At 55.3% G+C, this 44110-nt stretch carries 39 protein-coding genes, 1 tRNA gene and 1 riboswitch; of the genes, 34 read left to right on the top strand and 6 right to left on the bottom strand.

All coding sequences use genetic code 11. The features are described 5' to 3' along the window. Positions 1–358 precede the first annotated feature (358 nt). From HQ37_RS05335 to HQ37_RS05375, 9 genes are all read left to right on the top strand, one after another. Entirely contained in the window at positions 359–1543 is a 1185-nt protein-coding gene (locus HQ37_RS05335) for an aminotransferase class I/II-fold pyridoxal phosphate-dependent enzyme (RefSeq protein WP_036881297.1), read from the top strand. Positions 1544–1652: 109 nt separating this feature from the next. Next, the gene (locus tag HQ37_RS08100) at positions 1653–2582 is read left to right on the top strand and encodes a hypothetical protein (RefSeq protein ID WP_052080788.1); all 930 of its coding nucleotides are present in this window, start codon (positions 1653–1655) and stop codon (positions 2580–2582) included. A 284-nt stretch (positions 2583–2866) separates the two neighbouring features. Continuing rightward, positions 2867–3457 carry an ATP synthase subunit E gene (locus HQ37_RS05345; protein WP_036881298.1) on the top strand — a complete coding sequence of 197 codons (591 nt, stop codon included), beginning with the start codon at positions 2867–2869 and terminating at the stop codon, positions 3455–3457. A 36-nt stretch (positions 3458–3493) separates the two neighbouring features. Continuing rightward, on the top strand, positions 3494–4402 hold the full coding sequence (locus HQ37_RS05350) for a DUF2764 family protein (protein ID WP_036881299.1): 909 nt from the start codon (positions 3494–3496) through the stop codon (positions 4400–4402). 34 nt (positions 4403–4436) lie between these two features. Further along, on the top strand, positions 4437–6191 hold the full coding sequence (locus HQ37_RS05355; protein WP_036881300.1) for a V-type ATP synthase subunit A: 1755 nt from the start codon (positions 4437–4439) through the stop codon (positions 6189–6191). 8 nt (positions 6192–6199) lie between these two features. Further along, positions 6200–7522: a V-type ATP synthase subunit B gene (locus tag HQ37_RS05360; protein WP_036881301.1), complete on the top strand. Its 1323-nt coding sequence runs from the start codon at positions 6200–6202 to the stop codon at positions 7520–7522. Positions 7523–7555: 33 nt separating this feature from the next. After that, the gene (locus tag HQ37_RS05365; RefSeq protein WP_036881302.1) at positions 7556–8176 is read left to right on the top strand and encodes a V-type ATP synthase subunit D; all 621 of its coding nucleotides are present in this window, start codon (positions 7556–7558) and stop codon (positions 8174–8176) included. Beyond that, a complete protein-coding gene (locus HQ37_RS05370) occupies positions 8173–9981 on the top strand; it encodes a V-type ATP synthase subunit I (RefSeq protein WP_036881303.1) in 1809 nt (602 codons plus the stop codon). Before HQ37_RS05365 ends, HQ37_RS05370 begins: the two co-directional genes overlap by 4 nt. 37 nt (positions 9982–10018) lie before the next feature. Then, a complete protein-coding gene (locus HQ37_RS05375; RefSeq protein ID WP_036881305.1) occupies positions 10019–10477 on the top strand; it encodes an ATPase in 459 nt (152 codons plus the stop codon). 186 nt (positions 10478–10663) lie between these two features. On the opposite strand, the gene HQ37_RS08195 is transcribed toward HQ37_RS05375, so the two are convergent. Beyond that, complete coding sequence (locus HQ37_RS08195; RefSeq protein ID WP_081951774.1) at positions 10664–10993, bottom strand: RNA polymerase sigma factor; 330 nt, start codon at positions 10991–10993, stop codon at positions 10664–10666. Positions 10994–11446: 453 nt separating this feature from the next. Between HQ37_RS08195 and guaA the strand changes: the two genes are divergently transcribed. The 3 genes from guaA (at position 11447) to HQ37_RS05395 (ending at position 14581) form a co-directional block, all read left to right on the top strand. Further along, entirely contained in the window at positions 11447–12967 is a 1521-nt protein-coding gene (guaA, locus tag HQ37_RS05385; protein ID WP_036881307.1) for a glutamine-hydrolyzing GMP synthase, read from the top strand. Between the two features lie 98 nt (positions 12968–13065). After that, entirely contained in the window at positions 13066–13884 is an 819-nt protein-coding gene (gene panB, locus HQ37_RS05390; RefSeq protein ID WP_036881308.1) for a 3-methyl-2-oxobutanoate hydroxymethyltransferase, read from the top strand. A gap of 46 nt (positions 13885–13930) precedes the next feature. Further along, positions 13931–14581 carry a trimeric intracellular cation channel family protein gene (locus HQ37_RS05395; protein ID WP_036881310.1) on the top strand — a complete coding sequence of 217 codons (651 nt, stop codon included), beginning with the start codon at positions 13931–13933 and terminating at the stop codon, positions 14579–14581. 100 nt (positions 14582–14681) lie between these two features. Here the strand turns inward: HQ37_RS05395 and HQ37_RS05400 are convergent, their stop codons facing one another. The 3 genes from HQ37_RS05400 to trxA all read right to left on the bottom strand — a co-directional run bounded on the left by HQ37_RS05400 (position 14682) and on the right by trxA (position 18801). After that, a complete protein-coding gene (locus HQ37_RS05400) occupies positions 14682–17276 on the bottom strand; it encodes a carboxypeptidase regulatory-like domain-containing protein (protein ID WP_036881311.1) in 2595 nt (864 codons plus the stop codon). A gap of 4 nt (positions 17277–17280) precedes the next feature. After that, positions 17281–18138, bottom strand: a complete 858-nt coding sequence (locus tag HQ37_RS05405) for a GLPGLI family protein (RefSeq protein ID WP_036881312.1) — start codon at positions 18136–18138, stop codon at positions 17281–17283. Positions 18139–18318: 180 nt separating this feature from the next. Beyond that, positions 18319–18801 (bottom strand): thioredoxin, encoded by a 483-nt coding sequence (trxA, locus tag HQ37_RS05410; RefSeq protein WP_036881313.1) that lies wholly within the window; start codon positions 18799–18801, stop codon positions 18319–18321. Between the two features lie 782 nt (positions 18802–19583). Here trxA and HQ37_RS05415 point away from each other — a divergent pair. After that, positions 19584–20954 (top strand): thiol-activated cytolysin family protein, encoded by a 1371-nt coding sequence (locus HQ37_RS05415; protein WP_052080789.1) that lies wholly within the window; start codon positions 19584–19586, stop codon positions 20952–20954. A gap of 282 nt (positions 20955–21236) precedes the next feature. Continuing rightward, complete coding sequence (locus tag HQ37_RS05420; RefSeq protein ID WP_036881314.1) at positions 21237–22166, top strand: DUF4300 family protein; 930 nt, start codon at positions 21237–21239, stop codon at positions 22164–22166. Positions 22167–22274: 108 nt separating this feature from the next. Here the strand turns inward: HQ37_RS05420 and HQ37_RS05425 are convergent, their stop codons facing one another. Then, positions 22275–23789 carry a polysaccharide deacetylase family protein gene (locus HQ37_RS05425; RefSeq protein ID WP_036881315.1) on the bottom strand — a complete coding sequence of 505 codons (1515 nt, stop codon included), beginning with the start codon at positions 23787–23789 and terminating at the stop codon, positions 22275–22277. A 209-nt stretch (positions 23790–23998) separates the two neighbouring features. On the opposite strand from HQ37_RS05425, the gene HQ37_RS05430 reads away from it, so the two are divergent. From HQ37_RS05430 to folK, 6 genes are read left to right on the top strand one after another with little or no spacing between them, the layout of a single operon-like run. Next, positions 23999–24880: an ABC transporter permease gene (locus tag HQ37_RS05430; RefSeq protein ID WP_036881316.1), complete on the top strand. Its 882-nt coding sequence runs from the start codon at positions 23999–24001 to the stop codon at positions 24878–24880. A gap of 29 nt (positions 24881–24909) precedes the next feature. Continuing rightward, the gene (locus HQ37_RS05435; RefSeq protein ID WP_052080791.1) at positions 24910–25170 is read left to right on the top strand and encodes a DUF3098 domain-containing protein; all 261 of its coding nucleotides are present in this window, start codon (positions 24910–24912) and stop codon (positions 25168–25170) included. A gap of 6 nt (positions 25171–25176) precedes the next feature. Then, positions 25177–26004, top strand: a complete 828-nt coding sequence (locus tag HQ37_RS05440; RefSeq protein WP_036881317.1) for an undecaprenyl-diphosphate phosphatase — start codon at positions 25177–25179, stop codon at positions 26002–26004. Positions 26005–26007: 3 nt separating this feature from the next. Beyond that, positions 26008–26736 carry a tRNA pseudouridine(55) synthase TruB gene (gene truB / locus HQ37_RS05445; RefSeq protein WP_036881318.1) on the top strand — a complete coding sequence of 243 codons (729 nt, stop codon included), beginning with the start codon at positions 26008–26010 and terminating at the stop codon, positions 26734–26736. A 45-nt stretch (positions 26737–26781) separates the two neighbouring features. Continuing rightward, entirely contained in the window at positions 26782–27831 is a 1050-nt protein-coding gene (gene queA / locus HQ37_RS05450; RefSeq protein WP_036881319.1) for a tRNA preQ1(34) S-adenosylmethionine ribosyltransferase-isomerase QueA, read from the top strand. Between the two features lie 13 nt (positions 27832–27844). Next, the gene (folK, locus tag HQ37_RS05455; RefSeq protein ID WP_036881335.1) at positions 27845–28324 is read left to right on the top strand and encodes a 2-amino-4-hydroxy-6-hydroxymethyldihydropteridine diphosphokinase; all 480 of its coding nucleotides are present in this window, start codon (positions 27845–27847) and stop codon (positions 28322–28324) included. 91 nt (positions 28325–28415) lie between these two features. Here folK and HQ37_RS05460 read toward each other — a convergent pair whose 3' ends face one another. Then, positions 28416–29135: a Bax inhibitor-1/YccA family protein gene (locus HQ37_RS05460; protein WP_052080792.1), complete on the bottom strand. Its 720-nt coding sequence runs from the start codon at positions 29133–29135 to the stop codon at positions 28416–28418. Between the two features lie 151 nt (positions 29136–29286). On the opposite strand from HQ37_RS05460, the gene HQ37_RS05465 reads away from it, so the two are divergent. The 14 genes from HQ37_RS05465 to HQ37_RS05530 all read left to right on the top strand — a co-directional run bounded on the left by HQ37_RS05465 (position 29287) and on the right by HQ37_RS05530 (position 43470). After that, positions 29287–29360: transfer RNA gene (locus HQ37_RS05465), tRNA-Arg, on the top strand. 68 nt (positions 29361–29428) lie between these two features. Then, on the top strand, positions 29429–29848 hold the full coding sequence (locus HQ37_RS05470) for an RNA-binding S4 domain-containing protein (protein ID WP_036881320.1): 420 nt from the start codon (positions 29429–29431) through the stop codon (positions 29846–29848). A 42-nt stretch (positions 29849–29890) separates the two neighbouring features. Continuing rightward, entirely contained in the window at positions 29891–31369 is a 1479-nt protein-coding gene (locus HQ37_RS05475) for a PepSY domain-containing protein (RefSeq protein WP_081951777.1), read from the top strand. 15 nt (positions 31370–31384) lie between these two features. Beyond that, the gene (locus HQ37_RS05480; protein WP_052080793.1) at positions 31385–32320 is read left to right on the top strand and encodes a DNA/RNA non-specific endonuclease; all 936 of its coding nucleotides are present in this window, start codon (positions 31385–31387) and stop codon (positions 32318–32320) included. Continuing rightward, complete coding sequence (locus HQ37_RS05485; RefSeq protein WP_052080794.1) at positions 32305–33321, top strand: aminodeoxychorismate synthase component I; 1017 nt, start codon at positions 32305–32307, stop codon at positions 33319–33321. The genes HQ37_RS05480 and HQ37_RS05485 overlap by 16 nt, the downstream gene beginning before the upstream one ends. A gap of 28 nt (positions 33322–33349) precedes the next feature. Then, positions 33350–34006: an aminotransferase class IV gene (locus HQ37_RS08105; protein WP_052080795.1), complete on the top strand. Its 657-nt coding sequence runs from the start codon at positions 33350–33352 to the stop codon at positions 34004–34006. Positions 34007–34311: 305 nt separating this feature from the next. Further along, positions 34312–34512, top strand: a riboswitch (cobalamin riboswitch). A 250-nt stretch (positions 34513–34762) separates the two neighbouring features. Then, complete coding sequence (locus tag HQ37_RS05495; protein WP_036881324.1) at positions 34763–36223, top strand: 4-hydroxyphenylacetate 3-hydroxylase family protein; 1461 nt, start codon at positions 34763–34765, stop codon at positions 36221–36223. A 3-nt stretch (positions 36224–36226) separates the two neighbouring features. After that, complete coding sequence (locus HQ37_RS05500) at positions 36227–36535, top strand: NifU family protein (RefSeq protein ID WP_036881325.1); 309 nt, start codon at positions 36227–36229, stop codon at positions 36533–36535. A gap of 19 nt (positions 36536–36554) precedes the next feature. After that, positions 36555–37850: an acetyl-CoA hydrolase/transferase family protein gene (locus HQ37_RS05505; RefSeq protein WP_052080796.1), complete on the top strand. Its 1296-nt coding sequence runs from the start codon at positions 36555–36557 to the stop codon at positions 37848–37850. A 9-nt stretch (positions 37851–37859) separates the two neighbouring features. Beyond that, positions 37860–38972 carry a 4-hydroxybutyrate dehydrogenase gene (locus HQ37_RS05510; RefSeq protein ID WP_036881326.1) on the top strand — a complete coding sequence of 371 codons (1113 nt, stop codon included), beginning with the start codon at positions 37860–37862 and terminating at the stop codon, positions 38970–38972. Positions 38973–39003: 31 nt separating this feature from the next. Then, positions 39004–40359 (top strand): aldehyde dehydrogenase family protein, encoded by a 1356-nt coding sequence (locus HQ37_RS05515; RefSeq protein ID WP_036881327.1) that lies wholly within the window; start codon positions 39004–39006, stop codon positions 40357–40359. A 170-nt stretch (positions 40360–40529) separates the two neighbouring features. After that, positions 40530–41669, top strand: a complete 1140-nt coding sequence (locus HQ37_RS05520; protein ID WP_036881328.1) for an acyl-CoA dehydrogenase — start codon at positions 40530–40532, stop codon at positions 41667–41669. Between the two features lie 9 nt (positions 41670–41678). After that, positions 41679–42464, top strand: a complete 786-nt coding sequence (locus HQ37_RS05525) for an electron transfer flavoprotein subunit beta/FixA family protein (RefSeq protein ID WP_036881329.1) — start codon at positions 41679–41681, stop codon at positions 42462–42464. 13 nt (positions 42465–42477) lie between these two features. After that, positions 42478–43470 (top strand): electron transfer flavoprotein subunit alpha/FixB family protein, encoded by a 993-nt coding sequence (locus tag HQ37_RS05530; protein ID WP_036881330.1) that lies wholly within the window; start codon positions 42478–42480, stop codon positions 43468–43470. The last annotated feature ends 640 nt before the right edge of the window (positions 43471–44110 follow it).

A 44110-nucleotide genomic window follows, 5' to 3' on the forward strand; every position in this document is an offset into this window, starting at 1 on the left:
GGCCTAGAGAAAAGTTGGGTTTCAAATCCCCAGCAAAAGTATTCTTCGCTGCTATAAAGTAAATTTGCACTTGATACTTGAACCTGCACTTGATCAGTATCTGATAGGAATTGCAGAATATAGGCGAAAATGTGTATTTTTGCCCCCATAATTGCCTCTCCCCAAAGCCTGGGGAGTGTTCGAGCTCTGTGGGTTCTCCCCCTCTATGCCTGCCCAAGTTTATATCATTGCCCTAGTGAGGGTATGGTCGTCGCTTGGTTGGTGGAGTTGTACAGCTTGCTTTGGGAGGCTGGCAGAGGTTTTGTACCAGTCCTTCCCTGGGAATGGCTCTGCTCGAGAGGCATCAATAGAGTAGATTATGAAGTTACTACAAGCTAAGTTGGCCCAATACACAGAGCCTCAGAAGGCTCAGGCGGCCAACATCTATCCCTACTTTCGCAAGATAGAGAGCGAGCAAGACACGGAGGTCGTCATAGACGGGCGTAAGGTGCTGATGTTCGGCTCTAATTCCTATCTTGGACTGACCAACCACCCCAAGGTCAAGGCCGCAGCTATTGCCGCCACCGAGAAGTATGGTACTGGCTGTGCTGGCAGCCGCTTCCTCAATGGGACGCTGGACTCGCATCTAGATCTAGAGAAGAGACTAGCCGAGTTTATGGGCAAGGAGGAGGCCGTGATCTTCTCCACTGGTTTTCAGGTCAATCTCGGTGTTGTATCCTGCCTGACAGGCCGACACGACTACATTATTTGGGATGCTCTGAACCATGCCTCGCTCATCGAGGGAATGCGTTTAGCCTTGGGCAAAGACTTGAAGTTCAAACACAATGATATGCAGTCCTTGGAGAAGCGACTGCAGCAGTGTGAGCCTGACAAGATTAAGCTGATCGTGGTCGATGGGGTCTTCAGCATGGAGGGCGACATCTGCAATCTGCCCGAGATCGTCCGCCTGGCTAAGAAATATGACGCAGCTGTCATGGTAGACGAGGCCCATGGTATCGGGGTCATTGGAGATCACGGCCGAGGGGTCTGCAACTACTACGGACTCACCGACGAGGTCGATCTGATCATGGGTACCTTCAGTAAGTCCTTCGCCTCCATCGGGGGCTTCATCGCTGGGGACTCGACCTTGATCAACTACATCCGCCACCATGCTCGCTCGTATATCTTCAGTGCCAGTGCAACGCCTGCCGCAACGGCCGCTGCGGCTGCCTCGCTGGAGATCATGCTCACAGAGCCCGAGCGTGTTGCGGCCCTTAGGGAGAAGACAGACTATTGTCTCGAGCGTTTTCGTAGCCTAGGCTTCGAGATCGGCAATACCTCTACGCCCATTATCCCGCTCTATGTGCGTAATAACGAACTAACTTTTAAGATCACGGCCGACATCTTCGACGAGGGGGTCTTCATCAACCCCGTAGTCTCGCCTGCCGTAGCCCCCGAGGATACGCTCATCCGCTTCTCACTGATGTCTACGCATACCTATGAGCAGCTCGATACGGCTATCGACAAGCTGCACAAGGTCTTCAAGCGTTACGGCCTACTCTAGCGGCTTATTCTCTCCGAGATTCATACATGGACGGGGGTGTGGCAGGATGCAGATCCGACCACACCCTCGGTCACTATCGCCCCTCTCCCGACCGATCCCTCCCCCCCCTATGGCTCGTATCCCCCTCTGCTGTGCCCAGCCCTCCTCTATCCTGAGGCGGGGCCTCCTCTTTGTAGCCCTTCTCATGGCCGCCCTCTCTGTTTTGTCTCTGAGGGGGGCGGAGGACGTCCCCTATTCCTCCCGCTGGTTCGGCCCGCATGCCCTGCCCGTCCCCCCGATAGAGGAGGCGAGGATTGGCCGAGAGACCCTCATTGCCACACGATTGGGCTCGTCCCTCTTGAGCCGCAGGGATCAAAGTCAGAGCCTGCATCTGAGCCTCGAGATCCCCCTCCTGCGAGAGGTCATCTCGGTCAGAGCCTGGGGCTGCATTCTAGAGCATTACTGCATCAGCGACGCCTGGGGCGAGCAGCTCGGGGTGCGGCCCGAGGAGCGATCGGGTTGGGCCACGAGCGACTACTATGTTCAGGCGCGAATTCGCCTGCTCAGCGAGCGGAGTATCCACCCGAGCATCATCCTCAATACCACCCTCAAGACAGCCTCCTCGAAGACGGCCTCGACACGTCGATCCTTCGACACGCCAGGCTACTACTTCTCCCTAGAGCTGGGCAAGGATCTCCTGGTGAGCGAGACCCTCCGCCTCCGAGCTGCTGCCCAGCTAGGCTTCCTCTGCTGGGAGACCGGCTCTCGACGGCAGGATGACGCCTATATGTATGGCCTACAGCTCTCCATGCAGTGGCTTCGTCTGAGCATAAGGACGGACCTCTCGGGCTATACGGGCTGGATGTACAGACACCCCCGCTATCGAGCCGATCATGGCGACCGCCCGATCACCTGGCGGATGGAGGCCGCCTTGAGACTGAGCCACAGCCTTAGTCTTACGGCCGATCTCGAGCGGGGGCTGAGGGATTACCCCTTCACCCTCGTAGGCCTAGGGCTAAGGATGGAGCTCCCCGCCCTCACGCCTCGCCTCGTGCGCTAAGCCTCTCTAGCACCCCTTCTAGAGGCTCTCCCCGAGCCCCATACCATGATGACTCCTCGAACCCCTCTCCCCCTCGAAGCCGAACCGATCGAGGAAGCCGAATAATATCCTGAATGTCTAGAACGAATACGCTCCGAGGCCGATGGTCGGCTGGGATTATTTCGTATCTTTGCCTATACTCACCAGGAGGGTAGACCTCGGGGGGCGAGGGGCTCGTAACTTTGTCCCAGGTCTACTTGTTTTGAGGTATAGACGCACGAATACAATAACAAAGTATCATCATTATGGATAGCAAAATTCAAGAACTGACAGAGAAGATCTACAACGAGGGTGTGCAGCGAGGCAACGAAGAGGCTGCTAAGATCCTGGCCGAGGCGAAGGCTCATGCCGAGGAGCTCGAGGCTGAGGCCCGCAGAGCCGCCGACGAGATCGTTCGCAATGCAGAGAGACGTACTCAAGAGCTGCGCCAGAATACAGAGGGCGAGCTCAAGCTCTATGCCGCTCAGATGGTCGAGTCTGTACGCACAACCCTGCTGGATCGCCTGACGGGTGAGATCTGCTCGGCCAATGTGCGGGCCGCTATGGCTGACCCTGCCTTCATGCAGCGGGTGATCCTCGAGCTGGTCAAGGGCTTCGACCTGAGCCGTGGGGTTGTGATCGAGAGTTCCGAGGCCGAGGAGCTTCGCTCTTACTTCGCCACGACGGCCAAGGGGTTGCTCGAGCAAGGACTCGAGATCAAGAGCGTAGCGGGCAAGCCTACAGACTTCGTAGTCAAGCCTGCCGACGGGGCTTTCAAGATCCAAATCGGTGAGGCTGAGTTTATCGAGCTATTCAAGAGCTTCCTCCGCCCCCAGTTGGCGCAGATGCTCTTCTAGCATGAAACACACAGATCAATTAGACGTATCAACCGTATGGGTAAATACTATGCTTTGGTCGCAGGCTTGCCCGCCCTCTCGGTAGAGAGTCAGAAGCTCCCGTACACGCAGGAGGAGTTCTACCTCGAGCTGCAGGAGGTGCTCAACTCTCGGGACAAGCGTCTGCTGGACTGGCTGCGCCTCGAAGAGGAGAATAGGGAGCTCCTCGACCTGCATGAGCAGGAGCTGCTACTCACCCCTCAGACTGAGGACGAGGAGGCTGAGCTTCCCCCGACCTCGCTGCCCCTCGTCGCCCTAAGGCACATCGCTCGGGCCGCAGCCTCGGGGGCTCGGGCTGCACGAGAGCGAGAGATCCCCGCCTATATGCAGGCCTTCGTACACGAGCTCTACTACAAGCCTCTCGACGAGGAGGAGGTTGTTCCTGTGAGCCCCCTCTCTCATGAGGATCGCCTGGCGCAGCTCTATTATGCCGAGGCTGCGGCCTCGAGCATGTCCTTCCTGACCGACTGGTTTAGGCTCAATCAGACTATTCGCAATGTGATGGCCGTCTACACCTGCCGCCGACTGGGCTGGCCTGTAGAGCGATTTGTCGTGGGCGAAGGGCCTATTGAGGATCAACTGCGCACCTCTCGGGCCAAGGACTTCGAGCTCGGCGAGAGCCTCCCCTACATCGGACAGATCATCCAGATCGCCGAGGAGGAAGACATTACTCGCCGTGAGCGGATGATCGACCTCCTGAAGTGGCGATGGCTCGATGACGAGACCTTCGTCAAGGTATTCGACATGGAGAATGTGCTGAGCTACTATATCCGTTTAGGGATCATAGAGCGTTGGCTCAAGCTCGATGAGCGGCAGGGGGAGGAGCGTTTCCGCAGCATCGTCCACGGCCTCAAGCGCGAGAGTAATGCTTCGTTGGATGAATTCCGCCGTAGTACGAAGAAGTAGAGCAGTCTACTAGAAGAGAATAAACAATAGATATATGGCAACAAAAGGTATTGTTAAAGGGATCGTTTCTAACCTCGTAACCATCGAGGTAGACGGCCCTGTAGCACAAAACGAAATTTGCTACATCACCGTCGGGGGGATGCCCCTGATGAGTGAGGTGATCAAGGTAATCGGAAAGAATGCCTATGCACAGGTCTTCGAGAGCACCCGTGGGATGCGCATTGGAGACCCCGTTACTTTCGAAGGACACATGCTCGAGGTAACGCTTGGCCCAGGGATGCTGGCCAAGAACTATGACGGTCTGCAGAACGACCTAGACAAGATGGAGGGCGTCTTCCTCCAGCGTGGCTCGTACACCTATCCGCTGGATGAGGACAAGCAGTGGGCCTTCAAGCCCCTGGCCAGCGTAGGCGACCGAGTGTCGGCGGGTAGCTGGCTCGGTGAGGTTGATGAGAACTATCAGCCGCACAAGATCATGGTGCCATTCGTACTCGAAGGGTACTACACGCTCAAGAGCCTCAAGGGCGAGGGTTCGTATACGGTCAAGGAAGTCATCGCCGTGCTCACGGACGAGAACGGCAGAGATATAGAGGTAACAATGGAGCAGAAGTGGCCCGTGAAGAAGGCTATACAGTGCTACCGCGAGAAGCCACGCCCCTTCAAGCTCCTCGAGACCGGTGTGCGGGTAATCGATACCCTGAACCCTATCGTAGAGGGGGGGACGGGCTTCATCCCTGGTCCCTTCGGTACAGGTAAGACGGTACTCCAGCACGCTATCAGCAAGCAGGCTGAGGCCGACATCGTAATCATTGCAGCTTGTGGAGAGCGTGCCAACGAGGTGGTGGAGATCTTCAAAGAGTTCCCCGAGCTGCTCGACCCCCACACGGGCCGCCAGCTGATGGAGCGTACGATCATCATCGCCAATACCTCCAACATGCCCGTAGCGGCTCGTGAAGCTTCGGTTTATACGGCCATGACGATCGCCGAGTACTACCGCTCGATGGGCCTCAAGGTGCTGCTGATGGCGGACTCTACCAGCCGCTGGGCGCAGGCTCTGCGTGAGATGAGCAACCGCCTGGAGGAGCTGCCTGGGCCAGATGCCTTCCCCATGGATTTGTCGGCTATTGTAGCGAACTTCTACGCTCGTGCGGGCTTCGTGTATCTGAATAATGGGCAGACGGGTTCGGTTACCTTCATCGGGACGGTATCGCCCGCAGGGGGAAATCTCAAAGAGCCCGTAACGGAGAATACGAAGAAGGTTGCCCGCTGTTTCTATGCCCTCGAGCAGGAGCGTGCCGACCGCAAGAGATACCCTGCTGTGAACCCTATTGACAGCTATTCGAAGTACCTCGAATATCCCGAGTTTCAGGAGTATGTCGGCGAACGTATCGGTACTGGCTGGGTCGATCAGGTCGGGGAGATGAAGCAACGCCTACAGCAAGGCAAGGAGATCGCCGAGCAGATCAACATCCTCGGCGACGACGGAGTGCCCCTGGAGTACCACGTAACCTTCTGGAAGGCTGAGCTCATCGACTTCGTGATCCTACAGCAGGATGCCTTCGATAGCATTGACTGCAATTGTCCGATCGAGCGTCAGGAGTACATGGTGTCGCACGTCATTCGGGTGTGCAATACGGACTTTGCATTCGAGTCCTTTGCCGAGGTGGCAGGTTACTTCAAGGAAATGATCAATGCCTTCAAGCAAATGAACTATGCCGAGTATGAGAGCGAGGAGTTCTACCAGGCTGAGCGAGAGATGCTCGAGATCGTTAAACAACGTGCTAAATAGATCCGATTATGACAGCAATAGCTTTTCAGAAGATATATACCAAGATCAGTAATATCACCAAGGCGACCTGCATGCTCCACGCCAGCGGTGTGGGCAATGAGGAGCTCGCAACGATCGATGGCCGCCTGGCTCAGGTGGTGCGCATCATGGGCGATGAGGTAACGCTACAGGTCTTCGGCGGTACGGAGGGGATCGCCACCAATGCCGAGGTAGTCTTTCTCGGCAAAGCCCCCTCGCTCAAGGTAGGCGATCAGCTCGTAGGCCGCTTCTTCAATGCCTATGGAGAGCCGATCGACGGCGGGCCTGAGGTAACGGGCCGAGAGATCGAGATCGGTGGCCCATCGGTGAACCCGGTGCGCCGTGAGCAGCCCTCGGAGCTCATTGCCACGGGGATTGCGGGCATTGACCTGAACAATACGCTGGTAACGGGGCAGAAGATCCCCTTCTTCGCAGACCCTGACCAGCCCTTCAACGAGGTGATGGCGATGGTGGCCCTGAGGGCCAAGAGCGACAAGATCATCCTCGGAGGGATGGGGATGACGAACGACGACTACCTCTTCTTCAAGAATACCTTCAGCAATGCTGGGGCTCTGGATCGCATCATCAGCTTCATCAACACGACCGAAGACCCCTCGGTCGAGCGTCTGCTCATCCCCGACATGGCCCTGGCTGCCGCCGAATACTTCTCCGTGGAGAAGAAGGAGAAGGTGCTGGTGCTGCTCACCGACATGACCAACTATGCCGACGCCCTGGCCATCGTGTCGAACCGTATGGATCAGATCCCCTCGAAGGATGCCATGCCTGGCTCGCTGTACTCTGACCTGGCGAAGATCTATGAGAAGGCTGTCCAATTCCCCGACGGTGGATCGATCACGATCATCGCCGTAACGACCCTCTCGGGCGGCGACATCACGCATGCTGTGCCTGACAATACGGGCTACATCACCGAGGGGCAGCTCTACCTGCGCCGGGATACGAATGTGGGCAAGGTCATTGTAGACCCCTTCCGCTCGCTGAGCCGCCTCAAGCAGCTGGTTATCGGTAAGAAGACCCGTGAGGATCACCCACAGGTAATGAATGCTGCTGTGCGCCTCTTCTCCGATGCTGCTGGGGCACAGACGAAGATGGAGAACGGCTTCGACCTGACGGACTATGACGAGCGTGCCCTCAGCTTTGCCGACGACTACTCGCGTGAGCTCCTGGCCATCGACGTGAATGTGGATACTGAGGAGATGCTCAATACGGCCTGGAAGCTCTTCGGCAAGCACTTCAAGCCCTCGGAGGTGAACCTCAAGCATCAGCTCGTAGAGACTTATTGGCCGAAGGAATAAGCTCCTTTGGCTTCTAGATAAATTACTATAGCAATGGCTATTAAGTTTCAGTACAACAAGACTTCGCTCCAGCAGCAGGAGAAGCATCTGAAGATGCGTGTACGCACTCTGCCCACCATCAAGAGCAAGGAGAGTGCCCTGCGCCAGCAGGTCAAGCAGACCAAGCGAGAGGTCGAGGAATTGGAACTCAAGCTCGAGGAGGATATTCGTGGCTACCAAAGCATGATGAGCCTATGGGACGAATTTAACCCCGAGCTCATCCGTGTTGAGCGGGTGGATCTGTCCGTACGCAAGGTGGCAGGGGTCGTCCTGCCCGTCCTGGATGAGATCCATTATGAGGTTAAGCCCTTCAGCATCTTCAACGCTCCCTCGTGGTACGCCCAGGGGATTGACCTGCTCAAGACCTTGGCCACGACGGGCATCCAGGCGGAGTTCCTACGGTTGAAGATGGAGTTCCTCGAGCATGCTCGGAAGAAGACTACCCAAAAGGTGAACCTCTTCGAGAAGGTGCAAATCCCCGGCTATCAAGACGCTATACGAAAGATCAAACGCTTCCTCGAGGACGAAGAGAGCCTCTCCAAAAGCTCGCAGAAGATCATGCGCTCCAACCTCGAGAAACGTAAACTCAAACAAGAAGAGGAGGTTGTGCTATGATACAGCGGATGAGTAAGTACTCCTTCCTGGTCTATCACCAAGAGTACGAAGAGTTTCTCCTTGCGCTCAGATCGCTAGGCGTAGTGCACATCACCGAGCGCAATAACCCTCGGGAGGCTGAGAGCTTGCGTGCTCTCATGGAGCGTCGAGCCGAGATTGCTTCGCTCGAGCGGGCTCTCACGACCCTCTTGCCCGCAGCCGAGATGCCCGAGCTCGAGGCTCTGCCCTCGATCTCGGAAGACGAGGGTGAGGCCGAGCTTACGGCCCTCAGCGAGGCCTTTGCGGCCCGTGAGGCTCTGTTACAGGCTCAGCAGCACAAGCGGGCGGAGATCCTCGAGCAAGAGCCCTGGGGCGACTTCGACCCCGCTCAGCTCGCTCGTCTCTCGGAGGCTGGCTATCACTTGGCCTTCTATGCGATCAGTGCCTCGGCCCTCACCGAGGAGTACCGTGAGGCTTGGCAGGCCCTGCCTATTGCCCGCAGCGGAGCTCAGGCTCTCTTCGTGCGCCTCGAGCGTCCTGGCGACGAGCCAGCCCCCGAGGCTGAGATCATCAAAGCCCCCACCAAGAGCCTCTCTCGACTGCGCGAAGAGCTGGCCAGCCTTGAGCATGAGCTCGCTCAGGCTACCGAGGCTCTCATAGCCTCTGCCCCCCTACGTCGAGCCAGGCTACAGGCCTATGACCGCCTGCTCTCCTCGGGCTATACCCTCGGGGCGGCACGCCTACAGGCCGTCCGGGAGGCTGACGACAAGCTCATGCTCCTGGAGGGTTGGGTGCCCGAGGTCGATGCCCCTCGTATGCAGCAGGGTCTCGACGCTGCGGGCTATTATTACCAGCAGATGGAGATCACGGACGAAGACCGTGTGCCGATCAAGCTGCGTAACAATGCCTTCACTCGGCTCTTCGAGTCGATTACGCAGATGTTCTCCCTGCCCAATTATGGCGAGATCGACCAGACGGCCCTCTTAGCCCCCTTCTTCCTGCTCTTCTTTGGGCTCTGCTTCGGCGACGGGGGCTATGGCCTCTTGCTCTTCGTCGTGGCGACGATCTTCAAGATCAAGCGCAAGGGAGAGGACAATAGCCTCCTGAGCCTCTTGCAGTGGCTTGGCGGTGGGGCTTTTGTCATCGGGATGCTGATGGGGACGTTCTTCGGCGTAACGCTCGGCTATGCCAAGGCCGAGGACTACTTCATGGGTCAGGACAATATGATGATGATCTCGGTGGTCATTGGCCTTATCCAGATCCTCTTCGCCAAGGGCGTTGCGGCCTACAAGACCAAGGTACAGCGAGGCTGGGCACATGCCCTAGCACCCATTGCCTGGCTCGTGGTGCTCATCGGAGGGGCTTTGGTGCTGGCTCTGCCCAAGATCTCCCTCGCCCTGCCCAGGGCTGTCGAGTACGTCCTCTACGCTCTAGTGGGGCTGTCGCTCCTAGTGGTCTTCTTCTACAACACCCCTGGCAAGAACCCCTTGGTCAATCTAGGCTCGGGCCTATGGACGACCTACAATGTCGCCTCGGGTCTCTTGGGCGACACGCTCTCCTACATCCGCCTCTTTGCCATCGGGCTGACGGGGGGGATCCTCGGGAGCGTCTTCAACCAGCTGGCCATCGAGCAGACGGCTGGCCTGCCGATCTTCGTCCAGGTGCCCCTCATGGTGCTCATCCTCACGCTGGGCCACGGGCTGAATATTGGCCTGGCGATGATCAGTTCGTTCGTTCATCCGCTTCGTCTTACCTTTGTGGAGTACTACAAGAACAGTGAGTTTGAGGGTGGAGGCAAGGCCTACACCCCTTTCAAGGAAAATTAAGCAATACAAATAATTAACATCAAACAATTAAGTCATTATGAATGAAATGTTGGCGTATCTAGGCGTGGCCCTCATGGTCGGCCTGACAGGTATCGGTAGTTGCATCGGTGTAACCATCTGCGGTAATACGACCGTTGGGGCTATGAAGAAGAACCCCGATGCCCTCGGTCAGTATATTGGTCTCTCGGCTCTGCCTAGCTCTCAGGGGCTGTATGGCTTCGTGGCCTTCTTCATGACCAAGGGTGCGATTGATGCCCTCCTGGCCTCTGGAGGCATCACCGCTGCTGCTGCTTGGGCGATCCTCGGTGTAGGTCTTGCCCTTGGGGTTGTAGGTCTGTACTCAGCTATCCGCCAGGCTCAGGTGTGTGCCAATGGTATCCAGGCCATCAGTGCTGGGCACAACGTCTTCGGGGGAACGATGGTTATGGCCGTATTCCCTGAGCTGTATGCGATCCTCGCCCTTCTGGTAACGATCTTGACTGTAACAGCCTTCTAAGCACTCGCCTCTCTTGCGAGTAGACAATAGGGAGTAGTAGGCCCGAGGCCTACTACTCCCTATTCGTTTGTCTGTCTCCCTAGTCTCGGGGTTCGCTGCGCTCGATCCGAAGGGTGCGTCGCAGCTCCTCGAGGTGGCTGAGGATGTCTTGGTAGCGACGTCTGCGCTTCCTCATCGGTGGCAGGATCAGCAGGGCGGAGAGGATGAGCCAAAACACGATCCGACGGGTCTCGGCATCGTTGTGTCCTCGAAGAGGTTGGCCGTCATGTCGAGGCTTACATGCTCGTGGCGTCGGGTGCGCCTCGTCTCGGAGATGCAGGTGTTGAGGCTGATGCGGTAGATCCAGGTCTTGGGCGAGCTGTCGCCTCGGAAGTCCTCGAGGCCCTTCCACAGACGGATCAGCACCTCCTGGAAGAGATCCGCTACCTCGTCGGCATCGTCGGAGAACATGTAGCAGACCGTATAGATCGTAGCCTTATGCTCTCGAACCAGCCGAGCAAATTCTTTTTCCTTCATTCGATCTTCGTTCCTTCTGATGAGGGGGGGCACTCCTTAGACGTCCCCTTTGGGGCAAAAGCTACATCGAGCCCCGAGAAAATATTTTTTGCTCCTCCCTCGCCCCTCTGCTTGTACAAAGATGCTCATATATTTGCACACAGCCTAGGACGATCTCTCCCCCCTCGAAGATCCTATTACCCTCTCGATGGAGATCCTATTAGGATCGAGGGTGAGGCTCAGATAGGAGTTCCGTCGAGTTCCTACTTGAGTCTCGAGCCCGCCCCCTGGGGCTGCTCAGCTGACCTCTCCTCTAGGGCTCAGTCGAGGCCCTATCGAGAGCTCGAGAGGGCTGGGTATCCCTCCAGCAGCTATGCCCCCTCGTTGAGCAGAGAGTGGGGGTGGTCTGAGAGAGAAACGATGGATTTTCGTACCTTTGTCGCAGTTATTTAACTCTTATTTCGACACGCAAGTATGCAAGAGAAAATTCTCATCCTAGACTTTGGCTCGCAGACGACACAGCTCATTGGCCGCCGCCTGCGAGAGCTGAATACTTACTGCGAGATCGTGCCTTACAACAAGGTGCCACAAGACTTGACTGGCATTGCTGGGATTATCCTATCGGGTAGTCCCTATTCAGTATATGACGCCTCTGCCTTCCGCACAGAGCTCTCACTGCTTAGGGGGAAACGCCCCCTTCTAGGGATCTGCTACGGTGCACAGAGCCTTGTCCATCAGGCCTCGGGTAGGGTAGAGCCCTGCGACAGCCGTGAGTATGGTCGTGCCCATCTGTCCATCAAGCACGCACACGATCCTCTGCTCGAGGGCGTGGCCGATGGCGGTGTGGTGTGGATGTCGCATGGCGACACGATTACGGAGCTTCCCCATGGCTTTCGCATCATTGCTAGCACGGAGGATGTCCCAGCGGCAGCCTTCCGCATCGATGGCGAGGAGACCTGGGGCGTGCAGTTCCACCCCGAGGTCTATCACAGCGAGCAGGGTCTGCGCATCCTGAGCAACTTCCTCGATGTAACGGGCATCAAGGGCAATTGGTCGCCCGCCTCCTTCATCGAGAGCACCGTGGCCTCGCTCAAGGCAACCCTCGGCGACGACAAGGTGATCCTGGCTCTCTCGGGCGGGGTGGACTCGTCTGTAACGGCTGTCCTGCTCCATAAGGCAATCGGTTCTAACCTCACCTGCATCTTCGTCGATCACGGTCTGCTGCGCAAGAATGAGTTCGAGAACGTCCTACGCGACTACGAACATCTAGGGCTGAACGTGATCGGAGTCAATGCCCGAGAACAATTCCTCTCCGCCCTCAAGGGGGTAACCGACCCAGAGCAGAAGCGTAAGATCATCGGCAAGGGCTTCATCGACGTCTTCGACACCGAGGCCAAGAAGCTCAAGGACATTAAGTGGCTTGGTCAGGGTACGATCTACCCCGACGTGATCGAGTCGATCAGCATCACCGGCACAGTCATCAAGAGCCACCACAATGTGGGCGGCCTGCCCGAACGCATGAACCTCAAGCTCGTCGAGCCTCTACGCCTGCTCTTCAAGGACGAGGTGCGCCGTGTGGGCCTCGAGCTCGGGATGCAGCCCCATCTGATCAAGCGTCAACCCTTCCCAGGACCAGGCCTCGGTATCCGCATCATCGGCGAGATCACGGCCGAGAAGGTGGAGATCCTCCAAAATGCCGACGACATCTACATGAGCCTCATGAGAGAGTGGGGACTCTACGATCAGGTGTGGCAGGCAGGGGCGATCCTCTTACCCATCAAGAGCGTTGGAGTCATGGGGGACGAACGTACATATGAGTACACCGTTGCCTTGAGGGCCGTAACCTCTACCGATGCGATGACGGCGGACTGGGCTCACCTGCCCTACGACTTCCTAGCCAAGGTCTCCAACGAGATCATTAATAAGGTACGAGGCATTAACCGTGTCGTTTACGATATCTCTTCCAAACCCCCCAGCACCATCGAGTGGGAGTAACCTCCCACCCCTAGCGGTACAATTCCCTGACTAATAAATCCAAGTCCTAAGCCGAGCTCTACACTCGGCTTAGGGCTCTGTGTATATCCATCCAATCAATGTCTAAACATCAAGCTATAACCAAAAAGGTTACCACCCTAAGACTAAAAGAAATGAAGGCCCAGTCTGAGCGTATCGCTATGCTCACGGCCTATGACTATACTATGGCTCGACTGGTCGATGCCTCGGGTGTCGATATGATCCTCGTCGGAGACTCGGCCGCCAACGTGATGGCAGGCCATTCGACTACCCTGCCCATTACCCTCGATCAGATGATCTACCATGCGAGCTCCGTCGTGCGAGGCGTACAGAGAGCCTTCGTTGTGGTCGATATGCCCTTCGGGAGTTATCAGATCTCCAGAGAGACTGCCCTCGCATCGGCCATCCGCATCATGAAGGAGAGCGGTGCCGACGCTGTCAAGATCGAGGGAGGCTCTGCCGTTTATGACGCCATTCAAGGGATCATCGAGGCAGGCATCCCCGTCGTCGGCCATTTGGGCCTAACCCCCCAGTCAGTGCATCAGCTTGGGGGCTTCGGCCTACAGGCCAAGGGAGAGGCCGAGGCCGAGAGGTTGCTCGACGAGGCCAAGAGACTCGACAGCCTCGGCTGCTGTGCCTTGGTCTTGGAGAAGATCCCCGCTCGTCTAGCCGAGCGGGTCGCTCGCTCAGTCTCGACCCCAGTCATCGGCATCGGGGCTGGGGCAGAGGTCGATGGTCAGGTCTTAGTCCTACAGGATATGCTCGGCATGGACGATAGCTTCAGCCCCAAATTCCTCCGGCGCTTCGGTCGGGTGGGTGAGGCTATCTCGCAGGCTGTCGAGGCGTATGTCGAGGCGGTCAAGACCTCAGAATTCCCCAATGCTTCCGAGGCCTATTAATGCTCCGAGCTCTTGCCCTCGCTCCTCTTCATCCGATTAGATCGCTATGGACATCAGCAATATAACCAACGTTACGACCTTTATAGACTGGTGCGACTATCTCGGTACCTTCGCCTTTGCCATTAGCGGTATCCGTCTGGCGGCCGCTAAAGGCTTCGACTGGTTCGGGGCTTATGTGGTCGGCCTCGTTACTGCTGTAGGTGGAGGGACGACCCGAGACCTGATGCTCAACCTTACCCCCTTTTGGCTGCTACAGCCTTCCTATCTGATCATCACGGGCCTAGCCCTGGCCTTCACGATCGCTCTGCGCAAGCAAATTGTGCGGATCAACCACACGCTCTTCTTCTTCGATTCCGTGGGCCTCGGCCTCTTCGTCGTCGTGGGGATTGCCAAGAGCTTCGATGCGGGCTTCTCCTGGTGGGTCGCTCTGGTCATGGGTACGATCACGGGCTCGTTTGGAGGGATGATCCGAGACATCCTCATCAATGAGGTGCCGCTCATCTTCCGCAAAGACTTCTATGCTCTAGCCTGTCTGTGTGGAGGGATCTGCTACATTCTGCTGATGTATCTGACGGATATATCCCTGCCAGTCATCCAGTTCCTTTGTGCGCTCTCTGTTGTGTTGCTGCGCCTCATGTCGGTGCTTTTCCATATCAGTGTACCTGTCTTCACCCCCAGTGAGGGCGAGATCGAGTAGCCTATAGGTGGCTAGCGAAAGCGAAAGCTCCTGCCCCGAACGATCTCTCTTGAGATCTTGGGGCAGGAGCTTTGCTCTATCCAGGGCTCAGGGGGTCGGCTTAGAAGTAGAAGGAGTAGCTAGCCCTGAGCATCGCTCCTCGGAGCTGATACCATACGCTCCTCTCCTGCAAGCCGTTGAAGGAGCTGTAGCTATACCTCCGATGATTGAGCAGGTTGTCGGCCTCGACGAGCAGGATGTTATTCCCCCGCTTGTACTCAGCACTCAGCCCAATGGGAACGAAATGGTGGTACTGATCCGCAGCGGTCTGACGCATCAAATGCTCTGCCTTGAGGCCGAAGCGTAACTTCTCTGTGGGCGAGAGCTTGAGGTTCATTCGTTGGCTGAGCCCTGCGATGCGGCTCTGAGCTTTGCCCTCATCATAGCTTAACCAGGTAAGTGAGCCTCTGATGTTGTACTGTAGCTCTATCCATGCACGGGGTGTTAGGGAGAGGTTGAGCCCTCCGGAGAGCTGCTTGTTGGCGAAGCGATTGAGCTTGTCGTGGCGATAGAGCTCGCCTGTGCTGTGGCTTCCCGAGAGGTCGAGCCTCACCATAGAGTGGATCGGACGGAAGAACTTAGAGGCACTGAGCCTGAGGTTCAGCGTCTCCTGACGGTTGTCTCCGAGGATATGGGTGGAGAGGTTCGCCCCATCAGAGACTGGCGCATCCGCTGAGGTGAGGTTGCTCTGTACCTGGGTATAGCTCAGAGACACATGGCCGTACATCTCCTTGAGAGCGTTGCGGTAATTAAGCGTGCTTTGGGCCGAATACATCTTGCCTCGAGGCTCCTCTCCGCTGCCCACACGGGCTGAGCGATATGACGAGTAGACTGGCCGCAAGATGTAGTCCAGGAGCGACCCTCGCCACTCATTCACCCCGAGCGAACCGTTCAGAGACCAAGCGTAGTTGAGCTCTGCCGAGGCGTAGAGATGTGGCTTGAAGAGTAGGTAGCCATAGGACTTGTTCCCCGAGGGAAGACCGTAGCGACCATGATCCCATTGCAGTGGGAGGGTGAGGTCTAGCCTAAGCCCCTTGTCGGAGTGGAAGTAGGCGAGCTTCGTCTCTAGCCCTGCCTGTGCGCTGAGGCCTTCGTATTCGCTGCCGGGCAGGTGGGGCTGCCCGGCCACTTCGGTGTCGAGGCGCAGGCGTGTGTGGCCAACATAGTAGCTCAGGGGTAGGTCGATGCGCCAACGATTGCTGAGCCGACGAGTGTACTTGGCCTTGATCTCGCCCGAGAGCTCCTTACCGTCGATGCTCTGCGAGAGTGCCCCGTCGGAGACGATGAGCCTACGCTCGGGGTAGGAGTTGAAGTCGGTGTTGAAATCAAAGGCCCACAGGTTACTGCCCGAGCCACCACTCAGGGCCAGCCGATTGCTCAGGGAGTGCTCCCGCTGCTGGTGTTGCTCGATGAGGCTGCGCCCTCGTGAGAGAGCGATGGACTCTCGGTAGCTATTGCGCTCGAAGCTGTAGTTGAAGCTATTATTGACCAAATACTTGGATGCATTGTCCCGATAATGCGCCCAAACGCTGTAGGACTGAGGCTTGGCCTTCGTCGAGATCGAGCTCTCCGAGACAAGAGCATCGCTACCGCTGGGGTTGAAGAAGCGTAGATCTGAGCCATGCAAGCTCTTCTCCTCTCGGTTGTCTAGGCCTGCTCCGTAGCGCAGGGTGGCCGAGGAGCTCAAGCGGTGGATGGAGTTGAGGCGGGCCTTGTAGAAGTCTCGCTTGAGGTGCAGATGCTCGGAGAGGCCTGTACGCACGGCCTCGGTTCGGTTGGGGTGGAGGGTGCTGATGCTGCTCGGGTGCGATGCTGACTCTGAGTAGACGAGGCCGCTGAGCATATCGACCTCCTGCTGCCTGTGGGCTAGCTCCACTGTGCCGATGATCTGATGCCCTCTAGTGAAGCGCATGGCTGTGGCGTCGCCAGCATAGGTGAGCCCCTCACGCTCACCCCCGAGGGAGAGCTTAGCCTTGCCTCGGATGCGGTTACGGCCCGACGCTTTGAGGACGATATTCATGATGAGCTTGTCGTCGCCGACGATACCCTTGAGGTGTTGGACCTCCTGCTGACGCTCGAGCATCTCCACTCGGGCAACGTCTTTGTGTCGTACGCTGCGAGTAACCTGCGCATAGCCCTGGCCTGTGAGGTTGAGTCCATCGATGGTCATCTTGTCGATGTTTTTGCCCATGAAGCTGATCTTGCCATCGTCTGCGACCTTGACCCCAGGCATGCGCTTGACGGCGTCCTCGATAGAGGTATCGCCCTTGGTGGCATAGCTGCTGACGTTGTAGGTCGTCGTGTCTCCCCGCTGGCGGATGACGGGGACTTCGACGATGAGCGATTTGAGCTCGGTCTGCTTGGGGGCAAGAGTCAGGGTGAGGGGTTTACCGTCCTCGACACGTAGGCTGAGCCGCTCGTAGGACATGTGGCGAATGCGCAGCTCGCATGGGGCTTGGGCCTTGGTGAGGGTGAAGCGTCCCTGGGCATCGGTCATCGTATAGTCCCGTACCTTGCCCTCGAGGATTGCCTGTACGACAGCTCCCTCGATAGCCTCGCCCGAGGCACGGTCTCGGATCGTGCCTCGGATCTGTGCCTGTAGGCTCTGCCCCAGGAAGAGGAGGAGTAGGCAGAGCAGTCGTAGGGATGTCTTCATAGCTCTAGAACTCTATGGGGATGTATTGGCCTGCCTGATGTCGTGGGAAGCGAAGACCTCCGTTGGCTAGGATGGTGCTCGTACCATCGGGATTCTTGAAGATGGTAAGATTGCGGAGGCCACCCGTAGAGATGCGCCTCTGAGGGTCAGCCATGATGTCGTTGAACCGCTGGACGAAGTCCTTGCGCTGGGTAGGAGTGTGCCTCACCGTGGGCTGAGGGTGCATGGCGAAGCCGATTGAGGGGTAGAGGGCAGCCAGCTCGAAGTGGAAGAGGCCCTCGGCATCCTTGGCCTCGAGGATGAGCCCGGGTAGGCCTCTGAGCTTCCATGGACCATAGGGTAGGGGCAGGTCTTCGGTGAACCAAACAGTCCACTCTCGCCCTCCATAGCTGATACTGGCACGCTGACAGGTGTAGCCTGCGATGACCCGCTCCTCGGTGCCGATCTCCCAGCCCTCGAGGGGAGGCTCGGAATAGACGAAGAGGTCTGGGAAGGCTGCGTCGAGCACCTGAAGGCCGCCGCCCTGACGCTGCGTGATGATGGGCTCGAAGTACTTCTCGGCCTTGCCCGTGCGCTCGAAGTACTCTCGCTTGAGCTGCTCTGTGGCCTCGTTAGAGGCATTTACGGAGTCTAGCTGATAGCGAGCATAGTCTGCGAAGACTGCCTCCGATGGGGTAGCCTGTAGGATGGTGAAACCACTCTGCTCGGGGAGCTTGACACGCTCGTTGCCCCGGGTGGTGAGCTTGTAGATGATGCCTAGGGGCTTGGCCTCGCTCTGGGCAGAGAGTTGGGGGGTGTGGCAGAGCCCGAGGAGGGTCATGAGCCCTAGGGCAGTGGCTCGTGGTCGGAGAAGGGTTTTCATAAGATGTTGGGTGTTTGGGGTGAATAATCTTCTTCGGGGTGATGCCGAGGGGCTGCCCCTTGCCCTAGTAACGTGTAGGGGATAGGCTTTAGTATGCAGAGGGGTCGCAGCCGAGGCTCAGATCATGTAGCTTCGTTCTGCGACCCCTTGGTTTGAGGTGATATGATGGAGGCTGGTGGCCTACTTGATGATCTTGTCGAAGGCCTCCTTGAGCTGCTCGATGCTGAGCAGTCCGATGGAGTTGCTCGGAGTACCCTTGAGGGGAACGTAGATGAGGGTAGGCAGGGCCGAGACGCCGAAGGCACGTGCAAGCTCGGGCTCATTGTCTACATTGACTTTGTAGACCTTGACCTGACCCTTATACTGTGCTGCTACCTCCTTGAGGCGGGGCGAGAGTGTACGGCAAGGGCCACACCAGTTGGCATAGAAGTCGATCACCACGGGGCGATCTCCCTTGAAGACGAACTTCGTGGGCTCCTCCTTGTAGTCCCAAATGTTGGCACGGACGAACTTGGCGTCGATCGACTCTACAGAGCCCTCCTGCTTGGTCTCTTGCTTGGCTTCCTGCTTGTCCTTTTGACCTCCAGTGCAGGCCTGTAGTGAGCTGCCCAGGCCTAGGATCATGATCCCAGCCATAAGGACGAGTTTCATTTGCTTCTTCATTCTAAGTCTTTTTTGTTTCTATTTGCTTGTTGGAGCGCAGCCGCCCCCTCTTGGGCTGGCGGTTTGTTCTCGTCAAATATAAGCATTTATTCTCCGCGAAGGTTCACTCGACTAGGGCCTAGAGAGGAGGGGAGGGGGCGAGGGGGAAGGGCTGAGCTCTCGATAGACCCTCGAGCGAGGGCTCTCGTGGAGCTCAGGCGAATGCCTATCTATACCCCGATGGAGCTCCTATTTGGATCTCTGTGGAGTTCCTATTTGAGCCTCGATGGAGCTCCTATTTAAGTCTCTCCTGCGCTCCTATCCTATCTGTATTTTTATGGGTCATCAAACTTATTATGAGCTATTTAATCGTAATGTCTGGAGTGAGTCTTAAGAAGCTTCTCTTGTATTGTAGAGGGGTGGATAATCGGTAGCATTATATGGTTTGTTGGCAGACTTCTCAAAAAAATTTTCGATCACGATGCAAGATATGCTTTTTCCTTGCATTCTATAAGCAGGAGGGGCAAGAAAGTCGCCCCCCTAGCCTCTAAGTCCCCAGCCTCATTGAGCATGGAGCGACATCAGATGGCTTTCGATTAATTCATTACAAATAGTTGGGAACTCTTATTCAACAATTTAATTTTATAAAGATGACAAGTGTATCAAAAACCCTAGCAATAGCTCTATGCGCCGTTGCTCTTGCCTCTTGCAATAAAGAGGAAGGTCCCTCGAAGGGAAAATCTGGGAATCAATTTGCCCAAGAGTTTAACCAATACGTTAAGTCGCTGCCTAGAATACAACAAATGGCTCCATTCGCTGAGCGTCTTGTAAGCAGCAACAATACACCACGGGTATCACTGCTCAACACAGCTAAGGAAGAGGAAAAGGAGTATGAACAGGCTCGCGAGGTAGACGAACAGTTGTTGTTCTCCGATGCCAATACGATCTTCTACCCTGGTGCGCTGATCAAGGCTAGCTCTATCATCGAGGGAACGTACATCCCCATCGTGGCTCAGCGCAAGCCTATTACGATCTCTACCTCATTGATTGGGGCTGCAGGCAAGACTTCTATTACTGTTGCAGATCCCAAACTCTCGACTGTGAGAGATGCAGTCAGTGCACTGCTTGAGAGAGACTTCAAGACACCACCTGCAGATATTACATATTCTTCCGAAGAGGTTCATGATGAGCAGCACCTGCGCATTGCTCTTGGGGCTAACTACAATGGTACGACTGCTACGGTAAAGGCTTCTGCTGGATTTAACTACGACAATACTAAGAAGAGATATATCGTTAAGGTACAGCAGGTCTTCTATACACTAGACATTGACCCACCTGCACAGCCAGCCGATTTCTTTGCTAACGAATTTGAATATAAGGCTGCTTTCGGCGGCAAAAAGCCCTTGTACATCTCAACAATCAAAATGGGACGAGTGCTCCTGCTTGGTATCGAAACGGATATGACAAAGTTCGAACTGGATACCAAACTGCAAGCCACGTTCGGTAAGACATTTGATGGTAATGCAGAGGCTGCTTACAATGCGATCAAGAACAGATCTTCTATCCGCGGACGCGTTATCGGTGGTGATGGCAAGCTTGCAGGGAAGAGTGTCTCTGACGTAGCAGTGATCAAGGAATTCCTTACCGAAGGAGCTAACTATGGCAAGGACAACCAGGGTGCACCAATCGCTTATCAGCTAAGAGAGCTGGGTACTAATGAGCTCTTCAAGACTGTTATCTACTCTAAGTACAAGAAGGCTAAGACCCCTGTTCAGAAGATCACCTTCGATCTACAGATCTTGCTCGGAGCACTCAAGACTAAGTCTGGTGAGACACTCAATCAGATGGGTCGCATATATGTTCAGAGAAAGAGCGTGAACGGAACGGTTTCTAAGAGTGAGCTATTCTTCAATGAGTATATCACAGAGAGCAAGATCAACAATTATGGCCCAGGAGAAGAAATCAAGATCATTGTAGATCGCAAGCATCATGATGGCAAGGAACTCTCCTTCAAGCTGGCTACCTCTCTAGACTTGGTAAGAGAAGCAAAACTAAGAGGAAAGGGTAAGAATCTATATGATTATCAAGACAAGAATCCTCTAGTTCTTGAGGACGAGACACAAGCGTTCCAACTGTCTTTAGAACTAAAAAATCAGCATGTTACTGAACAGTAATAGTCGTAGACTCTAAATCTATTGGGGATGCCGATCGGCATCCCCAATTTTTATCCCCCAGCTTCGCAGCCTTGATGCAAATGCTCCATCGTGATGCGAATACTCCTCGAGAGAGAGGGGCGGAGGCCGAGGGTGGGGAGCTTTGCTCGTTGTGTGAATAAGTGTTACATTTGTGCGCCTGCCTAGTAGATAGCTCCCCCCCTCGGCCAAGGCCATGGGAGCTAGCTCTGCCTCGATCACGAGTCTGACGAGGTGATTGTCTCATGATTATTCTTTACACCGATGAAACATCTTTTTTCTGTTCGTAGGCTGCTCCCCTTGGCTATGAGCCTTATGCTGGGTGTCGCTCTCTCGAATTGTTCCTCGAGACCGAATGCCTCGAAAGTCTCTGAGACGGCCGTCTATTGTCATCTCTTCGATCCAGCAAGCCAAGAGGAAGTCTCTCGGGCCATGATGCGCTCAGGGCTCGCAGAGGCTAATGTGTCTGCCTTTATCGAGAGCGTGCGACAGTTTTATGATGCTGTCGGAGGATTGGGTCTTGTGCGAGAGGGGTATGAGCCCCTCGAGGAGAGCTCTACACATTTTGATGCAGAGATGATCCAAATGGCTTGGGATGCTCGCTATCCGAGCTTTGCAGGTTACAATTGCCGCATAACCTCCTTTGCTCTCCTGCAGGATCTCATTAGGGTTGATCACCCAATTCAGGAGCGTCCCGAAACGCTCTTCTTCGACGATGAGGCTCTCGATAGCTGTGGACGTATGCTGCTGCATCAGAGAGATAACTTCTATAGTGTCTTCTCTCCCGTCCCCACAGCGTATGATCAAGAGATTAAGGGGCATGTGTCTCGAATGCAGGAGGCCTGGCGCAAGATGGGGATCAGCTTTCCCCATAAGGGAGACCCAACGAAGGCCTCTCTCATCTCGGTGGTGATGCACTCGGCCATTACTCCTGAGGATAGCTACCTCTTCGTTGGCCATGCGGGTGTGTTGATCCCAACGGACGATGGGCTACTCTTTGTTGAGAAGCTCTCTTTCCAAGCTCCCTATATGCTCATCCGTTTCCCCGATCGCACTGCGCTCAACGATTATCTCATGCGGATGTATGACACTGAGTGGGGGCAGCCCACCGCATCGCCCTTCCTCCTGGAGAATGATGAGCTACTCGAGGGCTACCGACCCAACCCGAACAAACCTACTGGGCAGGACGAATAGTCGACCCTATGCTCTGCCCCCTGGGATTTGCCTGATCCCGAGTAAAAGACGAAGCGTCGCTGGAGGCTAATGCCTCTAGCGACGCTTCACTGTTTGAAGGGAGAGGGATTACCTCCCACTCGTGTAGACCTGGTTGTCCTTAAGCTGTTTGCCTGCGAAGAGTTCGTCGAGGGTTACGATGCGGTAGCCCTTGGCCTTGAGGTTGCGGATCACCTCGGGGATAGCATCGACTGTAGATTTGTGGATGTCATGCGCTAGGATGATGGCATGGGCCGATGCCTTGGACATTTCCGAAGCAACCTTGGAGGCATCACGATACTTCCAGTCGAGAGGATCGACACTCCAGCCCATGATCGGACGACCTACGAGAGGAAGCTTTTCCTTGGTGAAAGCACCATAAGGGAAGCGGAAGTAAGTAGGGCGCTCGCCCGTGATCCGCTCGGTGATCTCGTCGGTACGCTTGATTTGCTCCTGAGCCTCTTCGAGTGATATCTTCGCAAAGTTCTTGTGGTCGTAGGAGTGATTGCCTACGTTGTGCCCCTCGTCGAACATACGTCTCATCGTCTGTTGTTGCACAGCAGCCGACTTGCCTAGGACGAAGAAGGTCGCCTTTACATCCTCACTCTTGAGGATATCGAGTAGACGAGCTGTGTAGACCGAGGGCCCATCGTCGAAGGTAAGGGCTACGCAGGGAGCGTCCGAGCTAGCCTCCGAGGCGGCTGCTCGCTTAGGCTTGGGCACGGTCTTGGGGCGGGGCTGCTCTGCCTCGTGCCGAGACTGCCTGAAGAGTGAGGCGAACCGCTGACCCAAGTACTTGTCCATTACCGACTGAGGGATCTGTATCGTGAACGAACCCATAGCCCCGCTGGCGATCTGATACTTATCAAAGATCACATACCAGTGCTTACTCTCATCGAAAAAGACCGTCTTGTAATTCTCTACATTGGGCTTAGTCCCCTCCTCGATGTCAAGCTTCATCTCTTGCCAGAGTATCTCTAGCTCCTCATTGTTGGCATAGCTTCCGCTCTGTTCTAATCGCTCACGCACAGCATGTTCGGCCATACCCCTAATCTCGGAGGCAAAGCCTTCGAAAGCCTCTTGACTGTCGAAGAGGTCGGCCGTAGTGAGCCGACGCCTGCCTTTGAGGTCATAGGTCGAGCAATAGAACTTGTCCTCGTAGTTATTTCCCAGTGAAGTGCTGCGTGCATAGAGTAGCACCAGTAGCTCCTCAGACTTGTATTTGATCTCGAAGTGCTGATTGAAGTCTATAGCCCCAATGGCATCGCCGCCGAGGCGTTCCACTTCGTTTTTGAACTCATCGACAAAGAGTTGAGAGAAGTCTCGCTCATGATCGTTGATGAAGTCGTGCCGTGTGATGGGAAACGATACGGTCAGGTGGCTCTTGTCGGGGTCGTTGCCGATCTTCGTTGTGAAGACCTGAACGTCCTCGTCAGTCTCCGAGAGTTTAATTTCCTCAGTAAGGTCGGCCAGCTGCCTGATCTCTAGGTTTTCGGTCTCCGAAGTCGTGCCCTCGGAGGTGGTATTGCTGCTCGAGTTCGAGCCGCAGCCCACCAATAGCGAGGCTACTAGGAGGGCAGATAAGAAGAGTGAATACTTTTTCATACGCTATGCTATTTTAACACTCGCAAAGATAGATATTATCCCGTCAATTCTAGAGAGATGGGCTTCGAGTGCAGATAAATGTGTATTTTTGCAGGCAAATTGCCCTTCTTATGTCCATGCGCTTACTTTGAGGGCTTCCCGAGGTCCTTGGTGGCCTGGGGTCATGTTGTTCGTATTGCGATAGTGCTCAGTTCATTATATCAACTACTATGCCTCGTCCTCCTCAGTCTCAGGGCCGCTCTATGCTCTCCCAGGCCCGTGTCATCAGCATCATCGGCCTACTGGTTACCCTCATAACGCTGGGCACTATCACGCTGCTCCACCTGATTAGCTCGAGCATCGGACGAGAAATTCAGGAGCGCATGAGCTTCTCCGTCGAGCTAGGCAACGACCTGTCTGCCTCGCCCGAGGAGCTCCTCGAGGAGCTAAGCCTCGTCAAGGGGATCAAGTCTGTCGATTATCTCGATGCCGATAGTGCCGCCCGCCTCGTGCAGAGCGAGATCGGTGAAGACCCTATCAAGGTATTGGGTTATAATCCCTTCTCCCCCATACTGCGCCTCAAGCTCGAGCATGACTACCTCTCACAGGACAGCCTCCTAGTTATCGAGCAGCGGCTCAGGGAGAGAGGCGTCGACACCCACCTCTCCTACCAAAAGGACATCCTACACTCGATGCAGGACAATATTGGCCGCATCCAGAGCTTCCTTTGGGCCGTCCTGGTGCTACAGCTCCTCCTGAGCATCCTACAGATCAATAGCTCGACCAAGCTACTCATCCATTCGGAGCGTATGACCATCCGCACACTGGCTCTAGTGGGGGCTTCGTCGTGGTTCATTCGTCGCCCCATCCTCTTGCGGGCTCTCGGCGATGGCCTCATCAGTGTACTCCTGGCTCTCTCGCTCCTCGGTCTCGGCCTCTACGCTACCCAGCGTAGCCTTAATATAGATGTGTGGAGCATGCTGCGCATGAGCGAGCTGCTCATTGCTGTGGCTCTCCTGATTACCGTGGCCCTCTTCGTCTGTGCTCTCTCCTCATGGAGAGCTAGCCACCGATACATCCGTATGGACGGCTCCAAGATCCATTTGGTCTAAACTTCACCTATATTCATACATCACTCATCATGCTGTATAGCAGAAAGAACTACATCCTGATGGGCCTCTCTGTGCTCATCATCCTCATCGGCTTCGCCCTCATGTCAGGTGGGGGATCCGATAGCCCTGAGACCTTCAACCCTGAGATCTTCAGCTCTCGTCGCATCGTCCTAGCTCCTATTGTTTGCGTTGTCGGCTTCGTGCTGATGATCTATGCGATCCTAGCCTCTCCAGCCCGCTCCCGAGGCGAGGCAGGCACTCCCTCCACCCCCACTAATCCTCAAGCCTAGCCCCTGATGAGCATCTTAGAGAGTATTATCCTCGCCATCGTCGAGGGGCTCACCGAGTTCCTGCCCGTATCCTCTACGGGCCATATGATCCTAACCGAGGGGCTGATGGGTATGCAGAGCTCAGCCTATCTGTCCGCCTTCACTGTGATGATTCAGTTTGGGGCTATCCTCTCCGTACTGGTAATCTACCTGCCTCGCTTCTTGCGCTTCGGCAAGGATCAGGAGACTCAGTACTATGGCCTTAGTGGCTTCAATCTCTACTGGCTGATGTTCATCGGATGTATCCCTGCAGCCGTCATGGGTCTGATGCTCGAGGAGTATATCGATGCTCTACTCGGTAGGGTCGAGGTCGTGATCGCCATGCTCTTCCTCGGGGGGATCGTGATGCTCTTCATGGATAAGCTGCTGGCCAAGGACAAGCCCCAGAGGGTTACCCCCCTCAAGGCTGTCATCATCGGTTGCTTCCAGTGCTTGGCCATGATCCCAGGGGTGTCTCGTTCGATGGCCACGATCCTGGGAGGAATGCAGCAGGGGCTGACCAGGCAGCAGGCGGCGGAATTCTCCTTCTTCCTGGCCATCCCCACCATGTTCGGGGCTACTGCTCTGAAGGCCTACAAGCTCCACAAGGAGTTCGGTATGGCGATCTTTGCGGACAACTGGCAGACGCTGCTCGTGGGCAATGTCGTAGCCTTTGTCGTTGCCCTCCTGGCCATTAAGTTCTTCATCGGTGTGGTTACTCGCTATGGCTTCAAAGCCTTTGGCTACTACCGCATCGTCATCGCTATCGTATTTGCCCTCATGCTTCTTTTGGGCGTTCCCATCGAGCTGCAGTAGAGGATGAAGCATTGTACCCAAGAGCTCGATCTCAAAGAGGGAGCTACGATCTACCTGCACAAGCCCCTCGGCATGAGTTCATTTGGTCTCGTGCATCGCTTCCGCTATGCGGCTTGTCAACACTTAGGTATCAAGAAGCTCAAGGTCGGCCATGCAGGCACCCTCGACCCCCTGGCCACAGGGGTGATGATCCTCTGTACTGGGGGGCATACTAAGCGCATTGAGATGCTCCAGCAGGGTAGCAAGGAGTACATCGCCGAGATCCGTCTCGGGCAGACGACACCAACCTTTGACCTGGAGAGTGAGCCCGATGCCCTCTATCCGACCGAGCACATTACGCCCGAGGCTGTGGTTGAGGTCCTCAAGAGCTTCGTCGGGGAGATCGACCAGGTACCGCCTGCCTTCTCGGCCTGCAAGGTCGATGGCAAGCGAGCCTACGACCTGGCCCGCAAGGGTCGAGAGATCGCCCTCGAGCCCAAGCGCATCCGTATCGACGAGATAGAGCTCCTCGAGTGTCAGTTGCCCGTTATCCTCATCCGAGTGGCTTGTGGCAAGGGAACTTATATTCGCTCGCTGGCTCGAGACATTGGCTTTGCCCTCGGCTCTGGAGGCCACCTCATCAGCCTCGTCCGTACCCGAGTAGGAGAGGCCCGACTAGAGGACTGCCTAAGCCTCGAGGAGGTAGGCGACTTCCTCTCTCGCTGCGTGCCTGTACCTCAGCCCAAAGGATAACACAACAAACAATTAATCAAGAACGAATTAGAATACATATAGAGCATGAAGCTATCTCAATTCAAATTAGACATTCCCGAGGCCTTGATCGCTAAGAAGCCAGCCTATTTCCGTGATGAGTCTCGTATGATGGTGCTCAACAAGACCACCGGAGAGATCGAGCATCGTATCTTCAAGGAGATTCTAGACTACTTCGGCAAGGACGACGTCTTTGTCTTCAACAATACCCGTGTCTTCCCAGCCCGTCTCTACGGTAACAAGGAGAAGACCGGAGCGCAGATCGAGGTCTTCCTCCTGCGTGAGCTCAATAGCCAGTTCAAGCTCTGGGATGTACTCGTAGATCCTGCCCGTAAGATCCGCATTGGGAACAAGCTCTATTTCGGCCAAGATGACAACCTTGTGGCCGAGGTGATAGACAATACGACCTCTCGCGGTCGTACGCTGCGCTTCCTCTTTGACGGGACGCATGAGGAGTTTAAGCGTACGCTCTTCTCTCTGGGCGAGACCCCTCTGCCCAAGTATATGGAGCGCAGTCCAACGGCTGAGGACGCAGAGCGTTATCAGTCTCTCTTCGCCACCGAAGAGGGGGCTGTCGTAGCCCCTGCGGCGAGTCTGCACTTTAGCCGAGAGCTCCTCAAGCGTATGGAGATCCGAGACATCCGCAAGGCCTATCTGACGGTACATAATGGCCTCGGTAACTACAGAGACATTGACGTTGAGGATCTGACCAAGCATAAGATGGAGAGTGAGCAGATGATCGTCGGACGAGAGGCCTGCCAGATTGTTAATGAGGCCAAGACACATGATCATAAGATTTGTGTCGTTGGTACCTCTGCTCTCAGAGCCATGGAGACTGCCTCGAGTACTGAGCACCGTCTCAAGGAATATGATGGATGGACAAACCGATTCATCTTCCCTCCATACGACTTTGCCATCCCTACCTCGCTGGTAACGAATTTGCATATGTCCAAGTCCACCCTGCTGATGATGACTGCGGCTTTTGGAGGCTATGATCACGTCATGAATGCCTATGCTGTAGCCATTAAGGAAAAATATCGTTTCGGGGCCTATGGAGATGCCATGCTCATCATCTAAGGAGGGGCTCTCTGTGAAGCATAGCCTATACCTCTCGTTGGGCAGTAACCTGGGGGATCGAGTCCAGCTCCTATACAGTGCGATCCGTCTGCTCGAAGAGCAGGTGGGCCGGGTGGAGCGTATCTCCGAATTTGTTGAGACCGAGCCTCTTGGCTTCACCTCTAGCAATTGGTTCATGAATGCAGCCCTGAGGGTCGAGACCGAGCTCGAACCGATGCAGGTGCTCGAGCGCACCCAAGCCATCGAGCAGGCCCTAGGCCGACGGCACAAGAGCGTGGATGGTGTCTACAGCGATCGCCCTATCGACATCGACCTCCTGCTCTACGACGAGCTTGTCCTCGAGGGCAATAGGCTCTCGCTGCCACACCCACGGATGCATTTGCGCCCCTTCGTCCTAGAGCCTCTGTCCGAGATCGCCCCAGAGCTCAGGCATCCTCTGCTGGGCAAGAGCATTGCCGAGCTGAGGCGTGAGCTACAGGGGCATGTAGCCTAATCCTTGCGAGATATAGACAAAGAGTTAGCCCCAAGACCTCTCTAGGAGAGGTCTTGGGGCTAATAGATTTATGCTCTATGAGATCAGTGCTCTACTCCCTGCGGCCCATGAAGCGCAGCAGGAAGATGAAGAGGTTGATGAAGTCGAGGTAGAGGGTGAGTGCCCCCAGGATGGCTACCTTCTTGGTATCGTCGCTGTCCTCGTAGGTATTGACGAAGAGACGCTTGATCTTCTGCACATCGTAGGCTGTTAGACCGACGAAAACCAATACCCCTACGGCGGAGATGACGAGGCTCATAAGGCTAGAGCCCACGAACATATTGACCAGCGAGGCAATGATGAGCCCGATGAGGACCATAAAAAGTAGGTTGCCCATTGAGGTCAGGTCTCTCTTGGTGATGTAGCCGTAGATCGCCATGGCGGAGAAGGTGGCTGCCGTTACGAAGAAGGTCTCGGCAATGGACTGCGCCGTATAGACGAGGAAGATCGGGCTCAGCGTTACCCCATTGAGCACCGCATAGGCGGCGAAGAGGGCTGTGGCCGTCATGAAGGACATGCGGGCAATACGGGCCGAGAGGAAGACCACAAGGGCAACCTCGGCGATGATGAGCCCGAGGAAGAGCCCTCGGCTGCTGGCGATGGAGTAGAGCAGGTCTACATTCTTGAAGAGTAGGAGGCTGGTTAGCCCTGTAATACCGAGGCCTATAGCCATCCAGAGGAAGACGCGCTGCATGAGCGTACGCTGTAGGCTAGCGTCTTGGATGACTGTATAGCCCCTAGAGTGGTCGATTGGATACTGTTCGTTGTTCATTGACTTGATCGTTAATAATGTTTCTTGCAGACAAAGATAGGCAAATTCCTCTCGAGAGCCTCTCTGTGGCGAATGAGCCGTGCTCGGGTGAGTGGCTATTCGGGAGAAATGACTACCTTTGCGCCAGCTCCCCGACATGGGAATAGCCAAGGGCTTGGTAGCTTAGTTGAATAGAGCGTCAGATTCCGGTTCTGAAGGTCGTGGGTTTGAGTCCCACCCAAGTCACATCGTACAAATGAGAGGGTGTAGCATCGATGGCTACACCCTTATTCTTTTATGAAAGAGGTATATAGATGGCAGAGATCAGAGTAGATAAATGGCTGTGGGCCGTTCGGATCTTCAAGACCCGATCGCTAGCTACCGATGCCTGCAAGAAGAATAGGGTGAGCATCAATGGCACTCCTGCCAAGCCTGCCCGTACGCTGCGCCTGGGCGATGTGGTCTCGGTGCGTAAGCCGCCGATAGAGTACTCGTTTCGAGTGCTCGGGCTGCTGAACAATCGTGTCGGGGCTAAGTTAGTGCCCGAATATATGGAGAATGTTACCCCACGGGAGCAGTACGAGATCTTGGAGCTACAGAGGCTCTCGGGCTTTGTCGATCGGGCCAAGGGACTTGGCCGTCCGACGAAGAAGGAGCGTCGAGACCTGGATCAGTTCGCCGACGATCTGCCCTCGGGGATGGATCTCTTCGACTGGGATGAGGACTGGGACTAAGGCCTCGCTCCGCTATCAGGATCAACCAATACCGTTACCATAATGAGTTTCAGATCTTTCATGCTCAAGTCTCATCGCTGGCTAGGCGTGGTGATGAGCATCTTCTTCGTCATGTGGTTCACCTCTGGCCTCGTGCTGGTCTATCATAGCTATCCCTCCTACCATCGGGGGGAGCAGACGAAGCACCTCCTACCCCTTAGGCCCGAGATGCTGCCTAGCGACTCGAGCCTCTCTGCCCTGAGACTGCGCCTGGATAGCCTCTACGAGGGCAAGCCCTACACGCTAGGGCTTGAGGCCAATATCTACCACGGGGTCTATGCCTCGGTCGCTGTGGGTAATGCCCGAGCAGAACGTTTGAGCCTCGAGGGAGATACGCTCACGAGGCCTATGGTCGATCGGGCTCTGCTCGACCGAGTGGCCTCGCTCTGGTCCGATCGCATCGAGCGGATCGACACGATCACAGATCTAGACCAGTGGACGCCCTTTAGCCGCCTGGAGCGGGAGCTCCCCTTCTACCGCCTCAGCCTCGAGCAGGAGGGTCGTGAGGTCTATGTCAGCTCGGTCGATGGGCGGGTCATCACGGAGCATACCTCGAGCGAACGCCTCTGGGCCTGGTTGGGGGCTATCCCCCACTGGGTTTACTTCACCTGGCTACGTCGCCAGGCTGATCTGTGGATTTGGGTCATCATTGTTCTTGCAGGTATCGGGGTGCTGATGGTGCTTACGGGTATCTATGTCGGTATAGATGTCTACCGTCGGAGCAAAGGGCCTCGAGGATATCGCTCCCCTTACAAGAAGCGTAGCTACTACCTGCATCACGTCCTCGGATTGCTCAGTGGGATCTTCATCTTTGGCTGGATCTTTAGTGGTCTCATGTCAGTGGTAGACCTGCCCGAGTGGATGACGGGCAGCCGTGATGGCAGCATGCAGGAGCGTCTCGAGCAGCACACCCTGCCACAGGAGCAGTATCAGAGCTTACCGCTGGCTCAGATGCTTGCTGAGCATCCAGAGACTCGCTCGCTACGCTGGCGTTCGGTAGCGGGACGTCCCTTCGTTGAGCTCATGCAGCCCGAGGGTGAGCTTTTGTGCTATCGAGCCGATCGCTATCCGGAGGTCGGGCTGGCCCTGAGAGAAGCTGAGGTGCTCGACTATATCCGTCGAGCCCGAGGGGAAGAGTTTGCCTACCAAATCGAGCTGATGGAGCAGTACGATGGCTACTATGTCGATCGTCATGGTCGCCTGGCTCTACCTGTATACCGAGTGGATATAGACGACCCTGAGCGGCATGCAGCCTATCTGAACCCCGAGACGCTGGAGCTGCGCCTCGTGGATCATGGCCGACGCCTCGGTAGCTGGTTCTTCTCTAAGCCTCATGCCCTACGCTTTGCCTTCCTCGCTGAGCGTCCCTGGTTGTGGACTCTGACCATGTGGTCACTTATGCTCTTGGGGTTGGTGGTCTCGGTTACAGGCCTTATGCTCAGCTACAAGGCGGTCCGTCGTAGTTGTCGAAGAAGAAAATAACCTTGCTCTTTTCTTATGTCCAAGAAGTCCAATAAGAAGCTCGCAGCCCTGCCTCCGCTGGGTTTGCTGCTCATCCTCCTGCTAATCAACTACTACAAGGGCTCGACCCCTGACAGACCCTCGGCCGATGCCCCAGGGCCCGAGCCTATGCGTGAGGTCGCAGCCCCCTCGGCCTGGGAGCCTCGGGGGGAGATCATCCGAGGCGATACGAGCCTCTTGGAGCTGCCTCGGCTCTCGGGGGGCAACCACAACTACTTCATCACCCACCGAGCCTCGGGGGAGGTCAATTACTCCCTGGAGTATGACACGGAGCGCAGGCATGCTCGCTGGGTTTGCTTCCGCTTCGACCCTCGGACGAGCCCCACGGCCGAGATCGGGCGGACGAATGCCTGGGCCTGGGATCCTGACCTGCCTGCCCGCTACAGCACCGAGACGTGGTTTAGGGGTAGTGGCTATAGCCGAGGCCATCTAGTAGCCTCGGGAGATAGACAATACAGCGTAGAGGCCAACGAGCAGACCTTCTACTACTCGAATATGAGTCCCCAGCTACAGAGCCACAATGCGGGTATCTGGGCTCGCCTCGAGCAACGAGTACAGAAGTGGGGACGCAAGGGCTCGATGCATGATGTGCTCTATGTAGCCAAGGGGGGCACGATCGCCGACGGGCAGATAGAGCCCGAGCGGATCAAGGGGATGATGGTCATCCCTCGCTACTACTGGATGGCCCTGCTGCTCGAACGAGAGGGGCAGTACCACAGCATTGCCTTCCTCACCGAGCATAGGGAGTACGAGCGTAGCGAGCACATCCGAGACCTAGCTCTCTCGGTCAATGCGCTGGAGCAGTTCACGGGGCTAGACTTCTTCTACCACTTGCCAGACGAGATTGAAGAGGCCGTAGAGGCTGAAGACCCTCAGGCGAGACTTGCCCGACAGCTATGGTGGAGCCATTAGCCGCTCTCGAACCCTCGCCCCAGGTGCGAGCGACACTCGATCGAATGAGTGAGCTGGGGCGTGCGGGTAGACCCTTCGTCTTTGCCCTAGACTTTGAGCTACAGGAGGCTCTGCTCTGGGATGAGCCCGAGAGCTATCCGCTCTGTCGGATCGGTTCGCTCTCGACCCAGCCAAGGGGTAGGGGTGGGGAGGTCTCGTCGCCTGGCCCTCGTCCCCGTCTTGAGGGGCTTGAGCCCGAAGGCGAGGCTCGCTACCGCCGCCGCTTCGATCGGGTGCATGAGGGCCTTAGGCGTGGGGATAGCTTCCTGTGCAATCTGACCATCAGCACCCCTCTCCTGGGCGACCTCAGCCTCGAGCGGATCTATGCCCATTGTCCTGCACCCTACAAGCTGCTCCTACCCGGACGCTTTGTGTGCTTCTCCCCCGAGACCTTCGTGCGCATCAGCCCGACGGGGCGGATAGCAACCTATCCGATGAAGGGGACGATCGACGCCTCTCTGCCCGAGGCAGCCGAGCGGCTGCGCTCCGACTACAAGGAGGGCTGTGAGCATCATACCATCGTCGATCTGATGCGCAATGACCTCAACCGCATTGCTCGAGAGGTACGGGTCGAGCGGTTCAAGTACCTCTCTGAGATCGAGACCGACCGTGGACGGATCTTACAGATGAGCTCGGAGGTCGTTGGGCAGTTGCCCCTAGACTGGCCCGCCCATATCGGTAGCCTGCTGCTCTCGCTCCTGCCTGCGGGTTCGATCTCGGGAGCACCTAAGGAGCGCACCTGTCAAATCATTCGAGAGGCCGAGGGAGCTCCTCGAGGCTTCTATACGGGCATCTTCGGCTACTTCGATGGCCAGGAGCTCGAGAGTGCTGTGTTGATCCGATTCATCGAGCAGCGGGACGAGGGGAACTTCGTCTTCCGCTCGGGTGGAGGCATCACGATCAACAGCCAAGCCGAAGAAGAGTATCGGGAGTGCCTGACGAAGGTCTACCTGCCCCGATAACCTTCATGCACACATTACCCACAGACTTATGCACAGACTGCCGCTACTCGAGACCCTTTGCCTCAGAGGGGGTGTATTGCAGCTCGAGGAGCGGCATCGCTATCGTATGCTCTCCAGTCTCAATACCTTGGGACTAGGTGCCTCGCCCATATCCCGTTGGCTCGAGAGACACCACCTCGAGGAGGATGAGGGGGTCGCACGACTCATGGAGTTATGCACATCCGCTGTGGATAGTTATCGACTACGCCTCTCGTACGACGCCTCGTCCCTCCTGCCCCTTGGTTGCTCGCCCTATATCCCTAGACAGGTGAGGTGGCTACAACCCATCCGACTGGCCGAGGGCTTCGACTATGCGCTCAAGTCTAGCAATCGGGTCTACTTCGAGCAAGCGAAGCAGAGCCTCCCGCCCGATGTCGAGCCGCTCTATTATCGGGCCGATGGTAGTCTCTCGGATACGAGCTACACGAATCTCATCCTGGAACTGGAGGAGGGGCTCTATACTCCCGAGCGTCCTCTGCTCGAGGGGGTGCAGCGGGCGGATCTCCTGGCTCGAGGCCTCATCCAGGCTCATCCGCTCGATCTCGAGGATCTCTACCGAGCCCGAAGCGTTCGCCTCATCAATGCCATGATGCCTCTCGAGGACTGTATTACCCTATCGAGTGAGCAGGTCCTTACTCCCCTCTAATCCGTTTATCTCCTTTGTCATTTGCATTGCTCCTGAGATCCTATTCAGTCCTCGATAGAGCTTCTACTTATGTCTCTAGTGAGGACTAAATAGGATCTCAAGTGAAGTCCTACTTATGTCTCTAGTGAGATGTAGATAGGCCCTCGGACGAAGTCCTCTAGACGGTTGATCTGAGACCCTATAACTCCCTCGATAGCGAAGCCCCCGAGAGCTCCACTGAGAGGCTCTCAGGGGCGATGGAGCAGTGCCGAAAATAAAAACATCATTGTAGATCTTTTTCTTGAATATAATGTTTACCTTTGCCTCGTCATCGGTGATCAGTCGGTAGTCAATCGATTGGCTTAAAAGGGAACTTCGGTGTAAGACCGAGACTGTGCCCCCAGCTGTAACTCCACTAGACACAATAGTTTCGCATCCTTATGCCACTGCTTAGGCTTACTACAGACAAGCGGGAAGGCGCAAAACTAGGAGAAGTCAGAAGACCTGCCCATGACAAGCGATGCCTCCCACTCCGGGGAATAGGGGTGATGAAGCGACCGAAAATAAATTCAGACAAGGCTAAAACTATTTAGGCTCGTACTCGATATGCGTTGGGTGTACTCTACCCCAAGGCTAGAGGCTGTTATGGAGACTGATGCACAAGGGCTTGGCCCTCTGTCGCTGAGGCTCTAGGGCAGACCCTCGAGGGCTTGTGCGTGCCAGACTTAACTATCGGAATTATTACTTAAACGTTTCACAGATAATCGTTTTACCGCTATGATGACGAGAAAAGAGTACGAAGACAGTCTCAGGAAGATGAACCTGAACGTCTGGTTTATGGGTGAGAAGATCGAGAATCCCGTAGATCATCCTATTATCCGTCCGTCCATGAACTCTGTAGGTATGACTTACGAGCTCGCACAGATGCCTGAGTATCAGGAGGTCATGACCGCTGTGTCGAACCTCACGGGCAAGCGCATCAATCGTTTCTGCCACTTGCATCAGAGCACCGAGGACCTCAAGAATAAGGTCAAGATGCAGCGACTCCTCGGGCAGAAGACAGCTTCTTGCTTCCAGCGTTGTGTCGGTATGGATGCCTTCAATGCGATTTACTCCACTACTTACGAGATCGACGAGGCCTGTGGCACAGAGTACCACAAGAGATTTGTCGAGTACTTGAAGTATGTACAGGATAATGACCTCGTGGTCGATGGGGCAATGACTGACCCCAAGGGAGACCGAGGCTTATCGCCCTCTCAGCAGGAGGACCCGGACCTCTATCTGCATATCGACGAGGTGCGTGAGGACGGGATCATCGTCTCTGGAGCCAAGGCCCATCAGACTGGTGCGATCAACTCGCACGAGCATCTCATCATGCCTACGATCGCCATGCGTGAGGAGGATGCAGATTATGCTGTCTCCTTCGCCTGCCCTAGCGATGCCGAGGGTATCTTGATGATCTATGGCCGTCAGAGCTGCGACACTCGCAAGAGCGAGGAGTACCACGATATCGATCCTGGGAATACAGAGTTCGGCGGTCACGAGGCACTGGTCGTTTTTGACCGAGTATTCATCCCCAAGGAGCGTGTGTTCATGTGCCGTGAATACCAGTTCGCTGGGATGATGGTCGAGCGATTTGCTGGCTACCACCGTCAGAGCTACGGAGGTTGTAAGGTCGGTGTGGGCGACGTCCTGATCGGTGCAGCCGCCCTAGCCGCAGACTACAATGGCGTGCCCAAGGCTACCCACATCAAGGACAAGATCATCGAGATGACCCACCTCAACGAGACTCTCTATGCCTGTGGTATCGCCTGCTCGAGCGAGGGTAAACAAATGAAGGCTGGTAACTATATGGTAGACCTCCTCTTGGCTAACGTATGTAAGCAGAACATTACTCGCTTCCCTTACGAGATCGCTCGTCTAGCCGAGGATATTGCAGGGGGGATCATGGTGACGATGCCCAGTGAGGCAGACCTGCGCCACCCAGAGCTGGGCAAGGTCGTCCGCAAATACCTCGTTGGGGCTAAGGGCAAGCATGTAGAGAACCGCATGCGCATCCTTCGCTTGATCGAGAATATTACGCTCGGTACAGCAGCCGTGGGCTACCGCACCGAGAGTATGCACGGAGCTGGATCTCCTCAGGCACAGCGTATCATGATCGCCCGTCAGAGCGACCTCGAGAGCAAGAAGGAGATGGCTCGCAATATTGCCAAGATAGACGTCTCACTAGACCATTAGGCTATGAATGCCTTACCCCTTAATACGGAGAGCGTAAGAGAAGTGCTGAGCGAGAGGGTTCGCCCCCTCTTGCTCCAGCATGGGGGTGATCTTGAGCTCGTCGAAGTCAAGGACAAGCTCATTCGAGTGCGCTTCTTAGGCTCTTGCAGCTCTTGTCCCTCGCTCAATGACACGATGGAGCGAGTGGTGCAGAGCATCGTCCGAGAGGCATTTGGCGATGATACCCTGCAGGTGGCCCTGCGCCAGGGCGTGAGCGAAGATCTCCTAGAAGAGGCCCGAAACATCCTCCGTCAGCGCAAACTCCGACCTTAAACCAACCAAAACCAACGCTATGAACTGGATCGAAATCTACAAAGAGCGGCAAACAACAGCAGCCGAAGCCGTCAGACACATCCACAGCGGCGAACGGATTGCCCTGGGGCATGCCGCAGCCGTACCGCAGACACTAGTCAAGGCTCTCGCAGAGCAAAAGGAGGCTTTCGAGGGTGTTGAGATCTATCACATGCTTTGCCTCGGCCCAGGGGAGTATATGTCGCCTGAGATGGCTGGGCACTTCCGTCATCGTACCAACTTCGTCGGGGCTAACTCTCGTGTGGCAGTCGAGGAGGCTCGTGCCGACTACTGCCCGATCTACTTTCATGAGGTACCTAAGATGATGCGTGAGGGTCTCCTGCACATTGACATTGCCATGATTCAGGTCTCTGAGCCCAATGCCGAGGGTTACTGTAGCTTCGGAATCTCCTGCGACTATACCAAGCCTGCTACCGAGTGCGCTCGGCTCGTCATTGCCGAGGTCAATAAGCAGATGCCCTTCGTCGGTGGCGACAACCTCATTCACGTCTCTAGATTAGATCACATTGTCCCCTGTGACTACCCCCTATATACTATTCCCAAAGCCAAGGCAGGAGAAGTGGAGCAGGCCATCGGTCGCCACTGTGCTAGCTTGATCCCTGACGGAGCAACCCTTCAGCTAGGGATCGGGGCTATCCCAGATGCTGTCTTGCTCTTCTTGGGCGATAAGAAAGACCTGGGTATCCACACCGAGATGTTTTCCGATGGGGTAGTGGAGCTCGTTCGCTCAGGAGTGATTACTGGCAAGAGCAAGAGTCTGCATCCTGGTAAGATGGTCTCTACCTTCCTCATGGGGAGCGAGGAGCTCTACCGCTTCGTAGATAATAACCCTAACGTGTGGCTCTACCCCGTGGACTATGTCAATAACCCAGCCGTTATTGCCAAGAACGATCGTATGATCAGCATCAACAGCTGTATCGAGGTCGATCTGATGGGGCAGGTTGTAGCCGAATCGATGGGAGACAAGCAGTTCAGCGGAGTGGGCGGACAGGTCGACTACGTCCGTGGAGCATCTATGTCTCTTGGCGGTAAGAGCATCATCGCCATTCCCTCGACAGCCCGAGGAGGCAAGGCCTCTCGCATCGTCCCTCATCTAGCTACAGGAGCAGCCGTTACGACCTCTCGTAACGAAGTAGACTATATCGTAACGGAGTATGGTGTAGCTCATCTGAAGGGGCGTAGCCTTAGGGAGCGGGCAGAGGCTTTGATTGCCATTGCACATCCTGATTTTAGGGCAGAGCTCCAAGCGTTTTATGATCAGAAGTTCAACAAATAGAATAAAGTGATGCAGCTATTCAAACTGAAAACTACAGTTCACGAGTTTGCCGACTTTAAGGCTTTCGCCGAAGCCTTTGCCCTCGGCGAGCGGGATCTCGTGATCACCAATGAGTTTCTCTATGATCCATTCATGAAGGCTTGTGGCTTGCCTTGCCACTTCGTTATGCAAGAGCATTACGGACAGGGAGAACCCTCGGACGAGATGATGAATCAAATCCTGAGCGATCTGAAGGGGGTTAGCTATGACCGAGTTATTGCCATCGGTGGTGGTACGGTCATCGATATCTCTAAGCTATTCGTCTTGGATGGATTGAGTAATGTGTTGGATGCTTTCGACCGTAAGATCGAGCTGAAGAAGGCAAAGAAGCTGGTCATTGTACCTACAACCTGTGGTACGGGTAGCGAGGTGACGAATATCTCAATCGCCGAGATCAAGAGCCGACACACGAAGATGGGCTTGGCCGATGATGCCATTGTGGCCGACGATGCAGTCATCATCCCCGAGCTGCTCCGTGGGCTGCCTTTCCGCTTCTATGCAGCGGCCTCGATCGATGCTCTCATTCACGCTGTAGAAGCTTACGTTTCGCCTCGTGCTAATGCCTACTCGCTCATGTTTAGCCAGGAGGCCATGCGCATCATCATCGGTGTCTTCCGCAAGATTGCAGGCAACCCCGAGGCCAGGCATGAGTATGCCAGTGAGATGCTTACGGCTGCCAATATGGCTGGGATTGCCTTTGGCAATGTAGGCGTAGGGGCTGTTCACGCCCTGTCGTACCCACTTGGAGGTAATTATCATGTTCCTCATGGAGAAGCGAATTATCAATTCTTCACCGCTGTCTTCAAGCTGTATCACCAGAAGAATCCCACTGGCATGATTGTTGCCCTAGAGAAGAAGCTCGCCGAGCTCCTGGAGTGTCAGAGCTCCGAAGTTTACGAGGCTCTCGATGCTCTGCTAGGTCAGCTCATCGCTCGCAAGCCTCTGCGCGAATATGGTATGAAGCAGGATGAGTGCCGAGGCTTTGCTCAGGCGGTTATCGCCACTCAGCAGCGTCTCTTGGCCAATAACTATGTCCCCTTCTCCGAGGATGAAATCGCCCAAATCTATACTCAGCTCTACTAAGAAACCTAACTAACCAAACCAATAACTAGTAATGGAAATCAAAGAAATGATTCGTCTGGCTCGTGAAGCTCAACGTGAGTTCCAGGCCAGACACAACCAAGAGTCCGTCGATCGTATCTGTCATGCAGCAGCTAAAGTAATCTATGATCACGCAGAAGTACTGGCTCGCGAATCGGTTGATGAGACAGGCATGGGTGTCTACGAGGACAAAGTGGCCAAGTGTAAGGGTAAGTCTAAGGGAGTTTGGTATAATCTCAAGGGTAAGAAGTCTGTCGGTATCATCAATATTGATGACCTTACAGGCATGATCGAGGTGGCTAAGCCCATCGGTGTTGTAGGGAGCATTACCCCAACAACCAATCCGGTTGTGACCCCAATGAGCAATATCATCTTTGCTCTGAAGACTTGTAATGCTATCATTGTAGCTCCTCATCCTCGCAGCAAGCGCTGTTCGGCACATGCTGTACGTCTGATCAAGGAGGCTATTGCTCCATTCGGTGTGCCCGATGCAATGATTCAGATCATCGAAGAGCCCAGCATCGAGAAGACTCAAGAATTGATGAAGTCTGTCGATGTAGTCGTGGCTACGGGTGGTATGGATATGGTGCGCTCGGCATACTCTTCGGGTAAGCCTTCCTTTGGTGTTGGCGCAGGCAATGTGCAGGTGATTGTAGACCGCAATATTGATTATAATGAGGCCGCCAAGAAGATCATCGCTGGCAGAACTTTCGACAATGGGATCATTTGCTCGGGCGAACAGAGCGTGATCTATCACCAAGCTGACAAGGAGGAAGTTTTCGCCGCTTTCCGTGCTCATGGGGCTTATTTCTGCTCTGAGGCTGAGGGCGACCTCATTCGTCAGGCAATCTTTACAGACGGTCATTTAGCTAAGGATATTGTTGGGCAGAGCGTTCAGTTCATTGCGAAGAAGGCAGGTGTCAATATCCCCGAAGGTACTCGAGTGATCATGGTAGAGGCCCGAGGCATCGGAGCTGAGGATGTGATTTGTAAGGAGAAGATGTGTCCTGTAATGTGTACGTTGCCCTACGAACACTTCGAGCAGGGGGTAGAGATCGCTCGTGCCAACCTAGCCAATGAAGGCAATGGCCACACGGCTGCTATTCACTCGAACAATCAGGCACACATCATTCTAGCAGGTTCGGAGCTAACTGTTTCGCGCATCGTGGTCAATGCTCCCAGTGCCACAACTGCTGGTGGACACATCCGCAATGGCTTGGCCGTAACCAACACCCTAGGCTGTGGTACTTGGGGGAATAACTCCATCTCGGAGAACTTCACCTACAAGCACCTGCTCAACATCTCACGCATCGCTCCTCTCTCGGACAAGATCGTAGAGCCTACAGAGGAAGAAATGTGGCGCGTGTAAGGTAAGGCCTACTCGGAGGGCGTGAGGCCAGTGGCATAGGCGAAGCTCTAGGACGATCGAGAGAGAATCCCTAATCTATTGACAGAGATGCCAGCCACAGCCTCACGGCCATCCTATGTAGGGGACTGACCGCAACTTTGAATTAACTATTCAACAACAAATGAAACAACATGGACTTTAGCAAGACCAAACAGGAAGAACTCTTCCTGCAAATGATCCGTTCCTTTGCAGAAAAGGAGGTAAAGCCCTTAGCCGCCGAGATCGATGCCGAAGAGCGTTTCCCCATCGAGACGGTACGCAAGATGGCTTCGCTCGGGATGATGGGGATTCCCTTCCCCACCAAGTACGGCGGAGCAGGTGCCACCAACCAGATCTACTCCATGGCGATCGAGGAGCTCGCACGTGTTTGCGCCACTACAGGCGTAGTGCTCTCGGCTCATACATCGCTGTGTTGTGCTCCTATCTACCAGTTCGGGACAGAGGAGCAGAAGATGAAGTATCTGCCCAAGCTCTGCTCGGGCGAATGGATCGGCGCCTTCGGATTGACCGAGCCCAACGCAGGAACGGATGCTGCTGCTCAGCAGACTACGGCCGTTCCCGACGGAGATAACTACATCCTAAACGGGAATAAGATCTTCATTACCAATGCCGAATACGCCCATGTGTATATCATCTTCGCCATGACGGACAAGAGCCGTGGCACGAAGGGCATTACAGCCTTCATCGTAGAGAAGGATATGCCCGGCTTCACAGTGGGGAAGAAGGAACTGAAGATGGGTATCCGTGGCTCAGCTACCTGTGAGCTCATCATGGAGGATTGCATTGTACCCAAGGAGAATATGCTTGGTCTAGAGGGTGGAGGCTTCAAGGTCGCTATGCAGACGCTCGACGGCGGACGCATCGGGATCGCTGCCCAGGCTCTAGGTATTGCCCAGGGGGCACTTGACGAGACGGTCAAGTACACCAAGGAGCGTAAGCAGTTTGGACGGTCGATCGCTCAGTTCCAGAACACTCAGTTCCACCTAGCAGACCTCAAGACGGAAATCGAGGCCGCACGCCTCCTGGTTCGTTCGGCTGCTTGGAAGAAGGATAACGGCGTCCCCTACTCTATGGATTCGGCTATGGCTAAGCTCTATGCCGCAGATGTGGCAGTTAAGATGGCTAACAAGGCAGTCCAATTCCACGGTGGCTACGGTTACACCCGAGAGTATCCCATCGAGCGCATGATGCGTGATGCCAAGATTACGGAGATCTACGAAGGCACAAGCGAGGTGCAGCGCATCGTTATTGCTTCGCACTTACTTAAATAATGTACCGATATGAAGATAGTAGTTTGCATTAAGCAAGTCCCCGATACGACAGAGATCAAGATCGATCCCGTGAAGGGAACTCTGATCCGTGACGGCGTCCCCAGCATCATGAATCCTGACGACAAGGGCGGCTTGGAGCAAGCCTTGCGCTTCAAGGATGAGTTCGGAGCACATGTTACGGTCATCACGATGGGCCCTCCACAGGCCGAGGCTATATTGCGTGAGGCCTTTGCTATGGGTGTCGATGAAGCAATCCTTTTGAGCGACCGCAAGTTTGGCGGTTCCGACTCTCTCGCCACATCGTACACCCTAGCTGCTGCACTGCGCAACCTAGAGTTTGACCTCCTGATCACAGGCCGACAGGCTATCGACGGAGATACTGCTCAGGTAGGCCCTCAGATCGCTGAGCATCTAGGTCTGCCCCAGGTAACCTACGTAGCAGATGCCAAGAAGATTGGAGAGCGAACTCTCGAGGTGCGCAAGGAGACAGAAACAGGCTACGAAATCCTTGAGGTCGATATGCCCTGTGTGCTCACTATTTTGGCTTCGGGCTACGAGCCCCGCTACATGAATGTGCGTGGGATCATGGAGACCTTCGACCGTCCTATTACGCTCTGGAGTAGTGCAGACATCACAGTCGACGAGCAGCTCATTGGTCTCAAGGGGTCGCCTACTCGTGTCGGCAAGTCCTTCACCAAGGGTGCCAAGGCCAAGGGTGTCCTCTACGAAGATCTCACGGCTGAGGAGGCTGCGGACGTCATCTTAGAGAAACTCAAAGAAAAATTCATTATCTAATCTTAGCTAGCTTATGAATATCCAAGATTATCAAGGCATATTGGTCTTTGCCGAGCAGCGTGAGGGCGTGATCAGCTCCGTCGCTTTCGAGCTACTCTCCAAGGCTCGTGAGCTGGCCGAAGAGAAAACGATGACCGTCTCGGCCTTGCTCATGGGGCATGGTATCGCTCACTTGGCCAATGAACTGCATGCCGCAGGTGCAGACCATGTGATTATTGTCGATGATCAGACCCTTTCGCATTATCTGACCGAACCTTATACCCATGCCTTTCATCAGGTGATCGTGGCCAAGAAGCCCGAGATCGTGATGCTTGGGGCTACGACTATCGGCCGAGACCTTGGCCCTCGCCTCTCAGCTAGGCTGATGACAGGGCTTACGGCAGATTGTACACAGCTCGATATGTCTCCCGATGGGCATCTGATGATGACTCGCCCAGCCTTTGGCGGTAACCTCTGTGCGACCATCCTGTGTAAGGAACATCGTCCACAGATCTCTACCGTTCGTCCTGGGGTGATGCGTCGCACTCCTGCCGATCCATCTCGCACTGGTACGACGGAGACCTTTGCTGTAGCCTTCTCCAACGAGACGCCTAGAGTGCGTGTCAAGCAGGTTGTCAAGGCGGAGAAGCACCTCGTGGACATCACCGAGGCGAATATCCTCGTCTCCGGTGGACGTGGTGTGGGCAGTCATGATGGTTTCGACAAGCTCCGAGCACTAGCGGCCTGCATCAAGGCGGAGGTTTCGTCCTCTCGTGCGATGGTGGATGCTGGGCTCATCGGACACGAACGCCAAGTCGGCCAAACGGGTAAGACAGTTCGCCCCGATGTGTACATTGCTTGTGGTATCTCGGGTGCGATCCAGCACCTAGCAGGGATGGAGGAGTCCGACTACATCATTGCGATCAATAAGGATAAGTTCGCTCCCATCTTCGGAGTGGCCGACCTCGGCCTCGTGGGCGACCTCCATCAGATCATCCCCGCTCTAACGAAAAAGCTCAGTCGCTAGTCTCTAGCCGAGCCTCTTGTTCAATGAATGGCCCCTCCCGTCTCTGTCTTTGGGTAGAGTGGGAGGGGCTACTGTTTTGCCCCCTTCTCTTCGCTCGGCCTCCGCTCCCGAGGGCTCTTTGCCTAAGCTCTTCGGTGGGCTTCGGAGGAGAACCCTCCCGAGTCCTCTGTCGAGAGATCAGTAGGACTGCATTGGAGGTGTAGATAGAGCCTTACTCGAGGCTTAGATAGGGGCTCCGTTGATGTCTAAGTAGGGCTTCGCTCGAGCTCCTATTTATCTCTCATCTTCGATCCTACTCATGCTTCGATGGCGATCCTATTTGAGTCTCATCTTCGATCCTATTTGAGTCTCCATTGAACTCCTACTTATACTTCTGATGAGGTCCTACTGATAGCTCCGCTGCATCTTTACTTGAGCTTCGCTTGCGAGCTTGCTTGAGATAAGGGGTGAACTTCTTGAGGATTGGTAGAGAGATCCAATGGAACGGCTTGGCTTGGTTGGCCTGTAGCACGTGGGGCGGCTTAAGGCAAAAAAATAGGCGGGCTCTTGCCAGGGCAACCGCATCAAATCTTTAGGAGCTTCTTGAGATAGTCTATATTGAGAGCGGCTTTGAACAGCCTCTTGCGTAAGGATAGTTTGT

The sequence above is a fragment of the Porphyromonas sp. COT-239 OH1446 genome (genome assembly GCF_000768875.1).
Lineage (GTDB): Bacteria > Bacteroidota > Bacteroidia > Bacteroidales > Porphyromonadaceae > Porphyromonas.

Bases quoted from the DNA above. Each gene is read 5' to 3' on its own strand.
- HQ37_RS05335 (WP_036881297.1), top strand. From the start codon at position 359: ATGAAGTTACTACAAGCTAAGTTGGCCCAATACACAGAGCCTCAGAAG.
- HQ37_RS08100 (WP_052080788.1), top strand. From the start codon at position 1,653: ATGGCTCGTATCCCCCTCTGCTGTGCCCAGCCCTCCTCTATCCTGAGG.
- HQ37_RS05345 (WP_036881298.1), top strand. From the start codon at position 2,867: ATGGATAGCAAAATTCAAGAACTGACAGAGAAGATCTACAACGAGGGT.
- HQ37_RS05350 (WP_036881299.1), top strand. From the start codon at position 3,494: ATGGGTAAATACTATGCTTTGGTCGCAGGCTTGCCCGCCCTCTCGGTA.
- HQ37_RS05355 (WP_036881300.1), top strand. From the start codon at position 4,437: ATGGCAACAAAAGGTATTGTTAAAGGGATCGTTTCTAACCTCGTAACC.
- HQ37_RS05360 (WP_036881301.1), top strand. From the start codon at position 6,200: ATGACAGCAATAGCTTTTCAGAAGATATATACCAAGATCAGTAATATC.
- HQ37_RS05365 (WP_036881302.1), top strand. From the start codon at position 7,556: ATGGCTATTAAGTTTCAGTACAACAAGACTTCGCTCCAGCAGCAGGAG.
- HQ37_RS05370 (WP_036881303.1), top strand. From the start codon at position 8,173: ATGATACAGCGGATGAGTAAGTACTCCTTCCTGGTCTATCACCAAGAG.
- HQ37_RS05375 (WP_036881305.1), top strand. From the start codon at position 10,019: ATGAATGAAATGTTGGCGTATCTAGGCGTGGCCCTCATGGTCGGCCTG.
- HQ37_RS08195 (WP_081951774.1), bottom strand. From the start codon at position 10,993: ATGAAGGAAAAAGAATTTGCTCGGCTGGTTCGAGAGCATAAGGCTACG.
- guaA (WP_036881307.1), top strand. From the start codon at position 11,447: ATGCAAGAGAAAATTCTCATCCTAGACTTTGGCTCGCAGACGACACAG.
- panB (WP_036881308.1), top strand. From the start codon at position 13,066: ATGTCTAAACATCAAGCTATAACCAAAAAGGTTACCACCCTAAGACTA.
- HQ37_RS05395 (WP_036881310.1), top strand. From the start codon at position 13,931: ATGGACATCAGCAATATAACCAACGTTACGACCTTTATAGACTGGTGC.
- HQ37_RS05400 (WP_036881311.1), bottom strand. From the start codon at position 17,276: ATGAAGACATCCCTACGACTGCTCTGCCTACTCCTCCTCTTCCTGGGG.
- HQ37_RS05405 (WP_036881312.1), bottom strand. From the start codon at position 18,138: ATGAAAACCCTTCTCCGACCACGAGCCACTGCCCTAGGGCTCATGACC.
- trxA (WP_036881313.1), bottom strand. From the start codon at position 18,801: ATGAAGAAGCAAATGAAACTCGTCCTTATGGCTGGGATCATGATCCTA.
- HQ37_RS05415 (WP_052080789.1), top strand. From the start codon at position 19,584: ATGGCTCCATTCGCTGAGCGTCTTGTAAGCAGCAACAATACACCACGG.
- HQ37_RS05420 (WP_036881314.1), top strand. From the start codon at position 21,237: ATGAAACATCTTTTTTCTGTTCGTAGGCTGCTCCCCTTGGCTATGAGC.
- HQ37_RS05425 (WP_036881315.1), bottom strand. From the start codon at position 23,789: ATGAAAAAGTATTCACTCTTCTTATCTGCCCTCCTAGTAGCCTCGCTA.
- HQ37_RS05430 (WP_036881316.1), top strand. From the start codon at position 23,999: ATGCCTCGTCCTCCTCAGTCTCAGGGCCGCTCTATGCTCTCCCAGGCC.
- HQ37_RS05435 (WP_052080791.1), top strand. From the start codon at position 24,910: ATGCTGTATAGCAGAAAGAACTACATCCTGATGGGCCTCTCTGTGCTC.
- HQ37_RS05440 (WP_036881317.1), top strand. From the start codon at position 25,177: ATGAGCATCTTAGAGAGTATTATCCTCGCCATCGTCGAGGGGCTCACC.
- truB (WP_036881318.1), top strand. From the start codon at position 26,008: ATGAAGCATTGTACCCAAGAGCTCGATCTCAAAGAGGGAGCTACGATC.
- queA (WP_036881319.1), top strand. From the start codon at position 26,782: ATGAAGCTATCTCAATTCAAATTAGACATTCCCGAGGCCTTGATCGCT.
- HQ37_RS05460 (WP_052080792.1), bottom strand. From the start codon at position 29,135: ATGAACAACGAACAGTATCCAATCGACCACTCTAGGGGCTATACAGTC.
- HQ37_RS05470 (WP_036881320.1), top strand. From the start codon at position 29,429: ATGGCAGAGATCAGAGTAGATAAATGGCTGTGGGCCGTTCGGATCTTC.
- HQ37_RS05475 (WP_081951777.1), top strand. From the start codon at position 29,891: ATGAGTTTCAGATCTTTCATGCTCAAGTCTCATCGCTGGCTAGGCGTG.
- HQ37_RS05480 (WP_052080793.1), top strand. From the start codon at position 31,385: ATGTCCAAGAAGTCCAATAAGAAGCTCGCAGCCCTGCCTCCGCTGGGT.
- HQ37_RS05485 (WP_052080794.1), top strand. From the start codon at position 32,305: ATGGTGGAGCCATTAGCCGCTCTCGAACCCTCGCCCCAGGTGCGAGCG.
- HQ37_RS08105 (WP_052080795.1), top strand. From the start codon at position 33,350: ATGCACAGACTGCCGCTACTCGAGACCCTTTGCCTCAGAGGGGGTGTA.
- HQ37_RS05495 (WP_036881324.1), top strand. From the start codon at position 34,763: ATGATGACGAGAAAAGAGTACGAAGACAGTCTCAGGAAGATGAACCTG.
- HQ37_RS05500 (WP_036881325.1), top strand. From the start codon at position 36,227: ATGAATGCCTTACCCCTTAATACGGAGAGCGTAAGAGAAGTGCTGAGC.
- HQ37_RS05505 (WP_052080796.1), top strand. From the start codon at position 36,555: ATGAACTGGATCGAAATCTACAAAGAGCGGCAAACAACAGCAGCCGAA.
- HQ37_RS05510 (WP_036881326.1), top strand. From the start codon at position 37,860: ATGCAGCTATTCAAACTGAAAACTACAGTTCACGAGTTTGCCGACTTT.
- HQ37_RS05515 (WP_036881327.1), top strand. From the start codon at position 39,004: ATGGAAATCAAAGAAATGATTCGTCTGGCTCGTGAAGCTCAACGTGAG.
- HQ37_RS05520 (WP_036881328.1), top strand. From the start codon at position 40,530: ATGGACTTTAGCAAGACCAAACAGGAAGAACTCTTCCTGCAAATGATC.
- HQ37_RS05525 (WP_036881329.1), top strand. From the start codon at position 41,679: ATGAAGATAGTAGTTTGCATTAAGCAAGTCCCCGATACGACAGAGATC.
- HQ37_RS05530 (WP_036881330.1), top strand. From the start codon at position 42,478: ATGAATATCCAAGATTATCAAGGCATATTGGTCTTTGCCGAGCAGCGT.